This is a genomic window from Vibrio bivalvicida, assembly GCF_001399455.2.
Classification (GTDB): domain Bacteria; phylum Pseudomonadota; class Gammaproteobacteria; order Enterobacterales; family Vibrionaceae; genus Vibrio; species Vibrio bivalvicida.
The window spans coordinates 1-56,239 of the sequence record NZ_LLEI02000053.1; the positions used below are offsets into that span (position 1 = coordinate 1).

Genomic DNA, 56,239 nt, shown 5'->3' on the forward strand with positions numbered 1-56,239 from the left:
TCGCGGCATGAGTTTCTCTCGCTTTATGGACAAACTCAAAAGTGGTGAATTGGCCCTGTTGACGGACACACCATCTAAGCCAGTGATGCTCAGAGATGGAATGAGTAAATCGTGGAGCTTGTCTGCTGAAGGACAAGAGGCACTGTCACCGGAAGCAAAAAATGCCTTTCTCTCTAGAGCGAAGATGTCTGGTGGAGTAGCTGGCGGTTCTGCCCCAAGCCGAAGTTCCGCTGGTTATGCGTCTAACATTGACGAAACTTATGTTCCAGAGCCTGTTAAGCCTGATACCTCTGATGCACCACCTAAGCTCAAATATGAATATTGTTTTGAGGTCGCTTGTTCCGATGAGACGTTAAGAAAAAGCGTAGGCTGTGCATTTCAACTGGGCAAGACTAAGCAAGAAGCTATGATTGGTCGCTGGCAGACGGATCTCACTGAAAACGGTACTAAATACATCGCTCATACTGCCTTTGATGAGCCGAAAAAATTGTTTGCTAAAGTGGCAGACAGCTTAATGGGTATCAGTGTGCCTGAAAGTGTGCAGGTCAAGCCGATAGGCTCAGGTATAGTGAGGGAGGCTTTCATTCCAGTTATCCCATCAGTGCAGCTAGGGGAGCGTTTGGGACTGCCAACGGAAGGTTACTACTACCACTTTCATAACGACCGGTTAGTTCAAGAATACAGGCTGCTTGGTGAGGGCAAGTGGGCGTTCTATGCCACATGCTCCACTCATGAACGATTGAATGATGAACAGGGTTACAATGTCTACCAAAGTGCCATTCTGGTGTACTGGAAGCTCGAAGGTAAAGAGATTGAAAATCAACATCTGATTTACTTAGAAAAACAGATTACCCGAGAAGAGCTTGATAACCTTAATGAGGGTTGGTTGGCTCAGCATGGTATCAAGCTTGATATCAACGAACTGCTAGCAGCACCTAAACAACCTGTCGCGGAAAGGCAAACCACTCAACCCGCGGAAACGGAGAAAGCAGAGAGCAAACCAGAAACGCATACCGTTGGAGCTGACTCCAAAACCAATCAACGGGAATCATGGGGAGCTATTGCAGGGCAATATGGTTTGTCAGCTAAACAACTACTTGGTTTGAATCCTCAGTACAATGCTGACCCGATGACATTGAAGGTTGGTGATTCACTTGTTGTTCAACGAGCGGAGCAAGGGCAGAATTCTCCAGAAAAAGAAACGTCGTTACCTCCGCTTTCCCCTTGCACTTATAGTTGTGTGGCGAATACTCATTATGCTTACTCGGAATCGCTCTTAGCAGGAACGCCATTTAAGGCAATAAACAGTGAAAATCTATTCGCGAAAGAATTGCCCGTTACAAACTTAACGACCATCACAACCGATTCTAAAGCTACGGATTTTGGTAGAGCAGCATTACTTGCGATTCCAGCGCATACAGCGACGACGAACCTTGGCATTCTGAGCTCTAGTACGCCCAATACTATCGGGACATGGTCGATTTCAGGAGAAGCGTTAGCGGGCTTTGCTCGAATGGGTGGCTTTTTAGTTGCGGCCTTATGGCCTTCTCAGCTTGGGGATGGAACCTTAGAGGGCAATCCTAATGTTTCTACTAGTGACACCACAGCGATGCGCGTACGTTTCAATATGTACACGGATGAAAATGGCAAACAGCAAGTGGTCGGCATCAAAACGGGTGAAGGTAGTGCGTACGGTGATCGCGTTGCGAAACGTGAGGCGCTGCAACAAGGACAAAACTTTGTTGCGGAGTTGGACAGTGGTATTACTATAACGTGGACGCCTGATGGTTCAACAGATGTGCTGACACCCGATACCGTATTGCCTGAAAATGATCAGCTCGATGTTCACAATATTTGGGTTCGTCCTATCGAAGAACATCAACAAGAGATAGGCACGGCTCTCTATCCCGAGGAGGATCTTGCTGAGTATATTGTGACTTTCCCAGCGGATGCAGGGATCCCTCCTCTCTACCTAGTCTTCCGGAAAACTGCACGTGATGAATCTGGGGTGGTAACGGGGAATGGTGAAGATATAACAGGCATATGGTTAGAGAAAGCAGGAGAAGGACTTGGAGCTCCTATTCCATCTCAGGTCGCTGATAAGCTTAGAGGTAAAGAGTTCAGTAGTTTTGATGCGTTTAGAGAAGCGTTTTGGAGTGCGGTTGCAGAAGATTCGTCTCTTTTAAGTCAATTTAGTCGCTCTAATCAAAGACTAATTAATAGGGGGTGTGCTCCATTCACATTCCCAGAAGAGCAAGTCGGTGGAAGACAAAGATATGAAGTTCACCACAAAGAAGAAATACAGCACGGTGGCAAAGTATACGATGTAGAGAATCTGTGCGTTGTAACACCTAAAAGACATATAGATATACATAGAGGCTCGTAATATGGAATTGAAAGATCAACTGCAAGACTATACTGAATCCGAGTTTTATCGATTACTTGAAGATTTTTTTGAAGACACTGATACAAATGATTTACCAAATACTGAATACGATAAGCATATCTCGAAGTTAGCAGAACATTTTGCAAATATCGTTGACCATCCTGAAGGAAATGGGTTGATATTCCATCCAGTTGCAGGAAGAGAAGACTCACCTCGTGGTGTTATCGAAGAAATAAAGAATTGGTATAAAGCACAGGGAAAACAGTGTTTTAAGAATTGAAAAGGACTATAGGAATGAGGTGCTTGATTGTGCAGTTAAAGTTTTCGATATCCAATTACACCGAAGTTGAATTTTTGGATTTATTGAAGAAAATAACTAAAGCTGACGCGCCAAGTGGAAAGCTCTCGATGATCTAGTTGACGATTTTGAGGTGATCACTCAGCATCCTGAAGGTTCAGACCTGATTTATTACTCTGAGAACCCTGAAGATGGAACGCCAGAAAATATTGTTAGAATCGTCAAAGAGTGGAGCTTGTTGCAGGGCTTACCTTACTTTAAGACTTAAGTTGCTTTTTAACAGATAACATATACTTTCAAACTGATGCATTGAGACAAAAAAAGAATGGGGAGCGTAATTGCTCCCCATTGTCGTTTTTACCGTTGCTCGTGGTATCACTTTTCTTTGATTGCTTTACAGCCAGCAGGAACGGTTATAGTCGATGCGTCCTTACCTGCTTCTTGCGCCGTTTTTACATCTATTTTGTATTGAGTGCATTTGCCTACACTGACGTTGACTGCACTTGTTTCTACAGACGGGTTACCTCCTAATGCTCCCCCTCCCTGAGCGAAAACAAAAGGCGTGATTAGAGTTGCAAGTAGAACGAGAATGTTCGTTGTAGTGTGACTCATGGTATTTCTCTCCTAGTGATTTTCAGATTAATCGGAGGTTGACTCGGTTATAGGCTGGCACTGGGTGACATCGGATACTTGTCCGTTCAACTTGCCGCACACATCGGCAGTCCAGTGCAGCAATACGCCAGCAACGAGGGTGGATTGTGGGCCTTGTTTACCATTCCACTGCTTTTCTAAATATTCCTTAGAGACGTTAGGTGCACCGCCAAGTGCAGCGGTGGCCATAGATGAAGTGGTTATTGAGGCTGCGACTAGAGTTGCCAAAAGGAGTCGGTTTAGATTCATGGTGTGTTCCTTATTGAGTAGAAGGTTTGTGCTATCAAAGTTGAACTGTCTAGAGTTAGAAGGTGTAGACAAAGGTGCCAGCACTGGAAGTGACTTCTATTTCTTTCACGCTGTCTACGGTGCAGTTATTACTGTATCCGGTGTAGGTTTCACCGAACTTCAATTGAACGTTTCTAGAGAGCTCTGAGGCTGTACCAGCGGGTAGGCGACAGTTGCCTCGATTGACAGTGACATTGCTTATTACTGTACTGTCTGTGATAGCTTGAACATCAAAGACGAGTGTTCCCCAATGTGAGTTGGTGGATATCGACACTTCAATATCGGCAGTGACGGTTGGTGCTTCTTCTTGCTCGCTGCAAGCAGTGACACCTAAAAGTATTAGGGTTATCACGATGGTTCGAATTAGTGGGTTCATAGGTATCTCTCCGTAGTGGTGAGTTAAATTTGGGATGCACGGATTTCAGCGTGTTCACGCATGAACTGCTCTAGGTTGAAATCAGTGGGATAGATAAAAGAAAACGTCGATACACTGGCTTCATCAATCAGAGGTAGGGTTAGGGTGCGTATCGTGGGTTGACCGGATAATCGAAAAAGCAGCAAGAGCGCGTCACATTGAACCGAGAGTCCCAATGGCTCGATGAGCGCTTTCTCTTGCTGCAAAACTTGACTCGATATGTTGAGCATACGGTTGTTGAGTAATGCTGTTTGTACCGCATTCAATACTTGCCGCTGCTCATGACTCCATTCACAAATATTGGGCAGTGACACATGGACTTTAGCTAACCATGCTTGCTCTTTTGAATACGCTGAACCCTTGTAGGGTAAGGGTTTATCTCTCTCCGAGGAGCGACCTTGTCCATAATTCAGTGCATCGGGAACAAGCGGCAGTAAGTACTTATTCGTCAGTTGCCAATAAAGCATCTCCTGCTTGTTGAGCTTCAGTAATTGCTCTGAAGTTTTCCGATAAACATGGGGCATGCTCATCGAATCACACTCCACGTTAAACACCTCAACAATGACTTCATCGAGATAGCGTTTAATGCTGCGCGTGGTGCGGTGGATATCGAGTTGGGCTAACTGTTGCTGCAACTCCCTAACGGTAATCCAACGATGTTGAGGAATAAGCATCAGCGTGTGCAGCAAAGCGGATAACCCTTCAATGCTGGTTTTATTGCTCATGACTACGCTCTCAATACATCAAAGCTCCAAGACCGGAGGTGGACATTTAATGTCGGGAGAGTAGAGGTAAGTCAGACACATAATGTCCAACGGTGAAAACAGCATCAATCGGCAACACGAAAGCGTGAGCTGATTAACATTAACGAGGCTTATGCTTATCACTGAACTCTGCAATGGCTGCCAATAATCCAACCAACAGCACCACCAGAAAGCCTAACGTCGTTAGAGTTCCCATAGCGCCAAAGAAAGGAGAGAGGGTAAACAAAGTAATAAGAGCGGTGACAAGCTTAATGGTGTTAAGGAGAAGGGAAGTCATGAACTATTGCGGAGTGACGGTTATGTCGTTGTAGGCGTCCGTATCGACATAAGCAAGAAAGTTACACTCCCACAATTGATAGAGCTCTTTGGCATCACGGCTACCCTGCATTGGCAGCCAACCACGATAAGCCACAAAGAACTGTCCAACCCGAAAATCAAAATCTAAATTTCGCTCTAGTTCAGGGTAATGGTTCCCCATATAGGCAAAGTCGGTGATGTACTCAATGCTCCATTCTCCTGTTGAGGTGTGGCAAATCGCAATCTCAACCGGATGGAAGCCACCAGCATCAGCGCTATAACTTTTATCGCGAAAGTTGAATACCAGATAACGGCTGGTGGTCAGTGCTTCATTACTCAGCAAATGAACGGTGAGCTGTTCACTTAGCAGTGTGTGCAGTTTCTTGGATACAGGTAGTGATGATGTTGTGAAGGTTAATTTGGACATAGTGAGTCCTCCTTGTTTCAGGATTCAAATAAGAAATGAGAGAGTGGATTCAGTTGAACGTACCGACCATCGTCAGTTGCACGTCATCAAAGACGTTTCGAGAAAGGTGACGAGCAAAGGCTTTCATCCAGACCGAGAGTAACTCTTGTACTTCTGGGTGGGACAAATCCGTGCTCCCTACATCGGGTTGATAGCACCAGCGATTAGCCAGGTGAAAGTACAGCTCAGGCTCAACAGTTGTGCTGTGGTCATCGGGATAAGAGAAGTTGGCAAAGAACACCACCAGCCAAGGGCTAGAGGCTGACTCTCGTTTAAGTTGTACCTCTATCGGATGTAAACCTTGTCGATGTCGGTAGTAACTCATTTGGCGGCAGTTCAGAACGAGTCTCTCGGCGTTCTCTGGGAGAGTGTATCTATTCAAAAGTGCTTCCAATGACGCATATAAAGCATCATCAATGCACAGTTCTCCGTAATGTTGTTCAATCACAACCACCCCCTTTCAGCAAATGAGGTGCAGATATCACCCGTTACGATGTGGTCCAATACACGGACATCCACCAGTGCGAGCGCGTCTTTGAGTCTTTCGGTTATCCGTCTATCGGCTTGGGAGGGGGTGGAATCTCCAGATGGATGGTTATGCGCAAATATCACCGCTGCGGCATTCACATCTAGTACCGCTTTCACCACTTCACGAGGGTAGACGCTGGCCGCATCTACGGTGCCATGAAACAGCTCTTTAAATTCAATCAGTCGGTTTTGGTTATCCAGCAGCAATAAGGCAAATACTTCACGCTCATAGCTGCCTAGCTTACAGCGAACGTACTCTTTAGTGGCTTCGGGTTTGGTTAGGGCATCACCACGCACGTAGCGGTTAGCTAGTATCTCAGCGGCATGCTCTAGGATTTCATTCTCCTGATAGCGTTGCTGCTTTTGGTAATCGGAAGTTTTTGGATTCATTTCAGGCTCCTGTCGGATTCAATGATGGGGTTTCACATTGATGACATATGCCTGAAAACTTTTGGATTTCATGTTGGTTGTAAAGAAAGGTTGTTTAGCTGGGTGTAAGGTGAACATTTCGAGTGCTCGGTGAGGCTACTCTATTCAATCATGGCTAAGCCCTTGGATTTCTTACGAGTCTTTTTACACAATATATTGGATATGGGCGCTTGGACAAGTGAAAGGCTGATTCTGCGTGGTAGCATGTCTCTAAATTAACGACTCAGACGCATATACGTTCGTTTTCGAGTGTATCGATATAAGGTTTAGCGTGACATATGAATTTGAGAGAAAGTATCTTTTGCCATGAAATGTTTCTTGCTTCTAATGTAAGTTCTAGTTGCAGTTACGGTTCTAGTCATATACGACAAATAGAAGAAACTTGGGATTTCGAAGACGACGAGTTTTACGATGAAATCAAGAGCCTTGAAATGGAAGGCTTGATAAGAAAAGATGGGGATCATGAATGTTTTCAGGCAACGAAACAAGGACTCATTGCCCGAGAGAAAAGTTACCAAGAGAGAGGGCTGCGTCATCCTGTTCTACAATCTCAAACAGATAGCATTTCGGACATGATTATCGCACTAATGTCGAGCAATGAAAGAATAGGAATTGAGGCATTAGAGTATACAGAATTTGACTTGAATGCAGTTAATATTTACTTGTGGAAACTGTCTGAGAAAGAGATTGATTCGGCGGTTAAGTACTTATTAGATAATCAATTTATAGAGAAGGAAGCGTTTGGCTTTTATGATGGGAATTACCATCACCTCACAGCTAAAGGCCGTAGGTATTATGCGAAAACAGTTACAGGTCTTCTCAATATATCATCTCCTCGTACTATTTTAAGCGCGGTGCCGGATTGTGTTGAGCCTCCAGCTTTCACTGGTGATTATGCGGAAAACTTAGTCTATCGTTGGAATGAGGCAGAAAAATGCAGAGATGCAGCTGCTTGGTTATCTGCCACAACTATGTATGGTTCAATTTTGGAAACAGTGTTGATTTCTGTTTTACAAGCGAGAGAAGAGGATGCATATGCCTCCAGTCATTCACCAAAAAGAAGAACTCCAATAGAGCGGTGGAGGCTGGATGATATGCTAAAGGTGGCTAACTGCATTGGCATCATCGATAACACATTAGCAGGGTATGGGAATGTGTTGCGAGATGCTCGTAACTTAATACATCCTTCGAAACAGATTAAGGAAGCCAGCTACCCAGATAAAGAAAGTGCAAAAATTGCGGCTGAAGTTGTGCGGGCTATAGTGGCAAAAACCACGCAGTTGTATGTTTAAACACAGTGTATAGAGCTCAAATAGGTTTATGGGCTCTTTGGAGTTATTACGCTTAAACTGAACCTATGTCCTGAAAGCTAGGGCTACAACATAAAAAAAGTAAGCGCTGACTTTTGCGAATAATCATTAATGTGCCTTTCATTTTGGATAAATAGACATAGTTGTTCAACTGGCAACCTAAATCATCAGAAATATGAACTTTAGTTTACTGAAACTTGATCAATCAATAAGTAATCTACACCTTCCTATCTTAAACTCTATACCCTAATTAAAGTAAAGGTTTGTTTTTTGCGAGGAATGGTGTCGCTTTGGAGTTTTTGATTTTTATTGGTGTTTGTTGGTTGCTTTCCAAGCTATTTAGTGGGACTAAATCTAGCTCATCAACAGCTAACTCCACAAGGAATACTAGAAATACACGTAACTCTTCTCATCGAGATACCACCTCGACTCCATTACAAAAGAAGCCAAGTACTCCCCCTCAGTCTTATAGACCGACAGCAAGAACGTCTTCTGTTACAAATAGGCCTGCTATCAGATTTTCGGAAGGGTCGAGCGGTTTTGATGTTGCTAGTACGAGTTTAAACAGTAGTAGCTCTGGAGTGGCCAACGTCGATCTCTCCGGATTGCATGATGCATTCACAGGAGCCCCATTAGACAAAAACTTGGGACTGCACCAGTGTCAGCGTTGTAAGGTATTTTATCACTCTGAGAGTGTTACAGTTCTTAAAGAGGCGAATGCTGGTCAATGTGTAGCATGTCCATCTACACAAATCCGAGCTGTTAATGTTGGGCAAGAGAAAAAGTCTGGTCGAGATTACACTCCTGAAGTTATTACGTTAAGTAATTACAGGGAGCACGTAGGCTCTGTAGTAACGTTTGAAGCGAAGGTTATTGAAGTGAAGGAGAGTCGTCGAGGAAGTGATTTTGCTGTGATGTTCGAGCGCAAGTCATGGACCCAAGGTTTTAAACTCGTATTTTTCCGCAGAGCAGTAACAAAAGTGGGTGGTAAACCTTATATTTCTAGCTTAGGTGGTAAGACTGTCAAAGTGCGAGGTTTAGTCGTAAATCATCCTAAATATGGCTATCAGATTATTGTATCTGAAAAATCAATGATATTGGGTGCACGTTGATGAAGTGGACAGATATAAGCACGACGCAACGCGGTTATAGAGGTGAGTTAGAGGTTCTCGAAGGCCAAACTCCCCATGAACGTTTAGGAATTTCAACAACTGCAACTTTAAGTGAAGCTAAGAAAGCATATAAAGAGAAAGTGAAGCTATATCACCCTGACCGTACCGATGATTTTATGTCTCAATACAGCTCAGAAGTGGTGAAGCTATTAAATGATGCGATAAAAAGGATCAAAAAGGCACATGGAAAGTAAAAGTGGAAGGTATCAAAGGCATGAGTTGATTGATTGGTTCCCTCAGCAAGCAGTACATGAGGCGAAAGTTGCAGTAGTTGGTTGTGGGGCTGTCGGAAACGAAGTTGCTAAGAACTTGGCGTTGTTGGGAGTAGGTCACATCGACTTGTATGATTTCGACACCATAGAAATCCATAACCTAACAAAAAGCGTTCTTTTTCGAGAGGAGGATGTTGGAGATAAAAAGGTTACCGTTGCTAGAAAAAGGCTCATAGAGCTAGAGCCAAACCTTTCTGTGAACGCTTTTCACGGAGACGCATGGGAACTATTGCGTTTCGCGCAATTAGAGAGCTATTCGTGTGTCTTGTGTTGTGTCGATAACTTTGAGGCCAGAATCAAACTTAACCAGTTATGCTTACTTTCTGGCACACCACTGATTAATACGGGCATAGATAGTAAACACTGCCAAATTGAGGCGTATCCTTTCGGAAAGGATAACCAAAATGCATGCTATGAGTGCTCTTTACCACTGTCAGTCTATGAAAGAGTGCAGGAAAGGTATTCTTGTGGTTGGTTGAAGAAAGTCGCTTTTGAAGAGAAAAAGATACCTACGACAATTTTAACGTCGAGTATAACTGGTAGTTTTGCCGCTTCTTTAGCGATGAGTTTCATCAAAGGTGATTTTAACAGCAACGCTACACGTATACTTCAAAACTCTACAACTGGACATTCTTCTTTATCAACTTTGCAGAGAAGTGATCATTGTCCATGCTGCTCAGAAGTTTCAGATACTCCGCACATAACTTCAAGCGGGAGGAGTATTCTAAAATTGGGCGGTAATTTGGGAGACAATTATGACGCATTGGTGACAAGTAGCGAACCAATTATTGTATCAGCTGAATGTTCGTTATGTGGTTTGAAAAACAATTCAGTAGTATTCACGAGGGCTGCTGATTCTGATTCTAGTCTTATGTGGTGTGCAGACTGCAAAGCAGAGTCTGTCTTAGTTGATATCAAAGACCACTTTACGATACAGGAGCTAAAAGAAAATTACCTTAATAAATCTTTCCCAGGGAAATTTGTACAAATGCAAGTTCATGGGAAAATAGTAGTTATTGAATTGAGGGACAATTAATGTCTGAAGTTAAAGTAATCATCCGAACCGCAGATCAAACTCGCAAAGCGGAAGTTGTATTAGATTTATCTAACACTGGAGCTGATGTTATCCAAGCGTCTGTAGATAATTGGTCACTTCCTGTTGATACTGATTATAGCTTAGTAAGCACTAACAGCGGCAAGACACTTACACCATCATCGACACTTAGTAGTGCCGAAATTAAGGATGGAGATATTCTAGAGGTTCAACCAGTTTTAGTTGCAGGGTGATAAAGAATGAGTGCATTTGCTACAAGGGTTCAGGAGGACCTAAGAAAGTTAGACGTTTTAAGTCGCGAAACGGGCGGAAAAGTAAAAGTTGTATCGAAAACGGGAAGCCCTGTAAGGGAGCTTCTTATTGAACTCGCATACCCTACGGCAGGTTCTAGTAGTTTTCCAAGTACAGTCCAACATAGGACGACTGTTAAGATTGAGCTTTTAAGCCGATATCCTTTCCAAGAGCCGAGTGCAAAAATTACTACGCCAATCTACCACCCAAATGTGTACACATCAGGACAGATCTGTTTTGGCACCAAGTGGTTGCCCTCTCAAAGCCTAGACTTGTTGGTGAAGCGCATAATTAAAATAATTACTTTTGATGAGAGTATTCTGAATGAGTCTTCTCCTGCCAATGGAGCAGCATTGAGCTGGTATCGCATCGCCGTAGCTCAATACCCGAATAGTTTCCCTACAACTAAATTAGGCTATGAGCAACAGGCGAAGAAGACAATGTCATGGAATAACGTCGAAACAAAAGTAGTGGTTAATTGCACACATTGTGAAACCTCTTTGCGCTTACCAAGTGGTCAGAAAGGAAATGTTAATTGCCCTCGTTGTAGAAAAGGATTCTATGTTGAGACATGAAATGGACAGATAAAAAACCTGATATCTATGCAAAGCCAATAACACAGGCCTTTTCTGAAGTACCTGTGCTATCACTATTGGAGATATTGTCTAGTAGCATAGAAGCCCCACATGTCTTCATTTCGGATACGGTTAAAAAGCAAATTATCGAACATATAACTGAAAACGAAACTGAGTCGGGAGGGTTGCTTCTTGGAGAAGTACTAAGCGTAGATAATTTGGAGTCAGGTGTAGTTGCTGTACACGTAACAAAATCGATTCCGAGCGAAGATTTTGATGCTACGAGTGTCTCTTTATGTATGGGAACGGCAGTGTGGGATACCGCTCGACGGCATACCACAAAGAGCAATTTCGTAGTTGGGTGGTATCACAGTCATCCTAATTTAGGTGCATTTTTTAGTGGTACAGATCGTCAAACTCAGGCAGCATTTTTCAATAAAAGTTATCATCTCGGGCTTGTTATTGATCCGATACGAGATGAAGAATGTTGGTTTGTTAGCGGAGAGTCTTCTCCAGTACCTCTCACTCATGTTTGGAGTGGTTACAGCGAGTTATTAACTTAAGTCTAATATTCGGTGAGTGTGGCACTTTACTCCTTTGAGCTTGTAGTGGATTGGATTGGTGTCAGCTATGCGCCAATAGTCGGGCGAGCATTTGAAAAGGTATCTAGATTGGTGGACGGCTTTGAGTCACCTCAGGATCTAGAGCTTCTTGCAACAGTGCATTGGTTAAACAAGTATGAGCAAGCGAGAAATACTGATCAGGTAATTGAAGGTGTTCATTCTTGGAATACGAGAAAGCAGCAGCTCACAACACGGAAAATTGCTATCGCAGAGAAGGTCCTTGGCAATCAGCATTGCTTGAGTGCTTAATGTCTTACTGGTAAAACTGTTGTTAGGCAGTCAACGTTTTAGTTGCTTTTTTACGCTAGATACTGCTTCATTGCGGTCTCTTTTTATATACTCCTTAGTCTTTAATCCAAATGACCGCTTGTTAGCGTAAAAAACGATGAAGCAGTAAACATAAAACTAATGGAAAATTATATGCCTGTCGTCTTCAACAACAAAACTAAGGATTGATAATGATAAATACAATATATCGCCTGTTGTTGACGTTCAATGCTACGTCATTGTTAGTGATAATCTTCTTAGTACAGAAAACGTATACCTTGGGACATTTTTATCCCCAATGCCCATTTTTAGCTGAGATGCCTAATTTTGTGTCATATGTTGGGTATTTTTTGGTTCCTGTTTTATTGACGGGATTTAGTATCTTACTGAGCTCTTTACTCGGTCAGGATGATTTTAAACCACAAGAAATTAGTAGCATTGAGCATGCAAATAATAGCTTCCTTCCAAGTTATCTCGGATACTTTTTTGTGGCGCTGAGTGTGAGCAATTGGGAAACACTATGGTTTGTGTATGGAGTATTGTTTGTGTTCACATTTCTATCGCAAGCTTTGTATTTCAACCCGTTGTTCTTGCTTTTTGGTTTTGAGTTCTACAATATCAATACTAGAAATGGGACGTCTATCTTCTTGATAAGCAAATATAAATATAAGAAGCCTGTTGAGGTGGACGTCCCAGTGGCAAACCGAATTAACAATTACACGTTTATCGAGCGAGGTAGCAATGGATCACGTGTTGGCGAAGGTTAAAGGTTTACGTAAGAAGCCTTATTTTAAGCTTATATCCAATAATGGCTTGTTTGATGAGGTTCAAGTAGACGCTGCTACTTGTGTACCTTACGACCCAGATCATAACTTGGATGAAGATGCTTGGTTCAGTGTTGAAGGATTTAGCCAAAAAACATTTTGTCTTGATTTGCTAAAATCTCAATTTGACTCCAAGGATTATGACGATCTGAAAAAAGAGCAGTTTGGGAAGATTGGTTTTGTTTTTGCTATTCAAGGTGGAGACTTTTACTTTCAGAAGGTTACGCCATCCCTATTTATTCGTCGCAAAACACTTGTCTTTGGTGAAGCAGCAACAATTGAGGAGGATGCAAATCGGTTGGTTATCAACTCCGAACCTGACGCAGTTTATCTTACTCAATCAGATACGCTCATTTTTACCAACCTCGCGACGATTTCTAGCATTTTTAAGGGAATTGATGTCCTTTATAAAGAAGCCACGGATCAAGAGGTTGAGCAGTTTTTAGAAGAAGACTTCATTGAGTTAGCTGACGATTATAACTTGGCTAAGGTATCAAAGCCGAATAGAAAGCGTATTGCTCTAGCAATGGATACATTGAACGCAATGGAAACAGAAGAGCGTGACCAGATGCTTTCATATATTCACAGCTACTGTGACCAAAAGCTACGTTTTGATACTGATAATGGGAAATTTGAAATCAAAACGGATGATGAGTTGAAATATCTACTTTACGGTATTGAACAGCGTTTTTACACAACGCCTCTCAGTAAAGAAAGGCGTTTAGCAAACTCAGTTCAGTCGATGGATTAAATTACTTTCAATTGTTTAGTTCCAGTAACGGAGAGGCTGCCTTTGGCGGCCTCTTCTATATGCCCACTCCACCAGCACATCATTGGTTTTCTGCGTTCTAGGTAGTCTGTGCGGTTATAGGCACTGCGTACTTGGTTATCGTCAACGTGGGCCAATGATGCTTCGATTAAGTCACGGTCAAAGCCTTGCTCATTGAGTGTGGTACTCGCTAGCGAGCGTAAGCCGTGACTAACAAGCCTATTTCTGAACCCCATACGTTTTAGTGCCATATTTGCCGTTTGGCTGTTACACGGTTTTTTTGGATCTCGGTCTGAGGGGAAGATAAACTCTCTATGACCGCTAATTGGCCTGATTACTTCCAAAAGCGCCAGCATCTGCTCTGTGAGCGGTATGCGGTGCTCTCTCCTTTTTTTCATTCTCTCAGCAGGGATAATCCAGATGTTATTCTCCCAATCAATCTCATCCCATTTAGCACCAGATGCCTCGCTAGGACGAGTCATTGTGTGTAATTGCCACTCAAGTAAGCAACGAGTAGTACGCTTTATGCTGGCATTTGCGATAGCTGCCATTAGTTTCGGTAACTCGGCGGGAGTTAACGTAAGCATATTTTCTTTTTTCGGTTTTTTGAAAGCAGCACGGATACCAGTCAATGGGTTCGCTTTAATTAATCCGCAGTTAGCTGCATAGTTCATGATCTCATTGAGTCGTTGAGAGAGACGCTTGACTGTCTCCAAACTGCCTTTTGCTTCGATGGGCCTTAAGAGATCAATAATGAGAGGAGCATCTATATCTTTTACCGGTGTATTCGCTATTTGCGGAAGTATATGAAGTTCCAGAGAGCGCCAGATATCAACAGCATAGTCTGGAGTGACTTCATATTTTTTGATGTCAAACCAATCTTCAGAGACTTTAGCAAAGGTATGTTCGTAAACTTCTCTATGAGCAAGGTCTTGACGTTTTCGTTCTTCTAAAGGATCAATTCCTTGTGCTAGTAGCTCTTTAGCCTCCATTGCACTCTTACGTGCATTAGCAAGAGAAAGGTCAGGATACTTACCCAAACTCAAATTAGTTCGCCGCTTCTTGGTTGGGTGAGTGTAGTTGAGTAACCAAAGCTTGGAGCCGTTAGTTTTTACTCTCAAACGGAGTCCATCGCCATCGGAAAGCGCATACTCTTTCTCTTTTGGTTTGGCTGATTTGAGCTCTTTGTCCGTTAGTCTAGTAGTTGTTCTTGCCATAATTGGTACACCAAATTGATACACTAATATCAGTGTACCTTTTGATGTACCTAAAAATCAAAGATGCCTTTGGACGTAAGTGGATGTCGGAGTACGTTAAGTTATTGATTTTACATTATCGCTGGCACAAAAAAAGACGTCCTGAGACGTCTTTAGATGTTGAATTGGTGGAGCTGGCGGGAGTTGAACCCGCGTCCAAAAACCATTCATCATTGGTACTACATGCTTAGTCGATCTTTAAATTCACCAAGTACCTGCGAACCGACACGCTAGTAAATGACTATCCTGAATTATAATTCGCCGTTCATCTCTCAGGCGGGAGAATCCGGGCTAGCGCGTTTGGGTTTGATCTCTCGTTGGTCCCCGTCTTACGTGCGGAAGCTAGGGCGAGAGAGCTCTGAGCAGGTTATTAAGCTGCTAGTGCGTAGTTTTCGTCGTTTGCGACTATTTTTTTGCGGCTTTTTACGTGGCCAACCGCCCCACGGCATGCACCTCAGACTTCAAAATTCCTGTCGAATCCTAAATCAGCCCCAAGTGTTCCTCGCATAGTACCAGAAAAGCGTAGCCTGTCTATACTTGTGCGTTTAAGTGCTCAAGATTAACGCAATGAGCTCTTCATAACTCGTGCTTTTTCACGAGCCCAATCTTTTTCTTTAAGATCAGTACGTTTGTCGTGCAGCTTTTTACCTTTCGCTACACCAATTTTCATTTTAACCCATGAGCGTGACCAGTACAGTGATAGTGCTGCTAATGTCATACCTTCACGGTTGATGCGACCGAGTAGGTTGTCGAGTTCACGACGGCTCAGAAGGAGTTTTCGCACGCGCGTTGGGTTAGCAACGACGTGGGTAGATGCTTGATTAAGAGGAGTAATCGTCATACCACTGACAAAAGCTTCACCGTCACGCATGAAAACATAGCTTTCAGCGATATTTGCTTTGCCTTGACGAAGTGACTTAACTTCCCAGCCTTGTAGCTCAAGCCCAGCTTCAATTTCATCATCAATGAAGTATTCGTGGCGAGCTTTCTTGTTGACAGCGATGGTATTGCTACCCGCTTTTTGTTTTGATTTTTTCTTTGCCATAATGGCTGCATTATACGGTTAGGAGCTAAGTTAGGAAATCCCTTTATTTGCGCTGAGTGCAAATAAAAGTAAAATTGCTGCAAGCTTGAAGTTCAAGCAGATGTATTAAGGAGTCAAGATGAAGCAAGTTAGTCGTTCTGCTTTAGTGTCGTTTAGTGCCCAGCAGATGTTCAATCTAGTGAATGATGTTGCAAGTTACCCTGAGTTTTTGCCGGGTTGCTCTGGTTCACGTGTGATTGAATCTAGCTCAAATGCGATGGTGGCTTCTGTCGATGTCGCAAAAGCAGGGATTAGCAAAACTTTTACAACTTCGAATGAGTTGGTTGATGGTGAAGCGATCATCATGAACTTAGTCGATGGACCGTTTAAAACACTTAAAGGTGGATGGTTCTTTACTCCGCTTGATGATCAGGCATGCAAAGTTGAGCTTAAGCTTGAGTTCGAATTTTCAAGTAAGATGATTGAAATGGCATTTGGTAAGGTGTTTAACGAGCTAACCAGTAACATGGTTAATGCTTTTACCAAGCGCGCAAAACAGGTGTACCCCGCTTATGAGTATTGAATCTGAAATGATTCATGTTGAAGTCGTATACGCATTGCCGCAAGAGCAGCGCGTGTTTACGCTAGTGGTTAATCAGTCGATGACCGTTGAAGAAATCATTGTTCAATCTGGTGTCCTTGAGTTATACCCAGAGATTGACCTAAAGAAAAACAAAGTCGGTGTGTTCAGTCGCAACGTTAAACTTGATACGACGATCAATGATAAAGATCGTATTGAGATTTATCGCCCACTGCTAGCAGACCCGAAAGAGATCCGTCGTAAACGTGCCGAGCAAGCTAAAGCTGCAGGTTCTGTAGACCCAGTAACAGGCGGTAAGAAAAATCCCTTAAGGAAAGAGGCTTAAAGAGCGGGAATGGACTTTGTCCTTCGAGAGGCTAGACCGCTTCGCTCCGAGAGTCGGGGTAGGACCGCACCCTTCGAGAGGAGAGCGATGCTATATCGTCAATCCCTAGACTGACGAAGGAAGGAGTAGGGAATCTCAATACGTCATCGACTTGCTTTAAGAGATCCCCAACTCACTCATTCTTCGTTCTTGAGGATGACAGCTTAATTTATTGAAACAAAAAGGGTTGACGTAATACGCCAACCCTCCAAATTCCTCTAGCTCTCTAGCTCTCTAGCTCTCTAGCTCTCTAGCTCTCTAGCTCTCTAGCTCTCTAGTTAATACTCTCAAAGAAATCTTTGCTCGGCGGGAAATCGCCAGCGACATCAACTAATTGGCCTTCATCGTTAAAATCAACGATCAGGTTTTTCTGAATAGAGTCTTGGTGACCTTCGGTATGGTGGTAGATGTAATACCAAGTATCTGGGTAACCATTCTCGACAAGCATAGGTGAGCCCATTACATAGCGGACTTGCTCTTTAGTCATGCCAAACTTTAATTGCTCTACTGCAGATTGCTCTACATAGTTGCCTTGGTTGATATCAATGCGGTATACGAGCTTTTCTAATAGCGAGCAGCCTGTCAGCATAGTCATAGCGAGTGGTACAGCGATAAGCCACTTTTTTAATTGCATACTTAAATTCTTGTAACTGATAAAAATCAAACTCAGCCGATAATAAACAAGCTAGGCGCCAAAGTAAAAAGCTGAAAGCATTTTGAATTGATTCAGACCATGAATTTTGAATTTGGTTGCAAAGTCGAGTCAAAATTCCTCACAGAAAGGAACTTTGACTCGAAAAAGTAGGGATTAAGCAGCGATAAGCAGTTCTTTCGCGTTAGCCAGTGTTGAATCAGTAATCTCACTTCCGCCCAATAAACGAGCTAACTCGGACACACGTTGTTCATTATCTAAGCGGCGCATCTGCGTTTCTGTTTTACCCGCCTTGGTTTGTTTAGCGACAAAGAGCTGTTGGTGACCGCAGCCAGCAACTTGAGGAAGGTGAGTGACACACAGAACTTGAGTTGACTCGCCAAGTTGGCGCAGCATTCTTCCGACCACTGCCGCCGTTGGACCACTGATACCTACATCAACTTCATCGAAGATTAGGCTAGGAGTGTCGACTTTCTGTGCTGTAATTACTTGGATAGCTAATGAGATACGAGAAAGCTCACCACCAGAGGCGACTTTGGCAATAGGTTGCATCGGTTGTCCTGGGTTGGTTGAGACAACAAAGCAAACGGTATCCATACCTAGCGGAGAGGGGTGGGTACCTTCATTAGATACCTCAATACGGAACTGTGCTTTTTCCATGCTGAGCTCGCGCATGCTAGCCGTGATCAGTTTATTTAATTCTTTTGCGTATCGAGTGCGCGATTTGTGTAGTTTTTCTGACGTTGTTAGGAAGCTTTGATATTTGTTTTCTACTTCTTGTTCAAGTTCTTCTAGGCGTTCTTCCGAGCAATCAAGTGCTTCTATTTGACCAAGTAGATCTTGATGGTGTTGGTAAAGTTCATTAGGCATAACATGATGTTTTCTCGCCATCGACATGACTTTAGAGAAGCGTTCTTCCACGTAAGCCATGCGTGCAGGATCGACATCAATATTGTCTAAGTAATTGCGTAACTCGCTGTTAGCTTCTTCGACTTGAATGATGGCCTCTGCAAGCATATTTGGTAGTTCAGCTAGTTTTTCATCCAATTCTGCAAGTTGAACTAAGGAGTGATTGGCTGATTGCAAAATACCAAGCGCGTTAACTTCTTCACCTTCATAAATAAGCTCGATGGCTTGTTGGCAGGTAGCGGCAAGTTCGCCGCTGTTTGATAGGCGTTTGTGTTCTTGTTCGAGTTTTTCATATTCGTCCTCGCCAAGAGAGAGTTCATTCAGCTCTTTTATTTGGTACTCAAGAAGTTGCTTCTGAGCTAGGTTGGCCGCACTGTTTTCTTTTAACTGTTTAAGGTTGTTATCTGCTTGACGCCAAGACTGGTAGGCGTTGCGTGTATTTTTAAGTTGGTTAGAGTGACCAGCATATTGATCTAGCATTGCCATCTGATAGTCACTTTTCATCAACTGATGGTGAGCGTGCTGACCGTGGATGTTAATTAAAAGCTGCCCCAAAGTTTTTAACTGAGAAAGTGGGACTGGGCTGCCGTTAATAAACGCACGTGACCGACCTTCTTTGCTGATTATTCGACGTAAAATACAGTCGTTGCCGTCTAGCAGATCATTGTCTTCTAACCAACGAGTGGCATTGATATTGTTCTCTAAAGAGAAAGCTGCACTGACTTCGGTTTTCTCTTCCCCCTGACGTACCATGCTGGCTTCCGCTCGCCCGCCTAAACACAAACCGAGGGCGTCAATGGCGATGGATTTCCCCGCACCTGTTTCACCGGTAATGGTTGTCATTCCTTTGGATAGCTCTAGCTGTAGAGACTTAACAATTGCAAAATTATTAACACTTAGATGAGCCAGCATTTTACGCACCTGTTTAAATGAACAATACTGTATAAGAAAACAGTATATACTGTTTCTTTATACAGTAAAGATTGTATTTAGAATTTTTTGAAGAGGGTCTAAACCTTGTAGGAGGAGTTTATTGTCATTCCATAGAGCGACGAAGGAGTGAGTAGGGAATCTCGCAACGGCTTGGCTTAATGGTTCTTTTTTCAAACTTTTTATTCAGAGAGTCCATCTATTATTGATGGAGCGTGGGGTTAGGCGAAGGAGTCCATGTGAAACAACCTGCTATATACATACTGGCTAACCAGTCCGGTAGTTGTTTGTACATTGGCGTCACTAGTAATCTAAAAGCGCGGGTATGGCAGCACAAAAATGGTAGTGTAGAAGCGGTATAACATTGACCGTTTAGTCCACTATGAGCTTTATCTTGATATCAAAGACGCCATTGTGAGAGAGAAACAGATGAAAAAATGGAAACGAGAATGGAAAGGGAGATTAATCAATGAAACCAATCGTAATTGGGGGAACTTATACGACTCTCTTTGAGAGATTCCTGACTCTGTCGTTCCTCCATCTCAGTAATGACAGAACATTGTATTTTGTTCTGTCATTACTTACTAAGTTCTTAAAACAACCGACTCGACCAGCCCAATTTGTTTCTCAGGACATGGTAATAGCTGTAATCTTTCGGGTGTATTAGCTTAAGTACATTTGGGCTTTGGTAGATGTGGACTTCATCGCCAGGTGAAACGGGTAGTGAAACTTGACCATCACAGCCGACTTCTTGTGTGCCGCGATTATCTGGTGAGACAATCAGTTTGATGTGGCGCTTACTGTCTACAACCAGTGGCCGACTAGAAAGCGTGTGCGGGAACATAGGTACAAGTGAAATAGCATTTAAGCTTGGTGACAAAATAGGGCCTCCACCAGAGAGAGAGTAGGCCGTAGAACCTGTTGGTGTCGAGATGATTAACCCATCAGCACGAAGAGAAAACGCGAAACTATCATCGATATAAACTTCAAATTCGATCATATGGGCGACTTGCCCTGGGTGAAGTACTGCTTCATTTAGGGCTGCATTATGGCTTTTAACCTGCCCGTGTCGATGGATCTCTGCCTCAAGCAAGAAGCGCTCTTCTTCAATGAACTCGCCGTTTAACACCGCCGATAACGCCGTTTGGAAATCTTCAGGGTTTAAATCAGTCAAGAAACCCAGGTTGCCGCGATTCACACCGATAACCGAGATATCAAAACGTGATAGGACTCGCGCTGCACCAAGCATGTTGCCGTCACCACCCACAACGATGGCTAGATCCGCAATACGACCAAGTTGAATCAGACTGGCAAAATCATCTTTAGGAATGTCATCTAAGATTTCGCACAGTCTATCGTCGATATACACTTTGTAACCTTCACTTTGAAGCCAGGTATAGAGCTCTCGATGAGTGGCTATAGCTTGCTGATCTCTTGGTTTACCAATGATGGCGATCACTTCAAAAGGTTTTTTCATAGGTTTTCCGCACCAAATAGGCTTGATTCGACAATCTTCATCCCCATAATAATGGCAAGTTAGCTATTTATGCGAATTTTTGTGTATCCCAATACGATAAACGTGATGTGTTGGGGACCAATGATGAACAATTCTGGAGATATCATGAGCAACGAAGAAAACAAAGTTACAGAAGAAGAGCTGGATCAAATCATCGAAGAGGCAGAGAAAGTTGAGGCGACAGCTCAAGATGCAGAGGCTGAACTTGAAGAAATTGGTGATGAGAAAGACGCTAAGATTGCTCAATTAGAAGCCGCGCTGCTGACTAGCGAAGCGAGAATTCAAGAACAGCAAGATGGTGTTTTACGCGCTAAGGCGGAAGTTGAAAACATGCGCCGCCGTACCGAAACAGAAATCGACAAAGCTCGTAAATATGCGCTAAACAAGTTTGCTGAAGAGTTACTTCCAGTGATCGACAACCTAGAGCGTGCGATTCAGGCTGCTGATACTGAGAGTGAGGTTGTGAAGCCACTACTAGAAGGTGTTGAACTAACCCACAAAACGTTTGTTGACACCGTTTCTAAGTTTGGTCTTAAAGAGATCAATCCTGAAGGTGAAGCGTTCAACCCTGAAATGCATCAAGCGATGTCAATTCAAGAAAGCCCTGATCATGAGTCAAACACAGTGATGTTCGTGATGCAAAAAGGTTATGAGCTAAACGGACGTGTTGTTCGCCCAGCCATGGTGATGGTCGCTAAATAATTTGCGCATACAAGATGTTTTAAACACAAGAGAGGCTTAAGCCTCTCTTTTTTTATCCTTCCGGGCTGGATTTGTATGTTGTCAATAACTAATTGATTTGGTGAATTATTCTTGTGATGAACTTTAACTGAAAATTAATTTCTGATTTGAAACTTGTAACATTATCGTAAACAAAGTCTTTATTTTGTAACCTTTGTGTGTATTATGTGCGAACTCCGTCGTAAATAGTGGCGGAATAAACTATAAAACCATAATTTAAGAACACAACATTCTGGAGATGGATGATGGATAAATCGCTTTCAAGCAAGATTTTTGTAGGCTTGTTTGCTGGTCTACTAATTGGTACTGCGATTCAGTACCTTTTCAGCGGGATTGCAATCTTTGATACTTACCTTCTAGGGGCTGCGGAAGGCGCAGGCGGTATGTTTGTATCACTGATCAAGTTACTTGTTGTACCTTTGGTCTATGTTTCAATTGTGTGTGGTATTGTTGATTTGAAAGACATCACTGCATTTGGACGTCTTGGTGGTAAAACCTTTGCTCTATACATTATTAACACCATCATCGCGATTACCGCTGCACTGACTGTTGGTCTTATCTTCCAACCGGGCGCTGACGCGAACTTAGCAGGTACAATTTCAGAGACTGTTAAACTAACGACCACTGAAACACCAGACATCTTCTCACTAGTAGTAAACATTGTACCAAGCAACCCTGTTCAGGCGTTCGCTAACGGTGACATGCTACAAATCATCTTTATGGCTATCCTGACTGGCCTAGCAATTCAAGCGCTTGACTCACGCGGCGGCCCAGCTATCCGTACGTTCAAGATGGCAAACGAAATCATGATGAAGCTAGTTGGTCTAGTGATGAGCCTAGCACCATTTGGTGTGTTCGCGCTGATGATTCAACTAGGTGCAACACTTGACGCAAATACGCTGATGTCTGTAGCAGGCTACGTAGCACTCGTTGTATCAATGCTAGTTTTCTGGATTTTCTTCTTCTATCCAATGGCGGTAGGAGTTGCAACGGGTACTTCTCCAAAGACGTTCCTACGTGCAACGCGTGAGCAGATCCTATTCTCTCTATCAACAGCAAGCTCGAACGCGACTATCCCTGTTACAATGCGCACTTTGACTGAGAAGCTAAAAGTATCTAAGTCAGTAGCAGGCTTTGGTGTACCACTAGGTGCAACAATGAACATGTCAGGTGTATCTATCTACATTGCACTAGCGACTATCTTCGTGGCGAACGCATTTGGTCAGCCTATCAACACGGCAGACGTATTCACTCTGGGTCTTACCATCCTTCTGCTATCTATCGGTGCGGGTGGCGTTCCGGGTGGCGGCGTTGTAATGGTCGGCGTTCTTCTTCACCAATTAGGTCTTCCACCAGAAGGTCTGGCAATCATCGCTGCTGTTGACCGTATCAACGATATGTTCTGTACATCTTCTAACGTAGTAGGCGATACCGCAGTCAACACTATTGTTGCTAAATCTGAAGGTGAAATCGGCAAAGAAGAAATTGAAGTAGAAGCGAAACCAGCTCAAGCGAATGCTTAATCTTTAAAGTGTCGGAAATTGAAAGCGAGCCTTAGGGTTCGCTTTTTTGTTTTCTTGCTTGTGAGGTAATCAACACTGGAGATGCGATTATTGTCATTTCATAGAGCGAAGAATGAGTGAGTAGGGTATTTCTCGAAGTTATCTGCCAATCTTTTTTAACTTTTTTTCACTGCCTCCCTTGAAAAGCCATTTGCCGCCCTTATCTATTGGGCATAGAGAAGCAAACATCATTATTTTTGTTTGTGAGCAAGGGTTGCAAACCCGATTCTCCATCCCCACATAGGGGATATAGCAAAACGAAAATAGAAATTTATTCGGAGATAGCCTGATGGGTAAAATCATTGGTATTGACTTAGGTACTACTAACTCATGTGTCGCTGTACTAGACGGCGACAAACCACGTGTAATTGAAAACGCAGAGGGTGAGCGCACCACTGCATCGGTAATTGGTTACACAGACGGTGAAACGCTAGTAGGTCAACCTGCAAAACGTCAAGCAGTTACTAACCCAACAAACACGCTATTTGCAATTAAGCGTCTTATTGGTCGTCGTTTCGAAGACGAAGAAGTACAGCGTGATATCGAAATCATGCCTTACAAAATTGTTAAGGCTGACAATGGTGATGCTTGGGTTGAAGCACAAGGCCAGAAAATGGCAGCTCCTCAGGTTTCTGCTGAAATCCTAAAGAAAATGAAGAAAACTGCAGAAGATTTCCTTGGTGAGGAAGTAACTGGTGCAGTTATCACAGTACCTGCTTACTTTAACGATGCTCAGCGTCAAGCAACTAAAGATGCTGGCCGTATCGCAGGTCTAGAAGTTAAACGTATCATCAACGAACCAACAGCTGCTGCTTTAGCATACGGTCTAGACAAGCAAGGCGGTGACCGCACTATCGCTGTATACGACCTTGGTGGTGGTACATTCGATATCTCTATCATCGAGATTGATGAAGTTGAAGGCGAGAAAACTTTCGAAGTACTAGCAACTAACGGTGATACTCACTTAGGTGGTGAAGACTTCGATAACCGCATGATCAACTACCTAGTTGAAGAGTTTAAGAAAGAGCAAGGTATCGATCTTAAGAACGATCCTCTAGCAATGCAGCGTGTTAAAGAAGCAGCAGAAAAAGCGAAAATTGAGCTTTCTTCTACTTCTCAAACCGACGTAAACCTACCTTACGTAACTGCAGATGCAACTGGTCCTAAGCACATGAACGTAAAAGTGACTCGTGCGAAACTAGAATCTCTAGTTGAAGACCTAGTTCAACGCTCTCTTGAGCCACTAAAAGTTGCTCTAGCTGACGCAGACCTATCGGTAAACGACATCACTGACGTTATCCTAGTTGGTGGTCAGACTCGTATGCCTATGGTTCAAGCGAAAGTTGCTGAGTTCTTCGGTAAAGATGCTCGTAAAGACGTTAACCCTGATGAAGCAGTAGCAATGGGTGCTGCAGTTCAAGGTGGTGTACTTGCGGGTGATGTGAAAGACGTACTTCTACTAGACGTTACTCCTCTGTCTCTAGGTATTGAGACTATGGGCGGCGTAATGACTAAGCTAGTTGAGAAGAACACAACTATCCCAACGAAAGCGAACCAAGTTTTCTCTACAGCAGAAGACAACCAGAATGCGGTAACTATCCACGTTCTTCAAGGTGAGCGTAAGCAGGCGATGTACAACAAGTCTCTAGGTCAATTTAACCTAGAAGGTATTCAGCCAGCACCACGTGGTATGCCTCAAATCGAAGTTACTTTCGACCTAGATGCGGACGGTATCCTACACGTATCAGCGAAAGATAAGTCGACTGGTAAAGAGCAGAAGATCACTATCCAAGCTTCTGGCGGTCTAAGCGACGAAGATATCGAGAAAATGGTACAAGAAGCAGAAGCTAACAAAGAAGCGGACAAGAAGTTCGAAGAGCTAGCAACTGCACGTAACCAAGCTGACCAAATGATTCACGGTACTCGCAAGCAAGTGGAAGAAGCAGGTGATGCACTTCCAGCGGACGAGAAAGAGAAGATTGAAGCAGCTATCTCTGAGCTAGAAGAAGCACGTAAGGGTGAAGACAAAGAAGCGATCGACGCTAAAGTTCAAGCACTTATGGCTGCAGCTCAAAAGCTAATGGAAATCGCTCAACAGCAAGCTCAAGCACAGCAAGGCGCTGAAGCTGGTGCAGAACAAGCCCAGCCTCAAGACGACGTAGTTGATGCTGAGTTTGAAGAAGTTAAGGAAGACGGCAAGAAGTAATTCTTGATTCGACATACTTAATTTAATTTCTTACGGGCGTTTGAGGAAACTCATACGCCCGTATGTTTGTAACTAAGATGTCAGTCTAGATAATGGTTCTCGAATCTCGAATCTCGAATCTCGAATCTCGAATCTCGAATCTCGAATCTTTATCTAGAATGATACAAACACCAAGCGGTGAGACAAGCGTCTCCCGTTTGCAGTACTACAGTGGTGACGAAGAACATGTCAAAACGTGATTTTTACGAAGTATTAGGCGTAAGCCGCGATGCATCAGAGCGTGATATTAAAAAGGCCTACAAGCGCCTAGCGATGAAATTCCACCCAGACCGTAATCAGGGTGATGACAGCGCAGCAGAAAAGTTTAAAGAAGTAAAAGAAGCGTACGAAATTCTTCTTGATCCGCAAAAGAAAGCTGCTTACGACCAATATGGTCACGCAGCCTTTGAACAAGGCGGCATGGGTGGTGGTGGCTTCGGTGGCGGCGGCGCTGATTTCGGCGACATCTTTGGCGATGTATTCGGTGATATCTTCGGTGGAGGTCGTCGTGGTGGCGGTGGTGGTCACCGTGCACAGCGTGGTGCTGACCTTCGTTACAACATGGAACTATCGCTTGAAGAAGCGGTTCGCGGTGTCTCTAAAGAAATTGAAGTCCCGACACTGGTTCATTGTGATAGCTGTGAAGGTAGCGGTGCGAAAAAAGGCACTTCAGCTGAAACGTGTGGGACTTGTCATGGACATGGTCAAGTACAGATGCGTCAAGGCTTCTTTGCGGTGCAACAAACTTGTCCTACCTGTCACGGTAAAGGCAAAATCATTAAAGATCCTTGTAACGTGTGCCATGGTCAAGGCCGTAAGCAGAAGACTAAAACACTTAACGTTAAGATCCCAGCTGGCGTAGATACTGGCGATCGTATTCGTCTATCAGGTGAAGGTGAAGCGGGAGAGCATGGCGCTCCAGCGGGTGATTTGTATGTACAGGTCCATGTCAAAGAACACCATATTTTTGAGCGTGACGGCAACAACCTCTACTGTGAAGTACCAGTAAGCTTTGCTATGGCTGCGCTTGGCGGAGAAATCGAAGTTCCAACACTCGATGGCCGTGTGAATCTTAAAGTTCCGACTGAGACGCAAACTGGTCGTATGTTCCGCATGCGTGGTAAAGGTGTGAAAGGTGTTCGAGGCGGTGGTATTGGTGATCTAATCGTTAAACTCGTTGTGGAAACACCTGTGAACTTAAGCGCTCGTCAAAAAGAGCTTCTTAAGGAGTTTGAAGAGTCTTGTGGCGGTGAAGCGGCAACTAAGCACAAACCAAAATCTGAAGGCTTCTTCAATGGTGTGAAGAAATTCTTCGATGACTTAACAAGTTAATTCAACATTACGATTTAGGAAAAGCCTGCAACGAAGCAGGCTTTTTTATTGCCAGCAGCTTTCCGGTTGCATTTCACCCAATTGGTTTAAGGTTAATTGGTTGTAGCTGTTGCCACCACAGCGATCATTTAGCTGAGATCCTAACGGCTGGGCTTTGATGGTATAGCTAGATTTGGATGCAGATATGGTAATGCCGAACTGTGCGCTGTCTAGGATACAAAAACTACAAACGCCACCATAAAGCACTGAACTTGCTGCCGATTGATAACTCGCTTGATATTGACGCTCTAATTCTAGCTGTATTTTTACCATGTCAGCGATAGCAGTGGTTCGATGTGCTTTCAGACTATGACTTTGATAGCTTGGGTAAGCCACGGCTGCGAGTATTGAGATGATGGCGACGGTGAGTAGTAGTTCGATCAGCGTCATTGCTTCTAGTTTATTTTTTCTTGAATTACATAATATTTTTCGAATCATTTCGAATGCTTCCTATCTGATTTTAAACCTATTTTTCTAAGCTGTTAGCATGTCATCAAGTCGGAAATTTCTTTTCATTGGACTTTGCATAGGAATTTGGGAAATGTCTCGCGGGTTTACTTTGTTAGAGCTGCTCATCTCGATCATTGTATTAGGAGTTTTGCTCTCGGTGGCCGCACCAAGCTTCCACACTCTTAGCGCAAATAGCCAAATGATGAGAGCAGCGAATGAGCTTAACGGCTTTTTAAACCAAGCTCGCTCCGAGGCTGTGTGGAGAAACCGTGACTTATGGGCGCATTTTTCATTCTCCTCATATCCAGCCCTAGCTAATGAGTGGGCACTTACATTGACAGATTCTGATACGTTGGGTTTGGGGAATAAAATCTTACTCCTGCAAGGCTCGTCGTTTAAAGATTTAAAGTTAGATTGGACGTATACCGCCAATAAAATCAAATTCGAAGGAACGCGAGGTAGAGTGAAAGACGGTAGCTTGACCTTTTACCCTAAAGATCAGGTTAGCTTGGCACTGCGCTTAAAAAGTTCGTTTGCTGGAAATCGAGTTATGATTTGCGCCGTTAGTGAGAGTGACTATGGTTTCCCTGTGTGTGAATAAGAGTCATCAAACAGGAGCTAGCTTAGTCGAACTTCTTGTTGCTTCGCTGATAGGGGTTATCGTGATAGGTACTATTGGTTCGGTGTTTATTAGTGGGCAAAAGCTAGTGGCGCACAGAGGAAAGCAGTTGCTCCTAACCCAGAATTTATCTAGCACAATGTTACAAATCAAAGAGGATATTCAGCGGGCAGGCTTTAATGGTGTGGCTACTTCTCCCGCCATGCTGTCTGGTGCAACTTCAAACCTTTATATAGAAACACAACCTGGTTTGGTTGGGTATGTTTACCGTGTCGCTTCATCGGGAACATCGGCATTTCGTAATGTTGTGTTTAAGCGTGAAGAATCACAAGTGTCAAACCTTGGAGACTCGCTTAAGGTATGTGAGAAGCACACGGTTGAGCCTCTTTCTGTTTCCTCTGCCTCTAAATCCGGCCTAGGAGGTTTTTGCTTTAACGTATTTAACCCAAAACAAATATCAGTATCGGATTTTGCACTACATAGTCAAACAGTTAAAGGCGGCGAGGCAGAGATGGCAATGGTGACTATTTCAATCAGCGCGTACCTTGTTGCTGACAGTGGGATTTCTTACCAAACCGGTATAACCATTCTAGAGAGAAATTGGCAATGAGGCGTGTAGATGAAAAAGGGTGGGTGACTCTACTAGTGACATCTGTACTTCTTATTTCAACTTTAGTTTTGGGGTTAACGAGCTACAAGGTGTTGTTTTATCAAATTAAAAGAGCGCAAAATGAAATAAAGGTAAGGAAAGCTCATTGGTTGTCGGAAGCGGGAATAGAGTGCGTTTATGCTTATATACATAGGTACCCTGATAAACTGAGTGCGCTCTCTTCCGCTTCAAACACCTTACTTGATGATTTGTGCAAGCAAGACTTGAAGCTAGAATCTCTCTATATTGAGCCGCTAAGTGGAGATAGCTACGTTGTACACGCCAATAGTGAAAACTATCGGATTAATCGACGCTTTCATCACCGCGAAGTGAGTGGTATGGGCGCGATTCAATCGAGAGCTGACTTGCGTCTGATAGGTAGTATTAATATTGCACCAGATGCTCCAAGAGAGGTTAGATCTGACGGCCTTTATGAGTGTGTGGCAGTGAGGTATCTATCTAAAGTAGTGTTCGAAGCAGAGGGAAGCACAGGTACACTGTCGACTCGCTCACCTATGCGCAATGGCCCCTACAGCGGATTTAACGGCGAGTGCGCACCAGAATACAAAACCTCTCTTTCTAGCAAGCAAAGCACATCTGAACATGGCAACCTGTTTAAAAACGATTACCAGCAAGATTCACAACTTAGTACGTTTAATAACTACTTCAATATGGAAAAAAGCGCTGAAAATATTGCGCTCGCTAAGCTGCAATATCAAGTGATCTCGTTAGCGACGATGACTGATGGGCACAACTGCGCCGATGTTATTAATACCTATTTGACACCAACCGCCAACAAGTTATGGATCGAAGGACACTGCGTGATAACCACGCTATTGAACGTCTCATGGCCTTCATCATTAGTGGTCGAAAATGGCATCTTTGCTGCAACAGGGCCGAATGTGTTTGCGGGATCTTTTTATCATTTGGTTGATATGTCGTCGCTCGACTTTAGTGAGCTGAGTATTAGCGAATATTGGAATGAGGTGAGTTTTAAAAATTCGATCAAAACTTGGCTTGGTAATAAAACGGTGTATTTTAATAATGGATCATTTCGTCCGGAAGGCGGAATGCACTTCGATGCCGAGGGAGGCGAAGCCGTATTAAAAGGCTCTTATGATTTAGATTACTTCTCTTCTAACAATCCCGTACAGGGACGCAAAGTATTTACTTGGTATCCTGGAGGTTGGTATGTGCAGTAATCAGCAAGGTTTTAGTTTGCTGGAAGTGCTGATTGCCTTGCTATTGATTGGTATTGCCAGTTTGGCGTTGATAAAGATGCAAGTGTATACCGAGCAACGTGCTGATTTTGCTGTTAAGAGTTTAGAAAGCCTGAATTTGATGGAACAAAAACTTGAGTGGTTTCGCACACGTGAAGCGGATCCAACTCTGTCGGCAATTTCAGTAGCGGATTTTGAGTTGATCACTAATGGTTCAGAATCACACCCGCCTTATCAGCTTATTTGGAAGGTCACAACGCCATCGAGCTCTGCTTCTTCGGCGCTAAAGCACATTACTATTACTGCACATTGGCAAGATCGTTTAGGAAAGCCCCAACAAGTCACGCTCAACACCATGATTGCAAAACATGGTGAATTTATAAGCAGATAGATTCATATTGTGAATTGGTAGATCTATTTTACTAACCTGCATACGTTATATTTTGCATTTTGGTTTCATTATTGTTTAGTAATGTCGAGTGTTTGTGTTTTTACTTTGTTGCACGTAGATGGCGTTTTTGCAAAATATGTCTCCAATTATGGAAAAACCTCTAGATTGTTGTGCTTTATTAGAGTGGATTCACTAAAATACGTGGTGAAAAATAGACCGACATAATAAATGCATAAAGGTCTACCGCAACAACATCACATATGGAGTTACCATGAGTAACCAAGCAATTAATAAAGCTCCGTCACCAAAGCCTAGTGGTATGGACCGCTTCCTTAACTTTATTGAACGAGCAGGTAACAAGATCCCGGATCCTGCTATTCTGTTCTTTTGGGCACTGATCATTACATGGGGTGCATCTGCCCTTCTTTCTAACTTCACGTTCGATCTCATTAATCCACGTTCGGGTGAAGCGCTTGCAATCAACAACCTTCTGACTGGCGAATCTTTAGCAAGCTTTCTAGCGAACATGGTGACAACCTTTACTGGCTTTGCGCCATTAGGTATCGTGCTTGTTGCGATGCTAGGTGTGGGTGTCGCAGACTCTTCTGGCTTCATTACTACTGGCCTTAAGAAAATGCTTAACTTCACACCAGCTAAGCTACTTACACCAATGCTGATCCTTGTAGCAATTGTATCGCACACTGCAGCAGATGCGGGTTACGTACTGGTTATTCCTCTTGGTGGTATTATTTTCCACGCAGCTGGCCGTCACCCTCTAGCGGGTATCGCAGCGGCGTTTGCTGGTGTCTCTGGCGGTTTCTCTGCTAACTTTATCCCTTCAGGTATCGACCCACTGTTAGCAGGTTTCACACAAACAGCAGCGCAGGTACTTGACCCTGAGTATGTAGTTAACCCATTGGCTAACATCTTCTTCACGGGTATCTCTTCAGTAATCATCGTAGCGATTGGTTGGTATGTTACAGAGAAAATCATTGAACCTCGCTTAGCAAATACACCGGTTGATGAAGATGCAGAAAAAGCACCGGATCTAGGTTCATTTACTGAGCTAGAGTCTAAAGCGTTCCGTTACGCGGGTTGGGCTATGCTTGCAGGTATCGCTGTGCTAGTTGCAGCTTTAATCCCTGAAACATCAGCACTGCGTTCTCCAGACGGTGAAATTACAGCGTTCTCAGCGCCAATTATGAAGTCGATTGTGCCATTGATCTTCATCCTGTTTATCATCCCTGGTTACGTTTACGGTAAAGTGTCGGGTACGTTCAAAACCAGTAACGATATTATCAAAGCGATGGCGGATACTATGTCTACCATGGGTGCTTATATCGTAATGTCGTTCTTCTGTGCTCAGTTCCTATCAGCGTTCGCTCAGTCAAACATTGGCACTCTGTTAGCGCTATACGGTGCTGAAGGCTTGAAAGCGATGAACCTGCCTGGTGAAGCAACGATCATCGGTATGATTCTTCTAACAGCGGCAGTTAACCTTCTCATCGGTTCTGCGTCAGCGAAATGGGCTCTGATTGGCCCAATCCTAGTTCCAATGCTAATGGCTGTAGGTATCTCACCAGAATTGTCTCAAGCGGCTTACCGCGTCGGTGATTCTGTTTCGAACATCATTTCACCTCTGATGGTCTTCTTCCCACTTGTCGTGGTGTACTGTCAGCGTTATGTGAAGTCGACCGGTATCGGTACACTTGCTTCACTAATGATGCCATTCTCTATCGCAATGCTAATCGGTTGGTCTATCTTCCTAGTTGCGTACTGGATGCTAGGTATCCCGCTAGGTATTCAAGCACCATACACTTACACCATGTAATTGTTGGTCACCAAACACTAAATGATAAAGCCTCGCTAATTAGCGAGGCTTTTGTTTTTGAGTGGCATATAAGTCTGCTAAATGGGTTAATGCTGGTTTCTTTAATTGTTAAAATTAATTTTTATTGGTTATAAATTCTTTTAAATGGCTATTAAGTGACATTAATAGTAGATCTGTATGTTTCGCTTTGGCCTTTTGTTTGGTTATAACTATTCACGATAGTTTTTTATATTACTTACTCTTATAAGTGTGGTTTTACACCATATATTCTGTTTGATAATGTGCCCGACCAATTTATTAAATGTGACTCAGTTAAAAGTTTAGGATGTCATTTATGAGTGAAATTGCAGCACCTGAAGTAAAGCCTTCAGGGGTTATAGGGTTCATCGAAAGAGCGGGTAAGAAGATCCCAGATCCGGTCATTATATTTATGTTTTTGTTTGCGCTTTCCCTGGTTATTACCGGATTAATGGATGGCGTGAGCTTTGAAACTATCGGCAAGGGTGGGGAAGCGGTTCAGTTCTCGATTAAGAACATGTTAGCGGCGGAAAATTTCCGTTGGATGTTTGAGAACGCTCTACTGCAAAACTGGCTAGCGTTTGGTCATGGCGTACTTGGCGTTATCTTGATTGTTATGTTAGGTGTTGGTATTGCGGAGAACTCAGGACTTTTAACCGCAGTCATCAAAAAGGTCGGCCTAAAGATTAGTGACCGCTTACTTCCACTACTGGTTGTCTTCCTTGGCATCATGAGTTCCATTGCGGCTGATGCGGGTTACTTAGTACTGATTCCTTTGGCGGGTCTTCTATACGCAGGTCTTGGCAAAAACCCACTCATTGGTATGGCGGCGGCATTTGCTGGTGTATCAGCAGGCTTTAGCGCTAACTTACTACCAGCAACACCAGTTGATGTTGTTTTAGGTGTGAATGCTAAGATCTTTGCTGAGTCACAAAACATCCCATTCGTTGGTCGCAACGGTGAAGAGCTTAACCCTGCAACGATGCACTATTTCTTCGTTTTAGTGTCAACCTTCTTACTCGCTGTGGTTGGTGCTTGGGTTACCACACGTTTTATCACTCCTCGTCTGGAAAAGATGACTTATCAACTTCCAGAGGAAGTAAACTTTGATGAGTTTGAGCTTACCAAGCAAGAGCAAAAAGGTCTGCGTTGGGCCGGTGTTGGTCTATTAGCGACTTTAGCAGCGATCTATGGCTTAGCGATTGGTCCATTAGCGACTTATACCAATGACGCTGGTAAAGAGGTAACCCCTTACCTAGATAACATCATCCTTCTTATCTCTTTGGTGTTTGCTGTTGTTGGTCTGTGCTTTGGTGTTGCAACTGGCAAATTCAAGAAGCTTCAAGACGTTGTAACTGCGATGGTTAAGCAGATGAACACCATGGGTTATGTGTTAGTACTAACCTTCTTCTGTTACAACTTCTTAGCGCTACTTAGCTACTCAGGTTTGGGCACTTATGTGACTTATCTAGGCGCGACTTTCTTACAGTCACTGGGTCTTCAACAGTTCCCTGCGTTAATGCTGCTTGGCTTTATTTTGACCACCGCTGTGATTAACTTGTTCGTTGGTGGCCTAACATCAAAATGGATGCTGCTTGGTCCAATTTTCGTTCCAATGCTGTATCAGGTTAACCCGAATATGACACCAGATTTAGTCACTGCGGCTTACCGTGTTGCTGATTCTTCCACCAACATCATTACTCCAATGATGAGCTATGCCGGTGTTGTTCTCGCCTTTATGCGTAAGTACAAACCTGAGCTGACATTTGGTGATGTGATTGCCATTATGGTGCCTTATTCGGTCGCTTTCTTAACTTTGTGGTCGGCAGTATTGATTGGTTTCTTTACCTTTGGCTTGCCGTTAGGTTTTTAATCTTACCGAACTATCTATTAACAACGCCCAGCTTAAAATGTTGGGCGTTTTGTTATACTCGATTTGAAACGCTATAATCCATCTCCCTAATTAATGCTGCGAGCAAACATAGTGTCTATTGAGCAAGAAGTCCCCAAATTTTCTGAACAAGATCATCACTTTATGCGTATGGCTATGCAACTTGCCGAGAGGGCCGAAGCGGAAGGTGAAGTGCCCGTCGGTGCTGTTTTAGTCAAAGATGGTGAAGTGATTGCACAGGGTTGGAACCAGTCGATAGGTGAGCACGATGCCACGGCGCATGCTGAAATTCAGACATTGCGTAAAGCAGGCCAAGCGTTGCAGAATTATCGGCTGTTGGATACTACCCTTTATGTCACTCTAGAGCCATGCCCCATGTGCGCTGGGGCGCTATTACATAGCCGGGTGAAGAGAGTTGTATTTGGCGCTCGCGATCTAAAAGCTGGAGCTGCGGGGACTGTGTTAAATCTGTTTGAGCACCAAGCAGCTTACCACTATGCAGATGTCGAGTATGGTTTGCTAGAAGAAGAGTGCCGTATTCAGCTTCAGACATTCTTTAAACGTCGTCGTAAAGAGAAAAGAGCGCAGCGTAAAAAGGCAAGAAAACTAAAGCTGAAACTACAGGGTGAGTAAGCTTTCAAGCAAACATCTTCATTAAGATGTTTGCTCTTTGGGGATTATACAGCGATTAACTGCATAAAAGCGCGGTGACGTGCAATCACCTTTTTCTTGTTGTTGCTTAACATACGCTTTCGGCGGTTTGCTGCAACAGTCTTATTAAGGCGTTTTGACTGCATTCTACGTCTAGCCATAAAACAACCTCCTATTATGGTTAAAACTAAATCAATCACGAATGGAATCGAAGGCGACAAATATTCAAACGGTTAACGTCTTATACCTGCTCATTGTTACGATTTTAAGAAAGTCCGTAAGTGATCTTCGACACGATATTATATGTGGGCGATTTGAAGGGAAATCAAGAGCGCTATCTTTAAGCAAAATAGCGCTCCCGGTGATTATTGTTCGCCTGTATTCTCATTTACTAATGCGGGCTGTGCTGCGGAAGTCGATGTCGCGTCTGAGATAGAAGCTTCAGGTACTTGGATTACGGTTAAATCATCTATGCTGGCATCATCATTTGAGACTGATTGTTGCTCTACATGACCGATGATACTTTGGTAATAACGGCGAATGTTTTCAACGTAGTTACGTGCCTCATCGCCACGAGCGAATCCGTAACGCGTTTGACTGTAATACTTTTTCTGACGCAGCAGTGGCAGACGATCTTTAACATCTGACCACGCATCTGGGTTACCGCCTTGGCGCTTGGTCAGACGTCTGGCATCCATCATATGACCATAGCCCACGTTGTAGGAAGCCAGAGCAAACCAAATCTTTTCGTGTTCTTCGATTGAATCAGGGATGCGTTCAACCATCCGGCGTAGATATTCCACGCCACCGCGCACAGACTGATCAGGATTGAGGCGATTGGTAACGCCAACGCTTTTTGCTGTTGGCAATGTGAGCATCATCATCCCACGTACCCCAGTTGGTGATTTTGCTACAGGGTTCCAATGAGATTCTTGGTAAGCCAAGGCTGCAACTAGGCGCCAGTCAAATTCATCAGAATATTTTTTAAATAGTGGTGACCATTTCGGTAGTTTAGAATCGAGAGCGCGAATAAAAGCGCGGGTATCAACATAATCAAAGCTGCCAACATGGCCAATGTATTTCTCTTCGAGAGAAGCAAGGTGGCCGGATTGGTTTATTGCACCGAAAAACTCAATTAAAAGTCCGTACAGACTTTCATCTTGAGAGGGACGTAAAAACCATGAAATAGGCTGATCTTCTGTCAGTTCGAACGCTAGTGCGATATCGGGATAGATTCGCTGAGAGAGTGATACCTCTACTGAATCTGCGACTGTGAATCTCAACTCTCCTTTAGATACGGCTTTAAGCAGATCATTAACATCTGCATTGGGATCAACGTGATAGGAAAACTCAGGATGCTGGGTCTTAATATCTGTAAGAGTTTTATTAAAGTGAGAGTCACCGACAATGCTTAAGATATCTTGCCCCTGATTTTTTTCGATCAGTTCAGCCTGCTTTGCGAGTAGTTGTTTCAGGCTTCTGGGGCGCCAATTGCCTTTCTTATACACCACTTGTTGGCTTACGTAATAGTAAGCAGGGCCTGGGCGGAAGTTGTTAAGACGTTCTGGTGATTGACTCAGCCCTGCCGCTATGATGTCTATTTCACCTTTTTCGAGAGCAGGGTAGAGGCTAGAAATACGGTAAGCAGGTTTCATCTCAAGCTGAACACCTAACTCGTTAGCGAATTCGCGTGCTAACTCATAGTCGAGACCAGCAGGGCCGTCGGGACCAATATAATATGACAGTTGGTTGTTTAGGGTACCTACGCGTAGCACGCCACGCTCTTTAATTAAGTCGAGTTCACTTTTGGGTTCTGATTCGATTTGGCAGCCTGAGAGCAACAAGGCTGAAATCATAATCAGACTCAGTGACATAAAGTGACTTTTATAATACTTCTTCATTAACGACGATCTCATACATCCAGTACGGCATTTATAGCAGAGTGTCATAACAAGGCAAGCCAATCAGTGAGTAGGCGAGATAACTGTAGTTAAAATCTTAATCTTGTTGTAATTCAAAATTGACAAAAAAAATGACGCAAACGGTTGCTTTTGGTGTTACATCACAAAAATAATTGCTATATAATGCGCTCGCAAGTGAAGAGGTGGAATCGGCATAGGTTTGGCAGAATTTCGTGAATAGCTTCGAAGTAGTGCAGTAACTCACTGAATTTATTCCAATATCACCTTAATCAATTGCATAAGAGACCTAAGCGCATGAGAATTTTTCGTGGCTCCCCAGCTCTATCTGAATTTCGTGTTAACAAGCTTCTAGAGCTTTGTCGTGAACTGGACCTACCTGTAACAGGTATTTACGCTGAGTTTGCACACTTTGCTGATCTAACGACAGACCTAGATGCGTCTGAAGTTGAGAAACTAGAAAAACTCCTAACTTATGGTCCAACACTTTCTTTTGACGAAAATGGTGAAGAGCGCGAGCCAGAAGGTCTTCTTCTGCTTGCAACTCCTCGTCCTGGTACTATCTCGCCTTGGTCTTCAAAATCGACTGACATTGCTAATAACTGTGGTCTAGATAAAGTCGTTCGCTTAGAGCGCGGTACAGCTTATTACATCGAAACGTCAGCACAGCTTTCAGAGCTTCAGTTGGTTGAGCTTAAAGCGATCCTACACGATCGCATGATGGAAGTTATCTTCACTGATTTCGCTTCAGCACAAGCGCTATTCCAGGTTGCTGAGCCAGCGCCAGTCGCAGATGTTGATCTACTTAAAGGTGGCCGTACTTCACTTGAAAACGCAAACGTTACCCTAGGTCTTGCACTCGCAGACGATGAAATTGAATATCTTTACGATGCGTTCGTAAACAAACTGGATCGTAACCCAACCGACATCGAGCTAATGATGTTTGCACAGGCGAACTCAGAGCACTGTCGTCACAAGATCTTCAACGCAGATTGGACTATCGACGGTGTTAAGCAAGAGAAGTCTCTGTTTAAGATGATCAAGAACACTTTCGCAACGACACCAGAAAACGTGCTATCTGCATATAAAGATAACGCAGCGGTAATGGTAGGTTCTGATGTGGGTCGCTTCTTCCCGAATCCAGAAACTCGTCAATACGGTTACAGCCAAGAGAAAGCACATATTCTTATGAAGGTGGAAACGCACAACCACCCAACGGCTATCTCTCCTTGGCCGGGCGCATCAACTGGTTCTGGTGGTGAAATCCGTGATGAAGGCGCAACAGGTATTGGCGGTAAGCCAAAAGCCGGTCTAGTTGGCTTTACAACTTCTAACCTACGTATTCCAGGTTTTGAACAGCCATGGGAAACAGATTTCGGTAAGCCGGGTCGAATCGTTAACGCACTAGATATCATGCTAGAAGGCCCACTTGGTGGCGCGGCGTTCAACAACGAATTCGGTCGTCCAAACCTACTTGGTTACTTCCGTACTTACGAAGAAAAAGTGAACTCTCACGCTGGTGAAGAGGTTCGTGGTTACCACAAACCAATCATGATTGCTGGTGGTATGGGTAACATCCGTGACGAGCACGTGCAGAAGAAAGAGATCCCGGTCGGTGCAAGCTTAATTGTGCTTGGCGGTCCTGCAATGAACATCGGCCTAGGTGGCGGTGCGGCATCTTCAATGGCGTCTGGTCAATCAGCAGAAGATCTAGATTTTGCTTCAGTACAGCGTGAAAACCCAGAAATGGAACGCCGTTGTCAGGAAGTGATCGACCGTTGTTGGCAGCTAGGTGATGCTAACCCAATCGCATTCATCCACGATGTTGGCGCCGGCGGTATCTCTAACGCACTTCCAGAACTGGTAGACGATGGCGAACGTGGTGGTATTTTCCAACTACGTGATGTACCAAATGATGAACCAGGTATGAGCCCGCTTGAGATCTGGTGTAATGAATCTCAAGAGCGTTACGTAATGGCGGTTGCACCAGAGAACATGGAAGTATTCGATGCGATCTGTAAGCGTGAGCGCGCACCATACGCTGTAGTAGGTGTGGCAACGGAAGAGCGTGAACTGAAACTTGAAGATTCACACTTCGACAACACGCCAATCGACATGCCAATGGATGTGCTTCTAGGTAAGACGCCTAAGATGCACCGTGATGCAAAAACACTTAAAGCGAATAACCCAGCAGTTAACTGTGATGGTATTGAGTTAAACGAAGCAGCAGAGCGCGTGCTACGTCTACCAACAGTTGCTGAGAAAACATTCCTAATTACTATCGGTGACCGCACGGTGACTGGCCTGGTGGCGCGTGACCAAATGGTTGGCCCATGGCAGGTTCCAGTAGCAAACTGCGCAGTAACAGCAGCAAGCTACGACACGTACCACGGTGAAGCGATGTCGATGGGTGAGCGCACGCCAGTGGCGCTACTAGACTTTGGCGCTTCGGCTCGTCTAGCGGTGGGCGAGGCGATCACGAACATCGCAGCGACAAACATCGGTGATATCAAACATATTAAACTGTCTGCGAACTGGATGTCTCCAGCAGGTCACCCAGGTGAAGATGCAGGTCTTTACGAAGCGGTGAAAGCTGTGGGTGAAGAGCTATGTCCAGCACTTGGTCTAACTATCCCTGTAGGTAAAGACTCAATGTCGATGAAGACTAAGTGGATCGATAACGGCGAGCAGAAAGAAGTAACTTCTCCGCTGTCTCTAATCATCACTGCGTTTGCTCGTGTTGAAGATATACGTAAGACAATCACACCTCAGCTTCGCACCCCTGAAACCTTGGAAGGACTAGGTGACACATCTCTAGTTCTTATCGACCTAGGTAACGGTAAGAACCGTCTAGGCGCAACAGCACTAGCACAGGTTTACAAGCAGCTTGGTGATAAGCCAGCAGACGTAGACAACGCAGCGCAGCTAAAAGGTTTCTACGAAGGTGTTCAAACTCTAGTAGCGAACGACCAAGTCGTGGCTTACCACGACAAGGGTGACGGTGGTCTGTTCGTAACACTTGCTGAAATGGCATTCGCGGGTCACTGTGGCGTTAAAGCAGATATTGCGAACCTAGGTGAAGATGCACTAGCTGCTCTATTTAATGAAGAGCTCGGTGCAGTACTTCAGGTTAAGAATGATGATCTAGATGCTGTTCTTTCTACACTTGCTGCAAACGGTCTAGAAGCGTGCTCACACGTAATCGGCTCTGTAGAAGCATCTGACGAGCTAGTCATCACTTCTGGTGAGACAGTGGTTCTAGAACGTAACCGCACTGAACTGCGTACTATCTGGGCAGAGACAACGCATAAGATGCAAGGTCTACGTGATAACCCAGCATGTGCAGACCAAGAGCATGAAGCGAAGAAAGATAACTCAGACCCTGGTCTAAACGTTAAGCTAAGCTTCGACGTAAACGAAGATATCGCTGCTCCTTACATCGCGAAAGGTGCCAAGCCTAAGATGGCAGTTCTGCGTGAGCAGGGCGTTAACTCTCATGTTGAAATGGCAGCAGCCTTTGACCGTGCAGGTTTTGAAGCAACAGATATTCACATGAGTGACATTCTAACGGGTCAAGCTGTTTTAGAAGAGTACCAAGGCCTAGTGGCTTGTGGTGGCTTCTCTTACGGTGACGTGCTAGGTGCAGGTGAAGGTTGGGCTAAGTCTATCTTGTTCAACGAGCAAGCTCGCAACCAGTTTGAAGGCTTCTTCAAACGTGAAGATACCTTCTCTCTAGGTGTGTGTAACGGCTGTCAGATGCTATCGAACCTAAAAGAGTTAATCCCTGGAGCAGACCTGTGGCCACGCTTCGTTCGTAATGAATCTGAGCGTTTTGAAGCTCGCTTCAGCTTAGTCGAAGTACAGAAGTCTGACTCTGTATTCTTCGATGGCATGGCAGGTTCTCGTATGCCAATCGCAGTCTCTCACGGTGAAGGTCGCGTAGAAGTACGTGACGCTGACCACCTAGCCGCGATTGAAGCATCAGGTATGGTTTCGGTTCGTTACGTGGATAACCACGGCAATGCGACTCAGCAATACCCGAACAACCCGAACGGTTCACCAAACGCAATCACAGGTCTAACAACTCAAGATGGTCGTGTAACGATTATGATGCCGCACCCTGAGCGTGTATTCCGTACAGTAGCGAACTCTTGGTCTCCTGAAGGTTGGGGCGAGAACGGTGCGTGGATGCGTATGTTCCAAAACGCACGGAAAAACATCGGCTAAACGCTAAGAGTATAAAATAAGATGTTAAGCGCAGATCGAGAGGTCTGCGCTTTCTTGTTTTAGAATCGAGAATCGAGAAGCGGGAACGGGCTGCGCCCTATGGATCGCTTCGCGGGATGAGAGTGTGCATAATACCATGCACCAAAACCTACTCATGTAACACTAGATTAAACCTCTCGAAGGGCGGAGCCCGTTCTAGATTCTCGCGGGCGAAGCCCGATCTCGTAGCGAAGCGTTCCTGATAGACGTATTCCGCAAAATACTTGCAGCGTTTTGATAGCTTTTATGCTCTAATACCGCGCTTGCCAAGGGATGGCTAAATCCCTCAATATTCCATTAGAATCCCTTAGGAAATGAAAATGTCGAACAACAAAAAATTTGCCATTCGTGTCACTGAAAAGCGTAACGGTTGGTGTGCAGAGATCACTCGCCAAGTGACTTCACGTAAAACGTCAGTATCAAAACGTGAAACTGGCTTTGAAACTGAATTAGCAGCACAAGAGTGGGCTGAAAAAGAGCTAGCAGGTTTCATTAAAAACCAAGCTGTACGTAACGAGCGTAAAGGCGAAGCGCGTAAAGTTCGTGTCGAACGTGAAGAGCGACTGGCTCAAGAAGCAGCTGAGAAGAAAGCACGTTACGAAGAAGCGAAACGTGCAGCAGCAGCGCAAGCTGAACTTGACGATGAAGATGAATTCTTCGAAGAAGAGTAATAGTCGTCATTCAATAAAAAACCGCCAGCGAGGCGGTTTTTTAATATCTGATAACGCTGTGATCAGCGGAATTGCCCAGCTTCAGGTAAAAAGTCAAAACCAGCAGAAGCTAACTTAGTTTCTAGCGCTGATTTATCAATATCAAAGAATGTGACAAGCTTGTCTAAATCACCGCCGAAGTCATCGCGTAGCTTCATGTTGACGATGCTCATCAGCATGACAGGGTCCATTGTTTCAAAGTTGGCTAAGTTCATTACTTATCCTCAAAATCTGAGATCAGCAAGTTTGCCGCCGCAAATGCCGCTTTTTCACGAGCCTCTTTAGGCAAAGATTCGTCAGCAGCGATTTCGTTTAACGCTCTTACTGCGCATGAAATAGCTTGTGGTATATAGGCTTGATCGCCGCTTCCTATTTGTGCGTACAGTTCGCGCACTAACTCACAACAGCCGTATACTTGCATGGCTTGCACTCCGATAAATGATAACTGCTCTCAAATATACACACTCAAATGCGGAAACTCAAAGTGTAAGCTTGTCCTAACGCAAAGCGTATGACGACGTGTTCAAAACCTAATCAAAATTAATCAGTTTGTAGTTGTTGCTCTAGCTGGAATGTGATTTCAGGGGCAAGCTGGAGCTGCTTAGCGAGCTCTTGAAGATAAGCCTTTTCCATAAAGTTTTGTTCATCAACTACAATCAAAGAGGCAAGATAAACCTCTGAGGCCTGCTGTGGTGATTGAGCAAGCCTTGCTATTTCACCTGGGTCGAGCGGCTTGTTGAGTTCGCTGTGAATCAATTGCTGAAGTTGGGTGTTGGCACCAGCTTGTGTAAGAGTGGACTCAATGCGCTCCATCTCTTCATTATCGACGTGGCCGTCAGCCTTAGCGGCGGCAATCATCGCCTTGATGATCAACTCGTTATGGATATTGTCATTTGAATTAAATGTTTCTTGTGGAGAAGAAGTAGGCTGCTTAGCTTGATAGTCGTTGTAGACTTTGTAAGCCAACGCACCAAGCGCAGCGACGCCACCAATCTTTAGTGCGTTTTTGCCGACTTTTTTACCCATCTTTTTGCTCTTCTTCGAACCCATTAATAGGCTCACTAAGCCACCACCTACGGCTCCTGCGCCTAAAGACTTTAGAGTGTTTGAATTGGATTGCTGCTTAAGCTGCTGTTGCCCTTTTTGGACAATGTCTGAGCTAAGGGCTTGATTGAGTAGGCTTTTAAGATCCATACGTTACCTCCGTCATTTTTGTCAGGATAAGGTAGCGAAGATGAATAGAGGATTAACAGTCGTAAAGAAAAAAGACGAGCATGAGCTCGTCTTTGTATTTGATTGGGTTTAGCAGAGTATTAGTCTTCTGCGTGACCGTGGATTCCAAGCAGCTTACCATCGAGGTAGGCTTCTTTTTCATCTTTCATTACCAAGCGCTCTTCCACTAACCATTTTACCACCATAGGGTAAATACGGTGTTCTTGAGTTTGAACACGCTCAGTCAGTGTCTCGACCGTATCTTCGTCAAAAATAGGCACTTTCGCTTGCAGAATCACAGGTCCACCATCAAGTTGCTCAGTGACAAAGTGAACGCTAGTACCGTGTTCTTCATCACCGGCATGGATAGCACGTTGGTAAGTGTTCAATCCAGGGTATTTAGGCAATAGAGAAGGGTGGATGTTAATCATGCGTCCCATATAGTGACGAACGAATTCGCCACTTAAGATGCGCATGTAACCCGCCAGCACGATGACATCAGGTTGATACTCATCGATCTGCTTCATCAACTCATGGTCAAAGGCATCACGAGTATCGAATGCTTTAGGATCAAGGAAATGTGCCGCTGAACCTGCTTTTTCTGCTCGTTCTAAAGCATAGACGCCTGCTTTGTTAGAGAATACGGCAGTGACTCGGCCACCGGTAATTTGGGTGTTACATGCGTCAATAATCGCCTGTAAGTTGGAGCCATTTCCTGAAACTAAAACAACAATACTCTTCATGCTTATTTGATCTCTACTTGTTCTTCGCCTGCTTCAGCGTTTGCGATTTCGCCAATTACCCATGCATTCTCACCTTCATCCTGAAGAAGCTTCACAGCAGCATCTGCTTGATCTTTTGGTAGAGCAACAACAAGGCCAACACCACAGTTAAATGTGCGGTACATTTCGTGAGTGGTTACGTTGCCTTTTTCTTGTAGCCATTTGAAGATAACAGGCCATTCCCAGCTGTTTCCATCGACAACTGCTTTAGTGCCCTCTGGAAGAACGCGTGGGATGTTTTCCCAGAAACCACCACCTGTGATGTGAGAGATTGCATGGATATCGTGCTTCTCAATCATCTTAAGTGCTGATTTGATGTAAATTTTGGTTGGTTCTAGTAGGTGTTCACCAATAGTGCGGCCTGCTAGTTCTTCGTTTTTGTCTGCGCCAGATACTTCGAGAATCTTACGGATCAACGAGTAACCGTTTGAATGTGGACCGCTTGAACCGACAGCAATCAGAGCATCACCCGCTGCCACTTTAGTGCCGTCGATAACGTCTTCTTTTTCAACAACGCCAACGCAGAAGCCGGCAACGTCGTAGTCTTCGCCTTCGTACATGCCAGGCATTTCAGCCGTTTCACCACCGATTAGCGCACAACCTGCTTGTACACAGCCGTCTGCGATACCAGAGACTACGTCAGCGGCAGTATCCACATCGAGTTTGCCTGTAGCGTAGTAATCTAAGAAGAACAATGGCTCAGCACCTTGAACGATCAGATCGTTTACACACATAGCAACTAAGTCAACACCGATGGTGTCGTGCTTTTTCATATCCAGAGCTAAGCGCAGTTTAGTACCAACGCCATCTGTACCTGAAACAAGAACTGGCTGCTTGTATTTAGTTGGCAGTTCGCATAGTGCGCCAAAACCACCAATACCACCCATTATTTCTGGGCGACGTGTGCGTTTTACTGCACCTTTAATACGGTCAACAAGCGCATTGCCTGCATCGATGTCAACGCCAGCGTCTTTGTAGCTAAGAGAAGTGTTATCAGCACTCACAGGGAAGTCCTCTGGTTTAAAGTTGGATATGAAAACGGCGCTATTCTACCAGTGGATAAACATAGATAGCAAACGTTTGCGCAAGTTTTTTCTTTTGTCTTAGAACAAGAAATTGAGAACGAAATCGTTTATAATCTGGAGGTTTGTTTAAAAATCACCAAATAAGCCGGAGATGGAAATGAAAGTTGTTGAAGTAAAACACCCTCTTGTTAAGCACAAACTTGGTCTAATGAGAGAAGGTGACATCAGCACTAAGCGCTTTCGTGAGCTAGCAACAGAAGTTGGTAGCCTACTTACTTATGAAGCGACTGCAGACTTTGAAACAGAAAAAGTAACCATTGAAGGTTGGAATGGTCCAGTACAAGTAGACCAAATTAAAGGTAAGAAGGTAACAGTTGTGCCAATCCTGCGTGCAGGTCTTGGTATGATGGATGGCGTTCTTGAGCATATGCCAAGTGCACGTATCAGTGTTGTTGGTATCTACCGTGATGAAGAAACTTTAGAACCGGTACCTTACTTTAACAAACTAGCATCGAACATGGATGAGCGTATCGCATTGGTTGTTGACCCAATGCTAGCGACAGGCGGCTCTATGATCGCGACTATCGATCTGCTAAAAGAGAAAGGCTGTAAGTCAATCAAGGTGCTGGTACTAGTAGCTGCTCCTGAGGGGATCGAAGCGCTAGAAAAAGCTCACCCAGATGTTGAGCTATTTACTGCAGCTATCGATGAGAAGCTAAACGACAAAGGCTACATTGTTCCTGGTCTTGGCGACGCAGGCGATAAGATCTTCGGTACAGTATAAGCTGAATACGTTAAGTGAATTAAAAGGGGAGCCGATGGGCTCCTCTTTTGTTTAGGAACGGACTTCGTCCTTGAGAGCGCTCCGCTGCGAGATTCGGGACCGAGCTTCTCGCTTACTTCTTTAAACCCAAAGTGCCACCAGAGCGTGGTTTTGCTGCTGGCTTGTCACTCGTTGGCTTGTAGAAGGTCTTACTCTTGTTTGGCTTCGCTTTTGGCTCATCTTGCTTAGCGGTATTGCGGCCTTTTTTAGAGTTTGGTGCATGTCGGAACTCATCGGCGTTGCGGCCCTTAAAGGTACGCTGCTTTTGGTTGCGACGTGCAGTAGAGTCTTGGTTTTCTTCACGGCTATCAAATAATTTAGCATCGGTCGCTCTACGAATGCGTTTACCTTTTCCATCCATCTTTGAGGCTTCTTCCGTGCCGCTAGAACCTTCACACATAGCAAGAATCTCAGAGACTTCAGCATCAGTGAGGTAACGCCATTGACCGTTTGGAATGCCGTCAAGTGAGATGTTCATAATACGTACACGGCGAAGTTTAAATACTTCATAACCTAGTGCTTCACACATACGACGAATTTGGCGGTTAAGACCTTGAGTCAGCACAATACGGAAGGCGTACTTGGTCTCTTTGGTGACTTTACATGGAAGTGTAATGGTATCAAGAATATTGACCCCAGAAGACATCTGCTTGATAAACTCATCGCTGATTGGCTTATCTACACGCACCACATATTCTTTTTCGTGGTTATTACCAGCGCGAAGAATCTTATTGACGATATCACCGTCGTTGGTGAGGAAGATCAACCCGTCAGAGGGTTTATCTAAACGACCAATCGGGAAAATACGTTTTTTGTGGCCAACGAAATCAACGATGTTACCCGGAATATCACGTTCGGTGGTGCAGGTGATTCCAGTTGGTTTGTTAAGTGCGATGTAGATTGGTTTGTCTGTCACCGCGCTGATTGGCTTATCATCTACACGGACATCATCGCCAGGTAACACTTTTGTTCCCATTTCAGGTACGTTGCCATTTATTGTGACTCGACCTTGTTCGATTAATCGATCTGCTTCGCGGCGCGAGCAAAAACCGGTTTCACTGATAAATTTATTCAGGCGCTTTGTGTTATCTTGTGACATGTTGCTCTCCTAACGTTTCACAACGGCGGTTTAAAGGTGTGCTGAACAATATATCAACACATAGAGGGCGCATATTCTAGCACTGTGCTACTTGTTAACCCAGTCGTTTTTGGTGGCGTTCACGAGTTTCGATTTTTTTCTCGGCGCTTTTTCGTAGTAATACGTACACGGCACCAGTGCCACCATGGAAGCGCTGGGCGCTGTGAACACATTGCACTTCTTTGATTTGCATTAGCCATTGAGCGACAAAACTCTTCATCAATGCTGGTGGGTTAGAACGCTCACCTTTGCCATGAACAATGACCACGGTACGAATATCCATCCGCATACACTGCTTTAAGAACTTAACTACTTCATCACGCGCTTGTTCTAGCGTGCGCTTGTGTAAGTCTAGTCTTGCTTGTATCGGATATTTAGCAAGACGTAACTTCTTGTACACACCATCTTGTACGCCATCACGTTTGAACTCGATAATGTCGTCAGGCTTTATCATCTGGGCATGATCGATTGACAGATATTCAGGATCATCTTCGGTCAACCATATTGCCGCCTCGCGTTTTGCTAGCTGTGCATCGGTTACCTGATGTTGCTTTTTATGCTCGGTCGTATCTTGCTCAAGAGGTTTTACGTCGCCCATCATTTGTTGAAATAGGCTTAAGTCATCATCATGAGACATAGTCACATCTCAGAGTAGGAAATCAATATCGATATTATACCTGTGAAGGTAAGGGGGGGATCAAGGGTTTGCTGAAGGAGAAATAAAAAACCGAAGCAGACAAGGTATCTACTTCGGTGCATAGCGAATGTCTATTCTAAGAATAGGGCTAAGCGATTCTAGTGAGGAGATTTGTCGTTCATCACTTTGTAGATGATAAAACCGCCATAGAACAGCATCAGACCCAAGGCTCCAAAGATGACAATCATTGAAGATAGACCTACCGCATTACCAAATAGGAGATCAAGCCACAAGTCCATAGTTCCTCCATCGATTACAAAGTGTGATGACAAGGTTTAAGGTAAACTGTGGTTAAATATGCAACACTGATCTGGATCAATTGTTGTTATTAGGTTGCGAATTTGTTTTTGTTGATGTGTTTTTGCTCACACTTTGTCGCCCGTCGATGGTGTTTTAGGCAATCGAACTAAAATTTTCAAAAAGTTAAATAAAATGGCTTGCGTTCAAATTCAGAATCCGTAATATACGCCTTCGTTGACGGGCAATGAGCTCGAATAAACATCTCGATAAATAGCGTGCTTGGTAACGCATCGAGGGGTTTTGGAATGGCGAACCAGAGGTTGACCCTCTTAGTAACGCAAGTTTCCAAGTCAACATTTCGGTGAATAGCGCAGCTTGGTAGCGCATCTGGTTTGGGACCAGAGGGTCGGGGGTTCGAATCCCTCTTCACCGACCACCTTTAGAAAAAGGCTCTGCAGAAATGCAGAGCCTTTTTTGCATTCATGGTGTAGAGATTCGAACCGAGGTGGGTTCGCCTGATGTTCAAAGAATGGCTCTTCACTGACTACTTTTAGAAAGCCTGCTTTATAGCAGGCTTTCGTCGTTTTGGAACGGGCTACGTCCTATGGAACGCTACGCTTATGGAAAACAGGATCGAACTTCGCTCTGCGAGAGAAAGATTTGTCATTCCTTAGACCGAAGAATGAGGGAGTAAGGAATCTCCATAAGTCATAGACTAGATTGAAGATATCCCCAACTCGTTCCTCGTTCTTGAGGATAACAGCGTGATCAGGTAGAAACAAAAAGGGTGACGCAGTGCACCACCCCTACAAATTACGCTCGCTTTTCGCTATTCCACATCACAACTAATCTCTTTGATTGGCGTATCTGAAGTTGTAAAGCAGACGTAAGCCTCGGCGGGATTATTTGGGCCGATACGAATATAGCCCGCTTTCACTTGGTCTTGATTAAAAGTAATGGAGTAAGACCTGCTCGTCTGATTGTCAAAATACAGCGCTTCGAAGCTTCCTTGCATTTGGCTAGCGACGCGATCGCGGGTATGTGAAGTCGAAAAAGTGATGTTAGCGCAGCGCATTGGTGGTTTTTCTTTAATTAGGAATTGACCACTTTCTTCATCTAGGACTCCGCCCTTAGTTTCTGAAGCGACATCAATAGGCTGGTAGTGTTCTATAGTGCATTTGGCTTTGGCAAAGGTACTTGCAGAAAATAAACTTAAGGACACAAAGCAGTAGCTTAAAGCTTTTGATTTTTTTGACATTGATTTTTAGTTTACTTGGTTAGTTTTGACCTAAGCGTAACATCTCACCGTGTCTTAAGTATGTTAAAACACTGCAAAATTAATGTTGTGATTAGCCAGAATTTGAACAAGTAGACTTAGTATTTAAATTCACAGTTTGAGGCTATGCTCTCAGATAGCTGGGTCACTTTAAAGTCTTCATTTTCTAAAAGCTTCAGTACGCTTTGATCACCGAGTAAATGCAGGGTTCCTACAACAATGACATATTCTCCCTTCTGTTTAGGTAACCATTCGGGGTTTGAAAGTTTTGCCACCCAGTCTAGGTTCCGGTCGATAAGAAACGATTTTTCAAATTCTGGTGACGTTTGTGTCAATGAAGCGAATTCTTCGAGTTTACTAATATCTCCTGCTTTCCAACTTTCTATCAGGCAATGTGTTGCGTTTTCGGAATGATCAAACTCCTCAATCACACTGACTAATAGTTCTTTGCCTGCTTCTTTTTGGCCGGTTAGCAAGTCAATTTGGAACTGTAGTGATTCGAGGCTTAATACATTTTTGCCCAATGAGCTTGCTTTGTAAGCGAGCTTAACATCGACGCCATCGGCTGCTGAGTAGCCAAGATATTCGATTTGCCTCATCTGAATGGCGAGTGCAGCGGCCCACGGTGGAGTGTGCAAAAGCTCATTGCCATTTAATTCTAATAAGTTTGAGATACCGCGCAGTTCGTCTTGCAGGCCTTGTGAAAGTACATCTTTGGCTAGAAGTGTTGTTGGAGGGTACGTAATACCACTGTTCTGGCGGATGTCGGTTTCCACAATTAACCCTTGGCTTGCCTTGAGACGATTGAAGATGATTTCAGGTAGTGGGTACATACTTTTATCGCCTACATGGACAGAGCCGATGATTGTGTAACGCAGCCCACCTTTTTCTACGTTCCAGATGAGAGGTTCGGCTTGGACGCTCGTTGGCAACACTAACAACAAGAGAAGTAATTTACGCATTATTGATCCTTACCGATGCGGAAAAATTGTTGAAATCCGTTATTTCAACGGAGTTCAACGAGGGAAAAGTGTGTACAAAGTCATACTTTCTTATCTAAGTCATCTTTAGATATTACGATAACAAATGCCGTGTTGTGATCTTTCTTTACTTTTAATTGTGTTTTGAACTTAAAGGTGTGATTAGCTTCGCAGTAATCTCGTTAAATTAACTACGTCGAAATTGACGAGTTATATAAGTTACTGTTTTAAATCGCTTAAATTTAATTTGAAAATGTAAAGTTTGAATCAGATCACTTTCGTTGCTGATTAATTTTACGATGAAAAATAACTCACGATATGTTGTTTGCATCTTAGTTTTAGAGCCAACATTTTTCGGCTTAATTTACGTTTTGGGGTAAGTAAGATGTTTAAACAAAGTCTGATCGCGACATCGGTTGTCGCCACACTAGCTGGTTGTTCTTCGTTTCAATCTCATGAGCAAAGTGTTGTTAACTTACTCGCGAACAACCTCGATGTTCAATATCAAGTAATAACTAACCATGGTGCCAACGATGGTCTTGCGTGTCAGGATATGGGCGCTGAGTGGGCTTCTTGTAACAAGGTCAACATGACACTAGTTAACCAAGGTGAAGCGGTTGACTCAAAAGATTGGGCTATTTACTTCCACAGCATTCGCCTGATTTTGGATGTTGATAATGAACAGTTCAAAATCTCACGTGTAACGGGTGACCTACATAAACTACAACCAACCGATAAGTTTGATGGTTTCGCTGCAGGTGAAGAAGTATCGCTTCCTCTGGTAAGCGAATACTGGCAGCTATTTGAAACAGACTTCATGCCAGGTGCATTCGTTGCGGCGCCAAACGCAGAGCCTAAGATGATCGCCTCGCTAAACACGGAGGACGTGGCCTCTTTCGTGACTGGTCTTGAAGGTGACAATCTAAAACGTACACCGGATGACAACAACGTATTTGCGAGCGCAGTGTCTCGTTTCGAGAAGAACGAAGATTTAGCAAAACAAGACGTATCAACCACGTTGCTGCCAACGCCAATGTTTGTTGAAGCGGGCAAAGGTACAGTCGATATTTCTGGTGGTATTGCGCTGCCTAAAGATGCGTTCGATGCGACACAGTTTACGGCAATCCAAGCACGCGGCGAAGTGGTAGGTGTGGATGTTCGCGGTGGTGTTCCAGTTAGCATCACAGTTGTTCCTGCAGACTTCACTGGTGAATTGGCGAAATCTGGTGCTTATGAGATGAGCATCAAAGGCGACAGTATTGCGATTAAAGCGTTCGACCAAGCGGGTGCTTTCTATGCGGTACAATCTATCTTTGGTCTGGTAGATAGCCAAAATGCTGATTCTCTACCACTTCTGTCTATTAAAGATTCACCTCGTTTTGATTACCGTGGTGTGATGGTGGATGTGGCGCGTAATTTCCACTCTAAAGATGCAATTCTTGCAACGCTAGACCAAATGGCGGCGTACAAGATGAACAAACTACACCTTCACTTAACGGATGATGAAGGCTGGCGTTTAGAAATTCCGGGTCTGCCTGAGCTGACAGAAGTCGGTGCTAACCGTTGTTTCGATATGGAAGAGAAAAGCTGTTTACTGCCTCAGCTTGGTTCTGGTCCAACATCAGACAACTTTGGTTCTGGCTACTTCAGCAAAGCAGACTACGTGGAAATCTTAACCTACGCGAAAGCACGTAACATCGAAGTGATTCCAGAAATCGATATGCCAGCGCACGCTCGCGCAGCGGTAGTATCAATGGAAGCGCGTTACGACCGTCTAATGGAACAAGGCAAAGAAGCTGAGGCGAACGAATACCGTCTGATGGATCCACAAGATGAATCAAACGTAACCACGGTTCAGTTCTACAACAAGCAGAGCTTCATCAACCCTTGTATGGAATCGTCAACTCGCTTTGTTGATAAAGTGATTTCTGAAGTGGCAGCAATGCACATCGAGGCTGGCGCGCCGCTTACAACATGGCACTTTGGTGGCGACGAAGCGAAGAACATCAAGCTAGGCGCTGGTTTCCAAGACGTTAACGCACAAGGCAAAGTAAGCTGGAAAGGCACGATTGACCTGTCTAAGCAAGATAAGCCATTCGCGCAATCGCCTAAGTGTCAGACGCTAATTACAGATGGTACGGTAAGCGACTTCGGTCACCTGCCAAGCCACTTTGCTGAGCAGGTGTCTAAAATTGTGGCAAAGAAGGGCATTGCAAACTTCCAAGCTTGGCAAGATGGTCTGAAGTACAGTGATGGCGAGAAAGCGTTCGCAACAGAAAACACACGTGTTAACTTCTGGGATGTTCTTTACTGGGGTGGCGCATCATCTGTGTACGAGTGGTCTAAGAAAGGTTACGACGTGATCGTTTCTAACCCGGACTACGTTTACATGGACATGCCATACGAAGTTGATCCGAAAGAGCGCGGCTACTACTGGGCAACACGTGCAACGGATACTCGTAAGATGTTTGGCTTTGCACCAGAGAACATGCCTCAGAACGCAGAAACCTCTCTAGACCGCGATGGCAACAGCTTTACTGGTAAAGGTGAAATCGAAGCGAAACCTTTCTACGGTCTTTCAGCACAGCTTTGGTCTGAGACAGTACGTAACGATGAGCAATACGAATACATGGTATTCCCTCGCGTACTAGCAGCCGCTGAGCGTGCATGGCACCGTGCAGACTGGGAAAACGACTACAAAGTGGGCGTTGAATACTCGCAAAACTCTAACCTAGTAGATAAAGCAGCACTAAACCAAGACTACAACCGCTTTGCCAACGTACTTGGTCAACGTGAACTGGCTAAGTTAGAAAAAGCAGGCATCGACTACCGCCTACCAGTACCAGGTGCGAAAGTAGAAGATGGAACGTTGTCAATGAACGTTCAGTTCCCAGGTGTTGAGCTGCAATACTCTCTAGATGGTGAAAACTGGCTGACTTACACAGACAACGCTCGTCCAAATGTAACTGGTGAAGTCTTCATTCGCTCGGTGTCAGCGACGGGTGAGAGGATCAGTCGTGTAACTAGCGCGAAATAACATGATTGAATCACCATAAAATAAAAATGCCCAACCAATGATTTGGTCGGGCATTTTTATTCTTACTATTAAGCCACTTGAGCTTGTTGTTCTTCAACTTGTTCCGCATTGCTGATTGGTGATTCAGCACCGTGCATCCAACGAACCAGTGTGTTTGAGAACATTAATAGGATGACACCAGAAATCGTGGCGGCAATCGCGATACCACCAAAGATTGGTAGTGCGCCCAATTCACCTACGTGAGAGCCAATCAGGCCTGCTACATAGTTTGCAATTGCATTAAAGCCGAACCATGCCCCCATCATTAGAGAAGCAAGGCGAAGGGGGGCAAGTTTAGTCACAAGAGATAGACCGATTGGCGATAGGCACAGCTCACCCAGAGTATGGAAGAAGAACGCGCCGACAAGCCAAAGCATTGATGTTTTCACTGTCGTGTCACCGCCTTGTTCCATAACAGCACCCACCATACATAGGAAACCAAGTGCTAAGAAGAAAAGTGCGAGAGCGAACTTAATTGGTGAGTTTGGTTCTTTAGGACCGAGCTTCACCCAAAGCGCTGCAAGTAGAGGCGCTAGGGTAATAATGAAGAATGGGTTAAGTGATTGGAACCAAGCTGCAGGAACTTCAAAACCGCCGATCATACGATCAGTGTACTGCTGAGTGTAGATATTCATTAGGCCGCCAGCTTGCTCAAAGCCAGCCCAGAATACGATCACAAACAGACCCATTACCAGAATCACTTTAAGGCGATCTAGCTCTTGTTTAGTTAGCGGTTGCTTAGTGGCTGATTTCTTTTTCTCGAGATCACGTGCTGCCGCTGGAACGACACCGATATCACCAAGCCACGACTTCGCCAGTGTCATCTGCATCACTAGGCTGATGATCATACCTAGGCCAGCAACTAGGAAGCCAGCTTTCCAACCAAATGAGTTAGTAACAGAACCTGAAGCGACACCCGCGATCAACGCACCTAAGTTAATACCCATGTAGAAGATGGTAAAGGCACCGTCACGACGGTTGTCACCTTCTTCATACAGGTCACCAACCATAGTGGAAATATTTGGTTTAAAGAGACCGTTACCAATGATAAGCAAAGCAAGGCCAAGATAGAAACTGTGGGTAACACTGAGGCCAATCATGTCTGCTGGAAGTGCTAGGGTAAATTGGCCAATGGCCATTAAAGCACCACCAATCAAAATAGAACGGCGTTGACCCAGGTAGTTGTCTGCAAGGTAGCCACCAATCATTGGTGTGATGTAAACAAGTCCAGTATAGATGCCATACAGATCAAGAGCATCTTTAGTCGACCAGCCTAAACCACCATTGAGGGTTGTATCTGTCAGATAAAGGACAAGAATGGCACGCATTGCGTAGTAGGAAAAACGCTCCCACAGCTCAGTACCAAACAAAAGGAATAGACCACGAGGGTGGCCAAGAATTTGTCGATGTTGGTTTGTCATAAATTTTACTAATGTTACTTATTAAAGATTTTTATTTGTAGTTACGTATACTCCTTAGTTGATCTATCTGCAATGACTAGAACCATAGGCTATATTTATGGTTTTTACTTAAGGTCTTGAAATAAAATAAATATTTCTTTTGATTGATTAAAGAGTGACGTGCTACAAACTTAGTTTTCAAAATCGAGATTGTTGTTTTTACATTATGCTGTCATTTCAGAAAGCAAAAGTAAGTAGGTAGATTTGATAAGGGTTGGCTGGTAAGTGAACAAACAGGTTGTTTTTCAGCAATTGAAGGATATGGTAGTGAAATAAAAAAGAGGCTCGATGAGCCTCTTTTAAGTTTGGTTTGATTAGTACGAGTCGTTGTGAACGCTTTGAACTGCTCGACCTGATGGGTCGGCCATGTTCTTGAATGATTCATCCCATTCAATTGCTTTGGCTGAAGAACATGCTACAGATGGACCTCCAGGGACACATTCTGCTGCCGATGGAAGTGGGAACAGCTCCTCAAAGATTTCTCGGTATACATAACCTTCTTTGGTTGAAGGTGTATTGTATGGGAAGCGGAAGGCTGCTGTTTCCATCTGTTGGTCAGTGACCTTAGCTTCAGCAACTTCTTTAAGTGTGTCAATCCAGCTGTAGCCAACGCCGTCAGAGAACTGCTCTTTTTGACGCCATGCGATTGCTTCTGGCAGGTAGTGTTCGAAACACTCACGTAGAATATGTTTCTCCATCTTACCATTGCCACACATCTTATCTTCAGGGTTTAGGCGCATTGCAACGTCGATAAACTCTTTATCAAGAAACGGTACACGGCCTTCAACACCCCATGCCGCGAGCGATTTGTTAGCACGAGCACAGTCAAACATGTTCAGAGCAAGTAGTTTACGTACCGTTTCTTCGTGGAACTCTTTTGCGTTTGGTGCTTTGTGGAAGTAAAGGTATCCACCGAAGATTTCATCTGCACCTTCGCCAGAGAGTACCATCTTGATGCCCATCGCCTTTATTTTTCGGCCCATTAGAAACATTGGTGTAGAAGCGCGAATAGTGGTTACGTCATAGGTCTCAATATGGTAAATCACGTCGCGAATCGCATCTAAACCTTCTTGGATGGTGTAAGTCATCTCGTGGTGAACAGTACCAATTTGGTCAGCAACTTCTCGCGCTGCTTTTAAGTCTGGTGCTCCTTCTAAACCAACTGCGAATGAGTGTAACTGTGGCCACCAAGCTTCAGACTTTTCATCGTCTTCGATGCGCATTGCAGCAAAACGTTTCGCGACCGCAGACGTGATAGAAGAATCTAAACCACCAGACAGAAGCACGCCGTAAGGTACGTCTGTCATTAGTTGGCGCTTAACTGCGGCTTCTAGTGCTTCTGTTAGTTCTTCTTTACTGGTGGAGTTACCTTGTACCGCAGCGTACTCGTTCCAGTCGCGAATGTAGTAACGTTGTGCTTCGGTATCGGTGGAGCTAAAGTAGCTACCTGGTGCAAACTCACTCACTGTTTTACATACTGGAACGAGTGCTTTCATCTCAGATGCAACATAGTAGTTACCATGTTCATCATGTCCTTGATACAGTGGGATGATACCGATGTGGTCACGGCCAATTAGGTATGTGTCTTTCTCTTCATCGTATAGAACAAATGCAAAGATACCGTTCAATTCTTCAAGAAGATCGGGCCCCATATCTTGGTATAAAGCTAGAATCACTTCACAATCAGAATCTGTTTGAAAGTCGTACTTGCCTTCGTAACGAGCGCGAATCTCTTTATGGTTATAGATCTCACCATTTACTGCAAGAATGTGTTTTTTATCAGGGCTGTATAGAGGTTGTGCACCACTATTAAGGCCAACAATCGCCAAACGCTCGTGAGCAAGAATTGCTTTCTCTGAAGAATAAATACCAGACCAATCTGGACCACGGTGGCGAAGTTTCTTAGACATTTCTAACGCGACAGGGCGTAGCGCTTCTGCATCACTCTTGATGTCTAGAATACCGAAAATCGAACACATACAACTTCCCTTTAAAATAAAATTAACTCGTTAAGTTCAATTTGCCATTCTGATTAAAAAAATCAACAGTGTTTGATTAAAAAGTT

General features: G+C 44.1%; 59 protein-coding genes, 1 tRNA gene and 1 other RNA gene. 32 read left to right on the forward strand and 29 right to left on the reverse strand.

Going from position 1 to position 56,239, the window contains the following annotated elements; all coding sequences use genetic code 11:
• The 3 genes from APB76_RS16600 to APB76_RS23495 all read left to right on the forward strand — a co-directional run.
• The coding region (locus tag APB76_RS16600; protein ID WP_064429714.1) for a T6SS effector antibacterial DNase at positions 1-2,386 on the forward strand (2,386 nt) is incomplete at its 5' end.
• A gap of 1 nt (position 2,387) precedes the next feature.
• On the forward strand, positions 2,388-2,666 hold the full coding sequence (locus tag APB76_RS16605) for a bacteriocin immunity protein (protein WP_054961230.1): 279 nt from the start codon (positions 2,388-2,390) through the stop codon (positions 2,664-2,666).
• 151 nt (positions 2,667-2,817) lie between these two features.
• Complete coding sequence (locus APB76_RS23495; protein WP_330220430.1) at positions 2,818-2,952, forward strand: bacteriocin immunity protein; 135 nt, start codon at positions 2,818-2,820, stop codon at positions 2,950-2,952.
• A gap of 107 nt (positions 2,953-3,059) precedes the next feature.
• Here APB76_RS23495 and APB76_RS16615 read toward each other — a convergent pair whose 3' ends face one another.
• The 8 genes from APB76_RS16615 to radC all read right to left on the reverse strand — a co-directional run bounded on the left by APB76_RS16615 (position 3,060) and on the right by radC (position 6,483).
• Complete coding sequence (locus tag APB76_RS16615) at positions 3,060-3,296, reverse strand: hypothetical protein (RefSeq protein WP_157633214.1); 237 nt, start codon at positions 3,294-3,296, stop codon at positions 3,060-3,062.
• 27 nt (positions 3,297-3,323) lie between these two features.
• On the reverse strand, positions 3,324-3,584 hold the full coding sequence (locus APB76_RS16620; RefSeq protein WP_054961231.1) for a hypothetical protein: 261 nt from the start codon (positions 3,582-3,584) through the stop codon (positions 3,324-3,326).
• Between the two features lie 55 nt (positions 3,585-3,639).
• On the reverse strand, positions 3,640-3,999 hold the full coding sequence (locus APB76_RS16625) for a hypothetical protein (protein WP_054961232.1): 360 nt from the start codon (positions 3,997-3,999) through the stop codon (positions 3,640-3,642).
• 23 nt (positions 4,000-4,022) lie between these two features.
• Positions 4,023-4,763 carry a hypothetical protein gene (locus tag APB76_RS16630; protein WP_054961233.1) on the reverse strand — a complete coding sequence of 247 codons (741 nt, stop codon included), beginning with the start codon at positions 4,761-4,763 and terminating at the stop codon, positions 4,023-4,025.
• Positions 4,764-4,902: 139 nt separating this feature from the next.
• Positions 4,903-5,079 carry a hypothetical protein gene (locus APB76_RS23000; RefSeq protein WP_157633215.1) on the reverse strand — a complete coding sequence of 59 codons (177 nt, stop codon included), beginning with the start codon at positions 5,077-5,079 and terminating at the stop codon, positions 4,903-4,905.
• Between the two features lie 3 nt (positions 5,080-5,082).
• Positions 5,083-5,526: a DUF2787 domain-containing protein gene (locus tag APB76_RS16635; protein ID WP_054961234.1), complete on the reverse strand. Its 444-nt coding sequence runs from the start codon at positions 5,524-5,526 to the stop codon at positions 5,083-5,085.
• A gap of 49 nt (positions 5,527-5,575) precedes the next feature.
• Entirely contained in the window at positions 5,576-6,013 is a 438-nt protein-coding gene (locus APB76_RS16640) for a DUF2787 domain-containing protein (protein ID WP_054961235.1), read from the reverse strand.
• A complete protein-coding gene (radC, locus tag APB76_RS16645; RefSeq protein WP_054961236.1) occupies positions 6,010-6,483 on the reverse strand; it encodes a RadC family protein in 474 nt (157 codons plus the stop codon). Before radC ends, APB76_RS16640 begins: the two co-directional genes overlap by 4 nt.
• A 317-nt stretch (positions 6,484-6,800) precedes the next feature.
• On the opposite strand from radC, the gene APB76_RS16650 reads away from it, so the two are divergent.
• The 10 genes from APB76_RS16650 (at position 6,801) to APB76_RS16695 (ending at position 13,661) form a co-directional block, all read left to right on the forward strand.
• Positions 6,801-7,814, forward strand: coding sequence for a hypothetical protein (locus tag APB76_RS16650; RefSeq protein WP_054961237.1), 1,014 nt, complete (start codon positions 6,801-6,803; stop codon positions 7,812-7,814).
• Positions 7,815-8,413: 599 nt separating this feature from the next.
• Positions 8,414-8,944, forward strand: coding sequence for a hypothetical protein (locus tag APB76_RS16655; protein WP_157633217.1), 531 nt, complete (start codon positions 8,414-8,416; stop codon positions 8,942-8,944).
• Positions 8,944-9,198, forward strand: a complete 255-nt coding sequence (locus tag APB76_RS16660; protein ID WP_054961239.1) for a J domain-containing protein — start codon at positions 8,944-8,946, stop codon at positions 9,196-9,198. The genes APB76_RS16655 and APB76_RS16660 overlap by 1 nt, the downstream gene beginning before the upstream one ends.
• On the forward strand, positions 9,188-10,312 hold the full coding sequence (locus APB76_RS16665; RefSeq protein ID WP_054961240.1) for a HesA/MoeB/ThiF family protein: 1,125 nt from the start codon (positions 9,188-9,190) through the stop codon (positions 10,310-10,312). The genes APB76_RS16660 and APB76_RS16665 overlap by 11 nt, the downstream gene beginning before the upstream one ends.
• Positions 10,312-10,563 carry a ubiquitin family protein gene (locus tag APB76_RS16670; protein WP_054961241.1) on the forward strand — a complete coding sequence of 84 codons (252 nt, stop codon included), beginning with the start codon at positions 10,312-10,314 and terminating at the stop codon, positions 10,561-10,563. The genes APB76_RS16665 and APB76_RS16670 overlap by 1 nt, the downstream gene beginning before the upstream one ends.
• A gap of 6 nt (positions 10,564-10,569) precedes the next feature.
• A complete protein-coding gene (locus APB76_RS16675; protein ID WP_054961242.1) occupies positions 10,570-11,196 on the forward strand; it encodes a ubiquitin-conjugating enzyme E2 variant in 627 nt (208 codons plus the stop codon).
• Positions 11,193-11,759, forward strand: a complete 567-nt coding sequence (locus tag APB76_RS16680; RefSeq protein WP_054961243.1) for a Mov34/MPN/PAD-1 family protein — start codon at positions 11,193-11,195, stop codon at positions 11,757-11,759. Before APB76_RS16675 ends, APB76_RS16680 begins: the two co-directional genes overlap by 4 nt.
• Positions 11,760-11,804: 45 nt before the next feature.
• On the forward strand, positions 11,805-12,068 hold the full coding sequence (locus APB76_RS16685) for a hypothetical protein (RefSeq protein WP_054961244.1): 264 nt from the start codon (positions 11,805-11,807) through the stop codon (positions 12,066-12,068).
• 209 nt (positions 12,069-12,277) lie between these two features.
• The gene (locus APB76_RS16690; RefSeq protein ID WP_054961245.1) at positions 12,278-12,853 is read left to right on the forward strand and encodes a hypothetical protein; all 576 of its coding nucleotides are present in this window, start codon (positions 12,278-12,280) and stop codon (positions 12,851-12,853) included.
• A complete protein-coding gene (locus tag APB76_RS16695; protein ID WP_054961246.1) occupies positions 12,828-13,661 on the forward strand; it encodes a hypothetical protein in 834 nt (277 codons plus the stop codon). Before APB76_RS16690 ends, APB76_RS16695 begins: the two co-directional genes overlap by 26 nt.
• Here APB76_RS16695 and APB76_RS16700 read toward each other — a convergent pair.
• From APB76_RS16700 to smpB, 3 genes are all read right to left on the reverse strand, one after another.
• Positions 13,658-14,896, reverse strand: a complete 1,239-nt coding sequence (locus APB76_RS16700) for an integrase domain-containing protein (protein WP_054961247.1) — start codon at positions 14,894-14,896, stop codon at positions 13,658-13,660. The genes APB76_RS16695 and APB76_RS16700 overlap by 4 nt on opposite strands.
• A 165-nt stretch (positions 14,897-15,061) precedes the next feature.
• Positions 15,062-15,428: a transfer-messenger RNA gene (gene ssrA, locus APB76_RS16705) on the reverse strand.
• A 66-nt stretch (positions 15,429-15,494) separates the two neighbouring features.
• A complete protein-coding gene (smpB, locus tag APB76_RS16710) occupies positions 15,495-15,980 on the reverse strand; it encodes an SsrA-binding protein SmpB (RefSeq protein WP_054961248.1) in 486 nt (161 codons plus the stop codon).
• Positions 15,981-16,098: 118 nt separating this feature from the next.
• Between smpB and APB76_RS16715 the strand changes: the two genes are divergently transcribed.
• Both APB76_RS16715 and APB76_RS16720 read left to right on the forward strand, forming a co-directional pair.
• Positions 16,099-16,542, forward strand: a complete 444-nt coding sequence (locus APB76_RS16715) for an SRPBCC family protein (RefSeq protein ID WP_049846556.1) — start codon at positions 16,099-16,101, stop codon at positions 16,540-16,542.
• Positions 16,532-16,885 carry an RnfH family protein gene (locus APB76_RS16720; protein ID WP_049846557.1) on the forward strand — a complete coding sequence of 118 codons (354 nt, stop codon included), beginning with the start codon at positions 16,532-16,534 and terminating at the stop codon, positions 16,883-16,885. Before APB76_RS16715 ends, APB76_RS16720 begins: the two co-directional genes overlap by 11 nt.
• Before the next feature lie 313 nt (positions 16,886-17,198).
• On the opposite strand, the gene bamE is transcribed toward APB76_RS16720, so the two are convergent.
• Positions 17,199-17,558: an outer membrane protein assembly factor BamE gene (bamE, locus tag APB76_RS16725; RefSeq protein WP_049846558.1), complete on the reverse strand. Its 360-nt coding sequence runs from the start codon at positions 17,556-17,558 to the stop codon at positions 17,199-17,201.
• Between the two features lie 174 nt (positions 17,559-17,732).
• Positions 17,733-19,397 (reverse strand): DNA repair protein RecN, encoded by a 1,665-nt coding sequence (gene recN / locus APB76_RS16730; RefSeq protein WP_054961249.1) that lies wholly within the window; start codon positions 19,395-19,397, stop codon positions 17,733-17,735.
• 257 nt (positions 19,398-19,654) lie between these two features.
• Between recN and APB76_RS23500 the strand changes: the two genes are divergently transcribed.
• Positions 19,655-19,777, forward strand: a complete 123-nt coding sequence (locus tag APB76_RS23500) for a GIY-YIG nuclease family protein (protein ID WP_330220431.1) — start codon at positions 19,655-19,657, stop codon at positions 19,775-19,777.
• A gap of 230 nt (positions 19,778-20,007) precedes the next feature.
• Here APB76_RS23500 and nadK read toward each other — a convergent pair whose 3' ends face one another.
• A complete protein-coding gene (gene nadK / locus APB76_RS16735; RefSeq protein WP_049846561.1) occupies positions 20,008-20,892 on the reverse strand; it encodes an NAD(+) kinase in 885 nt (294 codons plus the stop codon).
• 144 nt (positions 20,893-21,036) lie between these two features.
• Between nadK and grpE the strand changes: the two genes are divergently transcribed.
• The 4 genes from grpE to dnaJ all read left to right on the forward strand — a co-directional run bounded on the left by grpE (position 21,037) and on the right by dnaJ (position 26,811).
• Positions 21,037-21,633, forward strand: a complete 597-nt coding sequence (grpE, locus tag APB76_RS16740) for a nucleotide exchange factor GrpE (protein WP_049846996.1) — start codon at positions 21,037-21,039, stop codon at positions 21,631-21,633.
• A gap of 284 nt (positions 21,634-21,917) precedes the next feature.
• Positions 21,918-23,195, forward strand: coding sequence for a dicarboxylate/amino acid:cation symporter (locus tag APB76_RS16745; RefSeq protein ID WP_049846562.1), 1,278 nt, complete (start codon positions 21,918-21,920; stop codon positions 23,193-23,195).
• A 328-nt stretch (positions 23,196-23,523) separates the two neighbouring features.
• On the forward strand, positions 23,524-25,440 hold the full coding sequence (gene dnaK, locus APB76_RS16750) for a molecular chaperone DnaK (RefSeq protein WP_049846563.1): 1,917 nt from the start codon (positions 23,524-23,526) through the stop codon (positions 25,438-25,440).
• A 225-nt stretch (positions 25,441-25,665) separates the two neighbouring features.
• Positions 25,666-26,811 (forward strand): molecular chaperone DnaJ, encoded by a 1,146-nt coding sequence (dnaJ, locus tag APB76_RS16755; RefSeq protein WP_049846564.1) that lies wholly within the window; start codon positions 25,666-25,668, stop codon positions 26,809-26,811.
• 45 nt (positions 26,812-26,856) lie between these two features.
• Here dnaJ and APB76_RS16760 read toward each other — a convergent pair whose 3' ends face one another.
• Positions 26,857-27,288 (reverse strand): type IV pilin protein, encoded by a 432-nt coding sequence (locus tag APB76_RS16760; RefSeq protein WP_054961250.1) that lies wholly within the window; start codon positions 27,286-27,288, stop codon positions 26,857-26,859.
• Between the two features lie 103 nt (positions 27,289-27,391).
• Between APB76_RS16760 and APB76_RS16765 the strand changes: the two genes are divergently transcribed.
• The 7 genes from APB76_RS16765 (at position 27,392) to tadA (ending at position 34,552) form a co-directional block, all read left to right on the forward strand.
• Entirely contained in the window at positions 27,392-27,901 is a 510-nt protein-coding gene (locus tag APB76_RS16765; RefSeq protein WP_054961251.1) for a GspH/FimT family pseudopilin, read from the forward strand.
• Complete coding sequence (locus APB76_RS16770; protein ID WP_235431370.1) at positions 27,894-28,529, forward strand: PilW family protein; 636 nt, start codon at positions 27,894-27,896, stop codon at positions 28,527-28,529. Before APB76_RS16765 ends, APB76_RS16770 begins: the two co-directional genes overlap by 8 nt.
• Positions 28,526-29,770: a hypothetical protein gene (locus APB76_RS16775; protein WP_054961252.1), complete on the forward strand. Its 1,245-nt coding sequence runs from the start codon at positions 28,526-28,528 to the stop codon at positions 29,768-29,770. The genes APB76_RS16770 and APB76_RS16775 overlap by 4 nt, the downstream gene beginning before the upstream one ends.
• Entirely contained in the window at positions 29,760-30,179 is a 420-nt protein-coding gene (locus tag APB76_RS16780; RefSeq protein ID WP_054961253.1) for a prepilin-type N-terminal cleavage/methylation domain-containing protein, read from the forward strand. The genes APB76_RS16775 and APB76_RS16780 overlap by 11 nt, the downstream gene beginning before the upstream one ends.
• 271 nt (positions 30,180-30,450) lie before the next feature.
• Positions 30,451-32,010, forward strand: coding sequence for an AbgT family transporter (locus APB76_RS16785; RefSeq protein WP_049846570.1), 1,560 nt, complete (start codon positions 30,451-30,453; stop codon positions 32,008-32,010).
• Between the two features lie 334 nt (positions 32,011-32,344).
• Entirely contained in the window at positions 32,345-33,901 is a 1,557-nt protein-coding gene (locus APB76_RS16790) for an AbgT family transporter (RefSeq protein WP_054961254.1), read from the forward strand.
• A gap of 111 nt (positions 33,902-34,012) precedes the next feature.
• On the forward strand, positions 34,013-34,552 hold the full coding sequence (tadA, locus tag APB76_RS16795) for a tRNA adenosine(34) deaminase TadA (RefSeq protein ID WP_054961445.1): 540 nt from the start codon (positions 34,013-34,015) through the stop codon (positions 34,550-34,552).
• Positions 34,553-34,596: 44 nt separating this feature from the next.
• Here the strand turns inward: tadA and APB76_RS23430 are convergent, their stop codons facing one another.
• Both APB76_RS23430 and mltF read right to left on the reverse strand, forming a co-directional pair.
• Entirely contained in the window at positions 34,597-34,731 is a 135-nt protein-coding gene (locus tag APB76_RS23430; protein ID WP_268808193.1) for a hypothetical protein, read from the reverse strand.
• A gap of 204 nt (positions 34,732-34,935) precedes the next feature.
• The gene (gene mltF, locus APB76_RS16800; protein ID WP_054961255.1) at positions 34,936-36,471 is read right to left on the reverse strand and encodes a membrane-bound lytic murein transglycosylase MltF; all 1,536 of its coding nucleotides are present in this window, start codon (positions 36,469-36,471) and stop codon (positions 34,936-34,938) included.
• Positions 36,472-36,786: 315 nt separating this feature from the next.
• Between mltF and purL the strand changes: the two genes are divergently transcribed.
• Together purL and APB76_RS16810 are read left to right on the forward strand one after the other, a co-directional pair.
• Positions 36,787-40,716, forward strand: a complete 3,930-nt coding sequence (gene purL, locus APB76_RS16805) for a phosphoribosylformylglycinamidine synthase (RefSeq protein ID WP_054961256.1) — start codon at positions 36,787-36,789, stop codon at positions 40,714-40,716.
• 359 nt (positions 40,717-41,075) lie between these two features.
• Entirely contained in the window at positions 41,076-41,426 is a 351-nt protein-coding gene (locus tag APB76_RS16810; RefSeq protein WP_054961257.1) for a DUF3622 domain-containing protein, read from the forward strand.
• Between the two features lie 62 nt (positions 41,427-41,488).
• On the opposite strand, the gene APB76_RS16815 is transcribed toward APB76_RS16810, so the two are convergent.
• From APB76_RS16815 to purM, 5 genes are all read right to left on the reverse strand, one after another.
• Positions 41,489-41,680 carry a DUF4250 domain-containing protein gene (locus APB76_RS16815; protein ID WP_049846576.1) on the reverse strand — a complete coding sequence of 64 codons (192 nt, stop codon included), beginning with the start codon at positions 41,678-41,680 and terminating at the stop codon, positions 41,489-41,491.
• Positions 41,680-41,886 (reverse strand): YaeP family protein, encoded by a 207-nt coding sequence (locus APB76_RS16820; RefSeq protein WP_049846577.1) that lies wholly within the window; start codon positions 41,884-41,886, stop codon positions 41,680-41,682. Before APB76_RS16820 ends, APB76_RS16815 begins: the two co-directional genes overlap by 1 nt.
• Positions 41,887-42,005: 119 nt before the next feature.
• Positions 42,006-42,659: a tellurite resistance TerB family protein gene (locus APB76_RS16825; protein ID WP_049846578.1), complete on the reverse strand. Its 654-nt coding sequence runs from the start codon at positions 42,657-42,659 to the stop codon at positions 42,006-42,008.
• 119 nt (positions 42,660-42,778) lie between these two features.
• On the reverse strand, positions 42,779-43,420 hold the full coding sequence (gene purN, locus APB76_RS16830; protein WP_004742989.1) for a phosphoribosylglycinamide formyltransferase: 642 nt from the start codon (positions 43,418-43,420) through the stop codon (positions 42,779-42,781).
• Between the two features lie 2 nt (positions 43,421-43,422).
• Positions 43,423-44,463, reverse strand: a complete 1,041-nt coding sequence (purM, locus tag APB76_RS16835) for a phosphoribosylformylglycinamidine cyclo-ligase (protein WP_054961258.1) — start codon at positions 44,461-44,463, stop codon at positions 43,423-43,425.
• 178 nt (positions 44,464-44,641) lie between these two features.
• On the opposite strand from purM, the gene upp reads away from it, so the two are divergent.
• Complete coding sequence (upp, locus tag APB76_RS16840; protein ID WP_054961259.1) at positions 44,642-45,268, forward strand: uracil phosphoribosyltransferase; 627 nt, start codon at positions 44,642-44,644, stop codon at positions 45,266-45,268.
• A gap of 112 nt (positions 45,269-45,380) precedes the next feature.
• On the opposite strand, the gene rluF is transcribed toward upp, so the two are convergent.
• The 3 genes from rluF to APB76_RS22435 form a co-directional block, all read right to left on the reverse strand.
• Positions 45,381-46,406 carry a 23S rRNA pseudouridine(2604) synthase RluF gene (gene rluF / locus APB76_RS16845; RefSeq protein ID WP_049846581.1) on the reverse strand — a complete coding sequence of 342 codons (1,026 nt, stop codon included), beginning with the start codon at positions 46,404-46,406 and terminating at the stop codon, positions 45,381-45,383.
• Between the two features lie 94 nt (positions 46,407-46,500).
• On the reverse strand, positions 46,501-47,082 hold the full coding sequence (gene smrA / locus APB76_RS16850) for a DNA endonuclease SmrA (protein ID WP_054961260.1): 582 nt from the start codon (positions 47,080-47,082) through the stop codon (positions 46,501-46,503).
• A 158-nt stretch (positions 47,083-47,240) separates the two neighbouring features.
• Positions 47,241-47,381 (reverse strand): DUF3149 domain-containing protein, encoded by a 141-nt coding sequence (locus APB76_RS22435; protein ID WP_064490114.1) that lies wholly within the window; start codon positions 47,379-47,381, stop codon positions 47,241-47,243.
• A gap of 360 nt (positions 47,382-47,741) precedes the next feature.
• On the opposite strand from APB76_RS22435, the gene APB76_RS16855 reads away from it, so the two are divergent.
• Positions 47,742-47,818 (forward strand) — tRNA-Pro (locus APB76_RS16855).
• A 393-nt stretch (positions 47,819-48,211) separates the two neighbouring features.
• Here APB76_RS16855 and APB76_RS16860 read toward each other — a convergent pair.
• Positions 48,212-48,640 (reverse strand): hypothetical protein, encoded by a 429-nt coding sequence (locus APB76_RS16860; protein WP_049846583.1) that lies wholly within the window; start codon positions 48,638-48,640, stop codon positions 48,212-48,214.
• Positions 48,641-48,756: 116 nt separating this feature from the next.
• The gene (locus tag APB76_RS16865; RefSeq protein ID WP_054961261.1) at positions 48,757-49,620 is read right to left on the reverse strand and encodes a TraB/GumN family protein; all 864 of its coding nucleotides are present in this window, start codon (positions 49,618-49,620) and stop codon (positions 48,757-48,759) included.
• Positions 49,621-50,023: 403 nt separating this feature from the next.
• Between APB76_RS16865 and APB76_RS16870 the strand changes: the two genes are divergently transcribed.
• Complete coding sequence (locus APB76_RS16870) at positions 50,024-52,675, forward strand: beta-N-acetylhexosaminidase (protein ID WP_054961262.1); 2,652 nt, start codon at positions 50,024-50,026, stop codon at positions 52,673-52,675.
• 68 nt (positions 52,676-52,743) lie between these two features.
• On the opposite strand, the gene APB76_RS16875 is transcribed toward APB76_RS16870, so the two are convergent.
• Together APB76_RS16875 and asnB are read right to left on the reverse strand one after the other, a co-directional pair.
• Complete coding sequence (locus APB76_RS16875; protein ID WP_049846586.1) at positions 52,744-54,135, reverse strand: peptide MFS transporter; 1,392 nt, start codon at positions 54,133-54,135, stop codon at positions 52,744-52,746.
• A gap of 353 nt (positions 54,136-54,488) precedes the next feature.
• Positions 54,489-56,153: an asparagine synthase B gene (asnB, locus tag APB76_RS16880; RefSeq protein ID WP_049846587.1), complete on the reverse strand. Its 1,665-nt coding sequence runs from the start codon at positions 56,151-56,153 to the stop codon at positions 54,489-54,491.
• Positions 56,154-56,239 lie beyond the last annotated feature (86 nt).

Excerpts from the sequence above, each read along its gene's own strand:
- APB76_RS16680 (WP_054961243.1), top strand. The coding sequence starts at position 11,193 with ATGAAATGGACAGATAAAAAACCTGATATCTATGCAAAGCCAATAACA.
- APB76_RS16615 (WP_157633214.1), bottom strand. The coding sequence starts at position 3,296 with ATGAGTCACACTACAACGAACATTCTCGTTCTACTTGCAACTCTAATC.
- APB76_RS16675 (WP_054961242.1), top strand. The coding sequence starts at position 10,570 with ATGAGTGCATTTGCTACAAGGGTTCAGGAGGACCTAAGAAAGTTAGAC.
- mltF (WP_054961255.1), bottom strand. The coding sequence starts at position 36,471 with ATGAAGAAGTATTATAAAAGTCACTTTATGTCACTGAGTCTGATTATG.
- APB76_RS16650 (WP_054961237.1), top strand. The coding sequence starts at position 6,801 with ATGAATTTGAGAGAAAGTATCTTTTGCCATGAAATGTTTCTTGCTTCT.
- APB76_RS16690 (WP_054961245.1), top strand. The coding sequence starts at position 12,278 with ATGATAAATACAATATATCGCCTGTTGTTGACGTTCAATGCTACGTCA.
- APB76_RS16865 (WP_054961261.1), bottom strand. The coding sequence starts at position 49,620 with ATGCGTAAATTACTTCTCTTGTTGTTAGTGTTGCCAACGAGCGTCCAA.
- APB76_RS16635 (WP_054961234.1), bottom strand. The coding sequence starts at position 5,526 with ATGTCCAAATTAACCTTCACAACATCATCACTACCTGTATCCAAGAAA.
- APB76_RS23430 (WP_268808193.1), bottom strand. The coding sequence starts at position 34,731 with ATGGCTAGACGTAGAATGCAGTCAAAACGCCTTAATAAGACTGTTGCA.
- APB76_RS16695 (WP_054961246.1), top strand. The coding sequence starts at position 12,828 with ATGGATCACGTGTTGGCGAAGGTTAAAGGTTTACGTAAGAAGCCTTAT.
- APB76_RS16765 (WP_054961251.1), top strand. The coding sequence starts at position 27,392 with ATGTCTCGCGGGTTTACTTTGTTAGAGCTGCTCATCTCGATCATTGTA.
- APB76_RS16630 (WP_054961233.1), bottom strand. The coding sequence starts at position 4,763 with ATGAGCAATAAAACCAGCATTGAAGGGTTATCCGCTTTGCTGCACACG.
- APB76_RS16825 (WP_049846578.1), bottom strand. The coding sequence starts at position 42,659 with ATGGATCTTAAAAGCCTACTCAATCAAGCCCTTAGCTCAGACATTGTC.
- APB76_RS16715 (WP_049846556.1), top strand. The coding sequence starts at position 16,099 with ATGAAGCAAGTTAGTCGTTCTGCTTTAGTGTCGTTTAGTGCCCAGCAG.
- purN (WP_004742989.1), bottom strand. The coding sequence starts at position 43,420 with ATGAAGAGTATTGTTGTTTTAGTTTCAGGAAATGGCTCCAACTTACAG.
- dnaK (WP_049846563.1), top strand. The coding sequence starts at position 23,524 with ATGGGTAAAATCATTGGTATTGACTTAGGTACTACTAACTCATGTGTC.
- APB76_RS16875 (WP_049846586.1), bottom strand. The coding sequence starts at position 54,135 with ATGACAAACCAACATCGACAAATTCTTGGCCACCCTCGTGGTCTATTC.
- smrA (WP_054961260.1), bottom strand. The coding sequence starts at position 47,082 with ATGTCTCATGATGATGACTTAAGCCTATTTCAACAAATGATGGGCGAC.
- APB76_RS16785 (WP_049846570.1), top strand. The coding sequence starts at position 30,451 with ATGAGTAACCAAGCAATTAATAAAGCTCCGTCACCAAAGCCTAGTGGT.
- rluF (WP_049846581.1), bottom strand. The coding sequence starts at position 46,406 with ATGTCACAAGATAACACAAAGCGCCTGAATAAATTTATCAGTGAAACC.
- grpE (WP_049846996.1), top strand. The coding sequence starts at position 21,037 with ATGAGCAACGAAGAAAACAAAGTTACAGAAGAAGAGCTGGATCAAATC.
- APB76_RS16700 (WP_054961247.1), bottom strand. The coding sequence starts at position 14,896 with ATGGCAAGAACAACTACTAGACTAACGGACAAAGAGCTCAAATCAGCC.
- APB76_RS16660 (WP_054961239.1), top strand. The coding sequence starts at position 8,944 with ATGAAGTGGACAGATATAAGCACGACGCAACGCGGTTATAGAGGTGAG.
- APB76_RS16810 (WP_054961257.1), top strand. The coding sequence starts at position 41,076 with ATGTCGAACAACAAAAAATTTGCCATTCGTGTCACTGAAAAGCGTAAC.
- nadK (WP_049846561.1), bottom strand. The coding sequence starts at position 20,892 with ATGAAAAAACCTTTTGAAGTGATCGCCATCATTGGTAAACCAAGAGAT.
- APB76_RS22435 (WP_064490114.1), bottom strand. The coding sequence starts at position 47,381 with ATGGACTTGTGGCTTGATCTCCTATTTGGTAATGCGGTAGGTCTATCT.
- APB76_RS16815 (WP_049846576.1), bottom strand. The coding sequence starts at position 41,680 with ATGAACTTAGCCAACTTTGAAACAATGGACCCTGTCATGCTGATGAGC.
- APB76_RS16670 (WP_054961241.1), top strand. The coding sequence starts at position 10,312 with ATGTCTGAAGTTAAAGTAATCATCCGAACCGCAGATCAAACTCGCAAA.
- dnaJ (WP_049846564.1), top strand. The coding sequence starts at position 25,666 with ATGTCAAAACGTGATTTTTACGAAGTATTAGGCGTAAGCCGCGATGCA.
- APB76_RS16720 (WP_049846557.1), top strand. The coding sequence starts at position 16,532 with ATGAGTATTGAATCTGAAATGATTCATGTTGAAGTCGTATACGCATTG.
- APB76_RS16780 (WP_054961253.1), top strand. The coding sequence starts at position 29,760 with ATGTGCAGTAATCAGCAAGGTTTTAGTTTGCTGGAAGTGCTGATTGCC.
- APB76_RS16775 (WP_054961252.1), top strand. The coding sequence starts at position 28,526 with ATGAGGCGTGTAGATGAAAAAGGGTGGGTGACTCTACTAGTGACATCT.
- recN (WP_054961249.1), bottom strand. The coding sequence starts at position 19,397 with ATGCTGGCTCATCTAAGTGTTAATAATTTTGCAATTGTTAAGTCTCTA.
- smpB (WP_054961248.1), bottom strand. The coding sequence starts at position 15,980 with ATGGCAAAGAAAAAATCAAAACAAAAAGCGGGTAGCAATACCATCGCT.
- bamE (WP_049846558.1), bottom strand. The coding sequence starts at position 17,558 with ATGCAATTAAAAAAGTGGCTTATCGCTGTACCACTCGCTATGACTATG.
- APB76_RS16665 (WP_054961240.1), top strand. The coding sequence starts at position 9,188 with ATGGAAAGTAAAAGTGGAAGGTATCAAAGGCATGAGTTGATTGATTGG.
- upp (WP_054961259.1), top strand. The coding sequence starts at position 44,642 with ATGAAAGTTGTTGAAGTAAAACACCCTCTTGTTAAGCACAAACTTGGT.
- APB76_RS16605 (WP_054961230.1), top strand. The coding sequence starts at position 2,388 with ATGGAATTGAAAGATCAACTGCAAGACTATACTGAATCCGAGTTTTAT.
- APB76_RS16790 (WP_054961254.1), top strand. The coding sequence starts at position 32,345 with ATGAGTGAAATTGCAGCACCTGAAGTAAAGCCTTCAGGGGTTATAGGG.
- APB76_RS16820 (WP_049846577.1), bottom strand. The coding sequence starts at position 41,886 with ATGCAAGTATACGGCTGTTGTGAGTTAGTGCGCGAACTGTACGCACAA.
- APB76_RS16625 (WP_054961232.1), bottom strand. The coding sequence starts at position 3,999 with ATGAACCCACTAATTCGAACCATCGTGATAACCCTAATACTTTTAGGT.
- asnB (WP_049846587.1), bottom strand. The coding sequence starts at position 56,153 with ATGTGTTCGATTTTCGGTATTCTAGACATCAAGAGTGATGCAGAAGCG.
- APB76_RS16745 (WP_049846562.1), top strand. The coding sequence starts at position 21,918 with ATGGATAAATCGCTTTCAAGCAAGATTTTTGTAGGCTTGTTTGCTGGT.
- radC (WP_054961236.1), bottom strand. The coding sequence starts at position 6,483 with ATGAATCCAAAAACTTCCGATTACCAAAAGCAGCAACGCTATCAGGAG.
- APB76_RS16860 (WP_049846583.1), bottom strand. The coding sequence starts at position 48,640 with ATGTCAAAAAAATCAAAAGCTTTAAGCTACTGCTTTGTGTCCTTAAGT.
- APB76_RS23000 (WP_157633215.1), bottom strand. The coding sequence starts at position 5,079 with ATGACTTCCCTTCTCCTTAACACCATTAAGCTTGTCACCGCTCTTATT.
- purL (WP_054961256.1), top strand. The coding sequence starts at position 36,787 with ATGAGAATTTTTCGTGGCTCCCCAGCTCTATCTGAATTTCGTGTTAAC.
- APB76_RS16620 (WP_054961231.1), bottom strand. The coding sequence starts at position 3,584 with ATGAATCTAAACCGACTCCTTTTGGCAACTCTAGTCGCAGCCTCAATA.
- APB76_RS16760 (WP_054961250.1), bottom strand. The coding sequence starts at position 27,288 with ATGATTCGAAAAATATTATGTAATTCAAGAAAAAATAAACTAGAAGCA.
- APB76_RS16870 (WP_054961262.1), top strand. The coding sequence starts at position 50,024 with ATGTTTAAACAAAGTCTGATCGCGACATCGGTTGTCGCCACACTAGCT.